Source organism: Marivirga sp., from assembly GCF_051117495.1.
Lineage (GTDB): Bacteria > Bacteroidota > Bacteroidia > Cytophagales > Cyclobacteriaceae > Marivirga.
The window spans coordinates 1-57,671 of the sequence record NZ_JBNPEF010000024.1; the positions used below are offsets into that span (position 1 = coordinate 1).

Annotated in this window: 53 protein-coding genes (1 of these 53 running past the window's edge); 20 read left to right on the forward strand and 33 right to left on the reverse strand. The window is 33.6% G+C overall.

Translation table 11 applies throughout. The features are described 5' to 3' along the window. The 7 genes from ACFE0M_RS12660 to ACFE0M_RS12690 all read right to left on the reverse strand — a co-directional run. On the reverse strand, nt 1-2,818 hold a 2,818-nt coding region (locus tag ACFE0M_RS12660; protein ID WP_434546139.1), incomplete at its 3' end, for an immunoglobulin domain-containing protein. Between the two features lie 136 nt (nt 2,819-2,954). Further along, nucleotides 2,955-4,241, reverse strand: a complete 1,287-nt coding sequence (locus tag ACFE0M_RS12665) for a hypothetical protein (protein WP_434546140.1) — start codon at nt 4,239-4,241, stop codon at nt 2,955-2,957. Further along, on the reverse strand, nt 4,238-5,278 hold the full coding sequence (locus tag ACFE0M_RS12670) for a hypothetical protein (protein WP_434546141.1): 1,041 nt from the start codon (nt 5,276-5,278) through the stop codon (nt 4,238-4,240). The genes ACFE0M_RS12665 and ACFE0M_RS12670 overlap by 4 nt, the downstream gene beginning before the upstream one ends. Then, nucleotides 5,275-8,379, reverse strand: coding sequence for an nSTAND1 domain-containing NTPase (locus tag ACFE0M_RS12675; protein ID WP_434546142.1), 3,105 nt, complete (start codon nt 8,377-8,379; stop codon nt 5,275-5,277). The genes ACFE0M_RS12670 and ACFE0M_RS12675 overlap by 4 nt, the downstream gene beginning before the upstream one ends. Further along, nucleotides 8,380-9,750 (reverse strand): hypothetical protein, encoded by a 1,371-nt coding sequence (locus tag ACFE0M_RS12680; RefSeq protein ID WP_434546143.1) that lies wholly within the window; start codon nt 9,748-9,750, stop codon nt 8,380-8,382. Next, nucleotides 9,747-12,938 carry a SpoIIE family protein phosphatase gene (locus tag ACFE0M_RS12685; protein WP_434546144.1) on the reverse strand — a complete coding sequence of 1,064 codons (3,192 nt, stop codon included), beginning with the start codon at nt 12,936-12,938 and terminating at the stop codon, nt 9,747-9,749. Before ACFE0M_RS12685 ends, ACFE0M_RS12680 begins: the two co-directional genes overlap by 4 nt. Then, nucleotides 12,935-15,109, reverse strand: a complete 2,175-nt coding sequence (locus tag ACFE0M_RS12690) for a hypothetical protein (RefSeq protein WP_434546145.1) — start codon at nt 15,107-15,109, stop codon at nt 12,935-12,937. Before ACFE0M_RS12690 ends, ACFE0M_RS12685 begins: the two co-directional genes overlap by 4 nt. Before the next feature lie 516 nt (nt 15,110-15,625). Between ACFE0M_RS12690 and ACFE0M_RS12695 the strand changes: the two genes are divergently transcribed. Continuing rightward, nucleotides 15,626-16,015 carry a DUF1987 domain-containing protein gene (locus ACFE0M_RS12695; protein WP_434546146.1) on the forward strand — a complete coding sequence of 130 codons (390 nt, stop codon included), beginning with the start codon at nt 15,626-15,628 and terminating at the stop codon, nt 16,013-16,015. A 45-nt stretch (nt 16,016-16,060) separates the two neighbouring features. Here the strand turns inward: ACFE0M_RS12695 and gldC are convergent, their stop codons facing one another. The 18 genes from gldC to ACFE0M_RS12785 all read right to left on the reverse strand — a co-directional run bounded on the left by gldC (nt 16,061) and on the right by ACFE0M_RS12785 (nt 34,303). Further along, on the reverse strand, nt 16,061-16,399 hold the full coding sequence (gldC, locus tag ACFE0M_RS12700) for a gliding motility protein GldC (protein ID WP_434546147.1): 339 nt from the start codon (nt 16,397-16,399) through the stop codon (nt 16,061-16,063). 35 nt (nt 16,400-16,434) lie between these two features. Further along, the gene (locus tag ACFE0M_RS12705; protein WP_434546148.1) at nt 16,435-17,250 is read right to left on the reverse strand and encodes a M48 family metalloprotease; all 816 of its coding nucleotides are present in this window, start codon (nt 17,248-17,250) and stop codon (nt 16,435-16,437) included. Further along, nucleotides 17,250-17,912: a 3-oxoacid CoA-transferase subunit B gene (locus ACFE0M_RS12710; protein ID WP_434546149.1), complete on the reverse strand. Its 663-nt coding sequence runs from the start codon at nt 17,910-17,912 to the stop codon at nt 17,250-17,252. Before ACFE0M_RS12710 ends, ACFE0M_RS12705 begins: the two co-directional genes overlap by 1 nt. Before the next feature lie 3 nt (nt 17,913-17,915). Continuing rightward, nucleotides 17,916-18,611 (reverse strand): CoA transferase subunit A, encoded by a 696-nt coding sequence (locus ACFE0M_RS12715; RefSeq protein ID WP_434546150.1) that lies wholly within the window; start codon nt 18,609-18,611, stop codon nt 17,916-17,918. A gap of 110 nt (nt 18,612-18,721) precedes the next feature. Next, the gene (locus ACFE0M_RS12720; protein WP_434546151.1) at nt 18,722-19,651 is read right to left on the reverse strand and encodes a bifunctional riboflavin kinase/FAD synthetase; all 930 of its coding nucleotides are present in this window, start codon (nt 19,649-19,651) and stop codon (nt 18,722-18,724) included. Further along, complete coding sequence (truB, locus tag ACFE0M_RS12725) at nt 19,638-20,333, reverse strand: tRNA pseudouridine(55) synthase TruB (RefSeq protein ID WP_434546152.1); 696 nt, start codon at nt 20,331-20,333, stop codon at nt 19,638-19,640. The genes ACFE0M_RS12720 and truB overlap by 14 nt, the downstream gene beginning before the upstream one ends. Then, a complete protein-coding gene (locus ACFE0M_RS12730) occupies nt 20,330-21,127 on the reverse strand; it encodes an undecaprenyl-diphosphate phosphatase (protein ID WP_434546153.1) in 798 nt (265 codons plus the stop codon). The genes truB and ACFE0M_RS12730 overlap by 4 nt, the downstream gene beginning before the upstream one ends. A 2-nt stretch (nt 21,128-21,129) precedes the next feature. Further along, nucleotides 21,130-21,339 carry a DUF3098 domain-containing protein gene (locus ACFE0M_RS12735; protein ID WP_434546154.1) on the reverse strand — a complete coding sequence of 70 codons (210 nt, stop codon included), beginning with the start codon at nt 21,337-21,339 and terminating at the stop codon, nt 21,130-21,132. A gap of 108 nt (nt 21,340-21,447) precedes the next feature. Continuing rightward, nucleotides 21,448-22,344 carry a cell division protein FtsX gene (locus ACFE0M_RS12740; protein ID WP_434546155.1) on the reverse strand — a complete coding sequence of 299 codons (897 nt, stop codon included), beginning with the start codon at nt 22,342-22,344 and terminating at the stop codon, nt 21,448-21,450. Nucleotides 22,345-22,460: 116 nt separating this feature from the next. Beyond that, on the reverse strand, nt 22,461-23,351 hold the full coding sequence (locus ACFE0M_RS12745; protein WP_434546156.1) for a hypothetical protein: 891 nt from the start codon (nt 23,349-23,351) through the stop codon (nt 22,461-22,463). Nucleotides 23,352-23,356: 5 nt separating this feature from the next. Beyond that, nucleotides 23,357-23,902, reverse strand: coding sequence for an RNA polymerase sigma factor (locus tag ACFE0M_RS12750; RefSeq protein ID WP_434546157.1), 546 nt, complete (start codon nt 23,900-23,902; stop codon nt 23,357-23,359). 135 nt (nt 23,903-24,037) lie between these two features. Continuing rightward, nucleotides 24,038-24,691 carry a ligase-associated DNA damage response endonuclease PdeM gene (gene pdeM / locus ACFE0M_RS12755; RefSeq protein ID WP_434546158.1) on the reverse strand — a complete coding sequence of 218 codons (654 nt, stop codon included), beginning with the start codon at nt 24,689-24,691 and terminating at the stop codon, nt 24,038-24,040. 3 nt (nt 24,692-24,694) lie between these two features. Beyond that, the gene (locus ACFE0M_RS12760; protein WP_434546159.1) at nt 24,695-25,126 is read right to left on the reverse strand and encodes a DUF2147 domain-containing protein; all 432 of its coding nucleotides are present in this window, start codon (nt 25,124-25,126) and stop codon (nt 24,695-24,697) included. A gap of 38 nt (nt 25,127-25,164) precedes the next feature. Next, a complete protein-coding gene (locus ACFE0M_RS12765) occupies nt 25,165-27,594 on the reverse strand; it encodes a ligase-associated DNA damage response DEXH box helicase (protein WP_434546160.1) in 2,430 nt (809 codons plus the stop codon). Then, nucleotides 27,587-29,188 carry an ATP-dependent DNA ligase gene (locus tag ACFE0M_RS12770; protein ID WP_434546161.1) on the reverse strand — a complete coding sequence of 534 codons (1,602 nt, stop codon included), beginning with the start codon at nt 29,186-29,188 and terminating at the stop codon, nt 27,587-27,589. Before ACFE0M_RS12770 ends, ACFE0M_RS12765 begins: the two co-directional genes overlap by 8 nt. A gap of 47 nt (nt 29,189-29,235) precedes the next feature. Next, complete coding sequence (locus ACFE0M_RS12775; protein ID WP_434546162.1) at nt 29,236-31,164, reverse strand: GAF domain-containing protein; 1,929 nt, start codon at nt 31,162-31,164, stop codon at nt 29,236-29,238. A gap of 171 nt (nt 31,165-31,335) precedes the next feature. Beyond that, nucleotides 31,336-33,543 (reverse strand): sodium-translocating pyrophosphatase, encoded by a 2,208-nt coding sequence (locus ACFE0M_RS12780; RefSeq protein ID WP_434546163.1) that lies wholly within the window; start codon nt 33,541-33,543, stop codon nt 31,336-31,338. A 352-nt stretch (nt 33,544-33,895) separates the two neighbouring features. After that, nucleotides 33,896-34,303 (reverse strand): hypothetical protein, encoded by a 408-nt coding sequence (locus tag ACFE0M_RS12785; RefSeq protein ID WP_434546164.1) that lies wholly within the window; start codon nt 34,301-34,303, stop codon nt 33,896-33,898. Between the two features lie 160 nt (nt 34,304-34,463). Between ACFE0M_RS12785 and hppD the strand changes: the two genes are divergently transcribed. The 3 genes from hppD to ACFE0M_RS12800 all read left to right on the forward strand — a co-directional run bounded on the left by hppD (nt 34,464) and on the right by ACFE0M_RS12800 (nt 38,753). Beyond that, nucleotides 34,464-35,558 (forward strand): 4-hydroxyphenylpyruvate dioxygenase, encoded by a 1,095-nt coding sequence (gene hppD, locus ACFE0M_RS12790; RefSeq protein ID WP_434546165.1) that lies wholly within the window; start codon nt 34,464-34,466, stop codon nt 35,556-35,558. Between the two features lie 736 nt (nt 35,559-36,294). Next, entirely contained in the window at nt 36,295-38,016 is a 1,722-nt protein-coding gene (locus ACFE0M_RS12795) for a phospho-sugar mutase (protein WP_434546166.1), read from the forward strand. Nucleotides 38,017-38,252: 236 nt separating this feature from the next. Continuing rightward, nucleotides 38,253-38,753 carry a metallophosphoesterase family protein gene (locus tag ACFE0M_RS12800; protein ID WP_434546167.1) on the forward strand — a complete coding sequence of 167 codons (501 nt, stop codon included), beginning with the start codon at nt 38,253-38,255 and terminating at the stop codon, nt 38,751-38,753. A gap of 153 nt (nt 38,754-38,906) precedes the next feature. On the opposite strand, the gene ACFE0M_RS12805 is transcribed toward ACFE0M_RS12800, so the two are convergent. The 8 genes from ACFE0M_RS12805 to ACFE0M_RS12840 all read right to left on the reverse strand — a co-directional run bounded on the left by ACFE0M_RS12805 (nt 38,907) and on the right by ACFE0M_RS12840 (nt 46,887). Continuing rightward, on the reverse strand, nt 38,907-39,500 hold the full coding sequence (locus tag ACFE0M_RS12805; RefSeq protein ID WP_434546168.1) for a hypothetical protein: 594 nt from the start codon (nt 39,498-39,500) through the stop codon (nt 38,907-38,909). Nucleotides 39,501-39,731: 231 nt separating this feature from the next. After that, nucleotides 39,732-40,166 carry a preprotein translocase subunit SecG gene (secG, locus tag ACFE0M_RS12810; RefSeq protein ID WP_434546169.1) on the reverse strand — a complete coding sequence of 145 codons (435 nt, stop codon included), beginning with the start codon at nt 40,164-40,166 and terminating at the stop codon, nt 39,732-39,734. Nucleotides 40,167-40,170: 4 nt separating this feature from the next. Next, the gene (locus ACFE0M_RS12815) at nt 40,171-41,280 is read right to left on the reverse strand and encodes a hypothetical protein (RefSeq protein WP_434546170.1); all 1,110 of its coding nucleotides are present in this window, start codon (nt 41,278-41,280) and stop codon (nt 40,171-40,173) included. 34 nt (nt 41,281-41,314) lie between these two features. Next, the gene (gene lptE, locus ACFE0M_RS12820; protein WP_434546171.1) at nt 41,315-41,842 is read right to left on the reverse strand and encodes an LPS assembly lipoprotein LptE; all 528 of its coding nucleotides are present in this window, start codon (nt 41,840-41,842) and stop codon (nt 41,315-41,317) included. Continuing rightward, on the reverse strand, nt 41,832-43,100 hold the full coding sequence (locus tag ACFE0M_RS12825) for a sigma-54 interaction domain-containing protein (RefSeq protein ID WP_434546172.1): 1,269 nt from the start codon (nt 43,098-43,100) through the stop codon (nt 41,832-41,834). The genes lptE and ACFE0M_RS12825 overlap by 11 nt, the downstream gene beginning before the upstream one ends. An 11-nt stretch (nt 43,101-43,111) precedes the next feature. Further along, nucleotides 43,112-44,578, reverse strand: coding sequence for a tRNA (N6-isopentenyl adenosine(37)-C2)-methylthiotransferase MiaB (gene miaB, locus ACFE0M_RS12830; RefSeq protein ID WP_434546173.1), 1,467 nt, complete (start codon nt 44,576-44,578; stop codon nt 43,112-43,114). Nucleotides 44,579-44,751: 173 nt separating this feature from the next. Continuing rightward, nucleotides 44,752-46,038 carry an aminodeoxychorismate synthase component I gene (pabB, locus tag ACFE0M_RS12835; RefSeq protein WP_434546174.1) on the reverse strand — a complete coding sequence of 429 codons (1,287 nt, stop codon included), beginning with the start codon at nt 46,036-46,038 and terminating at the stop codon, nt 44,752-44,754. Nucleotides 46,039-46,125: 87 nt separating this feature from the next. Then, on the reverse strand, nt 46,126-46,887 hold the full coding sequence (locus tag ACFE0M_RS12840; RefSeq protein ID WP_434546175.1) for a YceI family protein: 762 nt from the start codon (nt 46,885-46,887) through the stop codon (nt 46,126-46,128). A gap of 120 nt (nt 46,888-47,007) precedes the next feature. Here ACFE0M_RS12840 and ACFE0M_RS12845 point away from each other — a divergent pair, with 120 nt between their 5' ends. From ACFE0M_RS12845 to katG, 16 genes are all read left to right on the forward strand, one after another. Then, nucleotides 47,008-47,520: a gamma carbonic anhydrase family protein gene (locus tag ACFE0M_RS12845; protein WP_434546176.1), complete on the forward strand. Its 513-nt coding sequence runs from the start codon at nt 47,008-47,010 to the stop codon at nt 47,518-47,520. 141 nt (nt 47,521-47,661) lie between these two features. After that, the gene (locus ACFE0M_RS12850; protein WP_434546177.1) at nt 47,662-48,663 is read left to right on the forward strand and encodes a 3-oxoacyl-ACP synthase III family protein; all 1,002 of its coding nucleotides are present in this window, start codon (nt 47,662-47,664) and stop codon (nt 48,661-48,663) included. 62 nt (nt 48,664-48,725) lie between these two features. Continuing rightward, nucleotides 48,726-48,950, forward strand: a complete 225-nt coding sequence (locus ACFE0M_RS12855) for a hypothetical protein (RefSeq protein WP_434546178.1) — start codon at nt 48,726-48,728, stop codon at nt 48,948-48,950. 53 nt (nt 48,951-49,003) lie between these two features. Continuing rightward, the gene (locus tag ACFE0M_RS12860) at nt 49,004-49,600 is read left to right on the forward strand and encodes a hypothetical protein (protein WP_434546179.1); all 597 of its coding nucleotides are present in this window, start codon (nt 49,004-49,006) and stop codon (nt 49,598-49,600) included. A gap of 41 nt (nt 49,601-49,641) precedes the next feature. Beyond that, the gene (locus ACFE0M_RS12865) at nt 49,642-49,809 is read left to right on the forward strand and encodes a Lacal_2735 family protein (RefSeq protein WP_434546180.1); all 168 of its coding nucleotides are present in this window, start codon (nt 49,642-49,644) and stop codon (nt 49,807-49,809) included. Between the two features lie 16 nt (nt 49,810-49,825). After that, nucleotides 49,826-50,320, forward strand: coding sequence for a DinB family protein (locus ACFE0M_RS12870; protein WP_434546181.1), 495 nt, complete (start codon nt 49,826-49,828; stop codon nt 50,318-50,320). 110 nt (nt 50,321-50,430) lie between these two features. Further along, the gene (locus ACFE0M_RS12875; RefSeq protein WP_434546182.1) at nt 50,431-50,775 is read left to right on the forward strand and encodes a phage holin family protein; all 345 of its coding nucleotides are present in this window, start codon (nt 50,431-50,433) and stop codon (nt 50,773-50,775) included. A 66-nt stretch (nt 50,776-50,841) separates the two neighbouring features. Beyond that, a complete protein-coding gene (locus ACFE0M_RS12880; RefSeq protein WP_434546183.1) occupies nt 50,842-51,408 on the forward strand; it encodes a hypothetical protein in 567 nt (188 codons plus the stop codon). Nucleotides 51,409-51,472: 64 nt separating this feature from the next. Next, nucleotides 51,473-52,375 (forward strand): histone deacetylase family protein, encoded by a 903-nt coding sequence (locus ACFE0M_RS12885; RefSeq protein ID WP_434546184.1) that lies wholly within the window; start codon nt 51,473-51,475, stop codon nt 52,373-52,375. Between the two features lie 40 nt (nt 52,376-52,415). Next, nucleotides 52,416-53,135, forward strand: a complete 720-nt coding sequence (locus tag ACFE0M_RS12890) for a rhomboid family intramembrane serine protease (protein WP_434546185.1) — start codon at nt 52,416-52,418, stop codon at nt 53,133-53,135. An 83-nt stretch (nt 53,136-53,218) separates the two neighbouring features. Then, a complete protein-coding gene (locus ACFE0M_RS12895) occupies nt 53,219-53,833 on the forward strand; it encodes an OmpH family outer membrane protein (RefSeq protein ID WP_434546186.1) in 615 nt (204 codons plus the stop codon). Nucleotides 53,834-54,015: 182 nt separating this feature from the next. Beyond that, a complete protein-coding gene (locus ACFE0M_RS12900) occupies nt 54,016-55,704 on the forward strand; it encodes a pyruvate dehydrogenase complex dihydrolipoamide acetyltransferase (RefSeq protein ID WP_434546187.1) in 1,689 nt (562 codons plus the stop codon). 6 nt (nt 55,705-55,710) lie between these two features. Beyond that, nucleotides 55,711-55,944 carry a hypothetical protein gene (locus ACFE0M_RS12905; protein ID WP_434546188.1) on the forward strand — a complete coding sequence of 78 codons (234 nt, stop codon included), beginning with the start codon at nt 55,711-55,713 and terminating at the stop codon, nt 55,942-55,944. A 201-nt stretch (nt 55,945-56,145) separates the two neighbouring features. Beyond that, nucleotides 56,146-56,688 (forward strand): ATP-dependent protease subunit HslV, encoded by a 543-nt coding sequence (gene hslV, locus ACFE0M_RS12910; RefSeq protein ID WP_434546189.1) that lies wholly within the window; start codon nt 56,146-56,148, stop codon nt 56,686-56,688. Nucleotides 56,689-56,743: 55 nt separating this feature from the next. Next, nucleotides 56,744-57,082 carry an arsenate reductase (glutaredoxin) gene (gene arsC, locus ACFE0M_RS12915; protein ID WP_434546190.1) on the forward strand — a complete coding sequence of 113 codons (339 nt, stop codon included), beginning with the start codon at nt 56,744-56,746 and terminating at the stop codon, nt 57,080-57,082. A gap of 303 nt (nt 57,083-57,385) precedes the next feature. Further along, nucleotides 57,386-57,671, forward strand: the beginning of a protein-coding gene (katG, locus tag ACFE0M_RS12920; protein ID WP_434546191.1) for a catalase/peroxidase HPI. It continues 1,928 nt past the right edge of the window; the window shows 286 of its 2,214 coding nt (coding positions 1-286); it begins with the start codon at nt 57,386-57,388; its stop codon lies beyond the right edge, outside the window.

Consider the following 57,671-nt stretch of genomic DNA (forward strand, 5'->3'; position numbering starts at 1 on the left):
CGGTAACCGTAGTAGTAGGACTGTTAATATTGGTGATAGTCACCCCAGTAGCAGTTACTTCAGTCCATGTTCCTGTACCCGATCCAGCGCTATTGGCCGCCATGGTAAAGGTAGAGTTGTTACACTGCTCGATATCGGCCCCTGCATTAGCAGTAGGCGGAGTAGGTGTGATGGTCAAGACCATATCATCGCTAGCATCGGCACAGATTCCAAAAGCAGTGGTCACGGTTTTAGTTAAAGTAACCGACCCGGTTGAGTTATCAGTAGTACCAGGGGTATAGGTAGGATTCTCTGCAGTAGTAGAAGAGAAGGTACCATCTCCAGAAGTAGTCCATGCGATAGTTCCATTAGAAGAAGTCGTACCAGAGAAGGTATAGCTACCATTGGTAACACAGATTTCCGCATCACTGCCAGCAGAGGCAGTAGGCACTAGATCATTTGTGATGATGACATCATCAGAAGTAGGCGTACAACTTCCATTGGAGATGGTCCAGCGCAGCGTGGCAGAAGAACCAGCTGTAAGTCCGGTAACCGTAGTAGTAGGACTGTTAATATTGGTGATAGTCACCCCAGTAGCAGTTACTTCAGTCCATGTTCCTGTACCCGATCCAGCGCTATTGGCCGCCATGGTAAAGGTAGAGTTGTTACACTGCTCGATATCGGCCCCTGCATTAGCAGTAGGCGGAGTAGGTGTGATGGTCAAGACCATATCATCGCTAGCATCGGCACAGATTCCAAAAGCAGTGGTAACGGTTTTAGTTAAAGTTACGCTACCCGCTGTATTATCATCTGTAGAAGGCGTATAAGTAGGATTATCAATAGTGGCATCATTGAATCCACCTGTTCCAGAAGTAGTCCATGCGATAGTTCCATTAGAAGAAGTCGTACCCGAGAAGGTATAGCTACCATTGGTAACACAGATTTCCGCATCACTGCCAGCAGAGGCAGTAGGCACTAGATCATTTGTGATGATGACATCATCAGAAGTAGGCGTACAACTTCCATTAGAGATGGTCCAGCGCAGAGTGGCAGAAGAACCAGCTGTAAGTCCGGTAACCGTAGTAGTAGGACTGTTAATATTGGTGATAGTCACCCCAGTAGCAGTTACTTCAGTCCATGTTCCTGTACCCGATCCAGCGCTATTGGCCGCCATGGTAAAGGTAGAGTTGTTACACTGATCGATATCGGCCCCTGCATTAGCAGTAGGAGGAGTTTCATAATTTGTAAGTGTAACTTCATCAAATGAATCTGCACAAGCTCCATTGGAGATAGTCCATCGTAATACAGCAGATGAACCAGCAGGGACACCCGAAACCGTTGAATTATTTAAGTTTGGTGAATCAATCGTAGCGGTACCAGATTCTACTGTCCAATTCCCGGTACCAACTGAAGGCATATTAGCTGCTAATGTAAAGTTACCTGATCCGCAGTTTTCCTGATCAGTCCCTGCATCAGCAGTTGTGGGTGGTTCGTAAATTGTAATTGTTTCTGTATCCGTTAAATCATTTACACAACCACTTGAACCATTAGTAGCCTTAACGGTAATGGTCTCACTTCCATCGGTATAAGTTGCAAGATTAAAAGCATCAGAAGTAATCGATATAATTCCACCATTTCCAACCACTGCGTTGCTAAAAGCGGTATTGGTTTCGTCAAATAGTTGATAATTGACTCCAGGCTGCGAAGAACTAATCGTAAAATCAAGTGTCTCTCCATCACATACTTCTGTAACGTCCGGTGTAACGGTTAAAGAGTTGTCGGGAAGCGGATTAACAGTTAATATCGCAGTATTACTCGATACAGGGCAGTTGGGAGTATTAGAGCTTTCTGTTACGATTACTTGATAATCATTACCACTAAGACCTGTCACATCACTTATATTTAAGGTTGAAGTAGTAAAGTTTGTATAAACTGAGCCGTCCAACGTACCATCAATCGCTACACCATTTCGATACCACTGATAACTTAGTGTAGTGCCTGTGGCAGCTACTGAGAAACTAGCAGACTGTCCACTGCATCTTTCGACTGACGTTGGTTGAGTAGTGATTACTGGAAGAGGATTTACTGTAATTGTTACTTCATTTGAAGTAGCTGTTGGCAAACAAGCGCCTGTTACAACGGCTCTATAAGTATAGCCATCTAGGTTCACTCCAGCACTCGATAATTGTAAGGTAGGAGAATTAAAATTGGAATAGGTTACATCGTCACCTAAGGTTCCATCTATAGATTCAAATCCAGCACCAAGACCAGCATCTCTTTCCCATTGATAGCTAAACGAACCTCCTTCAGCAGTAATCGAAAATGATGTGTTATCATTTTCGCATATGACTGTAGAAGTAGGCTGCGAAGTTATATTTGGTGCAGTTTCTTTTGTTAATGAACCATGTTTTGTTCCGAAGACGGAGCCATTAATGATTATATCTGTCCCCGCTGGCGAGTCTTCTCTGGTTATATCGCCTGTTGTAAAAGTTGTTGCGCTTGTGGTAACTTGGTAACCTGTGAAGGTAATTGTATTTAACTCTGATGTGCCTTGAGTTACTAAATTTAAGCGAATGAAATTTAGACCATTCGTCACTGAGGACGAATTTGAGATATCACCACCGAAAGCATTCACGTTTACGGTTCCTGTAGTACTGAACTCAAAATTTGTCGGTAATTGAATCCTGTAATATTCTGTTGTTCCAGAAGTATTTTCTATATCATCTGGATTACTTTCGGTTATGACTATGTCTGGTAAAGTATAGCTACCTCCCGAGGTACAGAAATTCTTTAATTCCGCTTCAGTGATTGTAACTTGCCCATAACTCTTCAACCCCATCACCAACAACGAGCTCAAAATGAATAAAAACCTTATATAACTGTAAATGTGTTTCGTAACTGTTTCTTTAAGTGTAACTTACAATATAATAAAATGGGGAGTAGTGGACAAATTTATATCTAATAATAGAATTTTACTAAAATTTAATCTTCATTAATCCTATGGCTGTCGAATTATTCTCAAAAGTTTTTTGCGAAAGGACAACCAAAATATTTTCAGGTTCACTTTCAATTTTTTGAATATCATAAAACCCTGTACTTAAGAATTCAAAATCCTGATCATTTATTGGCGTACCGGCCTGTGAAAATTTCAATATATGGGAACTGCTATTGATGTCCGTTTCATCTATTGTGGACATAATTATATTTCCATTGTCATCTTCCGTTAAACTCGTTACTTTATTACCATAATTAATAAGCGGAAATATTTTTTGATCTTTATTATTATTGGATCCATTATACTCCTTGGCAATTAAAAAAATGGTGTCAGTTTCTAAATAATTACCAGCTATATAATTTTTACCATTTGAATGATATAAAATAGCACCAAATACTTCATCTTTATCCTCTCCAATAAAAATCTTTTCACTGGCATTAGATTCCAAATCAGTGAATATTTCCCAACTAATGTTTAATGATTCATTATTTGTTTCAGTATTTGGATTTTCACTAGCGCTGTGACCTATGATTTCATAAACTGAAGAAGGATTACTACCTTCTAAGATCTTTATATTCAAGTTTTTATTATTAACAGTTGAACCAGATTTTTCTCTGACTAATTCAAAAATAGTATCATTTTTATTGTTAAAATTCACGGAGTTAAAATTATAAATTTGAGTTATTTTTCTCCTGTTGTTTGTTCCTTCTTGAAGAATATTGCCAATTGTAATTAAATTCTGGTTTTTAATAAGGAAATCTGTCAGTTCAATGGAAGGGATTTCACCTGTAGTAAGAATTTTAAAGTCCGCTGAAATTGAATCATCTGGATTATTGCTTTCAGCTTTAATAGGAATTCCTTCTAAATTTGATTTTAAAATTACGTTTTGTCGAATGACTTGTTCTGAGGTGTCAATTCTTCTTTGCCCCATTATGAAAACAGAATTATCTTCTTGATATAGCTTCATACTGACAGCCTCATCGTAAAAAGGAGTGTTGATTCTATGCAGGTTCTGTTGCATTCCATCACTCCCTACATTTATGATAATTATATCAGAATTAGAGTTGTCAGAAGTTTTTGAGTTACCAACTATAATATAACCGCTCGCATCTGGTTTACATATAAAATCAACCGCTTCTACATTTTCAGACAATGCATATAGTTTATCAAAACTTGAGGCTCTATACTCAGTTAAGGGGTCTAAATTGCAGGCAGCAACTGGTATTAGCAGTATTAAAATAATATTTATATAATAATTTCGATTCATTGGAAATTAAAAAATGGTATATTAAAACTAACATTTAATTGATAAACTAAATTTGTTATGTAATCATCTTTCAAGATCATTGTATCAAGAAGAGTATTTTTATCGGCATCATTTATCGCTTTTTTATTTAAATGATTTCTAAAATAATTACTTACCCCAAATTTTATTTCAATATAATTCTCACGTACTTTTATCATAGATCCTAGGTTTGCATTTAATGAAAAATTAATATTCGATCTATCTGAAATAATATTGATCTCTTCATTTATATTTTCTTCATCAACAGTTTTTTCAAAATCATTTGTATAAAAGGTTACAAAATAGTTTAAATTATATCTTCCTGAAGTACCCAATTCAAAAAAGGGCTTCCATTGATAATAATCTTTCATATAGCGCAACGTAATATTTAAATTCATACCATTATTAATTGTTCCATACTCAATTGTGGATATGTCATTGTTACCATTATCGAATATTTCCTTGTAATCAAACCTGTGACTTTGGTATTGAATTTCTGCACCGGCAATTATATTCTTGGTAATAGGATATAGAAATTGAGCTCCTACTTGTCTAAAGGATGATCTTGATACGTAATTAGGGTCATGAGTACCTAATGGATTGGTACTGTATGGTTGATGGACAATGATTGAATTATTGTTAAAGCCAGCAGTTATTCCTACAAAGTATTTGATATCCGTATCAATTTTACTGTACAATGAGTACAATTCGGAGGGGTCAACATTTTTGATTACTTGATAATCCGTTTTTAGGTTTAATAATCTTATTAATGTTGTTCTAGCTTTCTCTTGCTGATTAATGTTAATATAAGTCAGGGTTAAAAGCTCTAATGCCTCAATTTTTTCAGATTTGCTAAATCCTTCTTCCAAACAATCACCCAATTTACCTGGTACCGCATAAAGATTACCATTAGAATAGTCAGCTCTTGCTTCATTCAAGTTTCTTTGACAACTTGATTGAGCTACTAGAAAAGAGCTTGAAGTGAATAATATAAATAAAGTGATAATAAATAATCTCATCGTGATTGATCAATAAATTTACTCTGTTCGAAAATTGGGCTGTAATCAAGATCATCACCAATGTATCTATCCCATTCTTCAGGTGTAATATCTCTGTTGATCTTATTTTTTAAGGTTTCGGCTAAAAGTTCACTTTTGATAGGGTATAATCTAAATACTTGATCTTTACAACCTGCAAATATATGTGCTTCATCCAAAAGTGCGATGGCATTAACCCAAGAACCTGGCTCATTGATAATCATAGGAAATTCATCTGGATCAATCAAATTCCAGATTCTTATGGTTCCCTTAGTGCTAGCCGCAATTATTTGGTTTTCTTTCATATTAAATTGAATATCTGTCATGATTTCCCCATCACTTCCCCTTAAGGTAATTGAATTTTTAACGTTATAATTTTCATCTAAATAGAACAAGTTTACTTGACCGGAATTATCGCCAGTTGCTAAAATATTTTTGGAGAATGAAAGGGAATGAATATACTTATTATTGGCTTCTCTTATTACCGCTTTACTTTCTTTAGATTTCAAATCCCAAAGTTCAATTTTACCATCAGTATTTCCAGTAGCCAATGTACTTTCATTTATGAGTTCAATATCATATATCCTGCTTTTAGTATTGAGGTAGGGGTTTAATTTTTTGTTTTCAAATTTATAAATGTAATTATCAGAAGCTGACAAATAGAAATCCGTTGTGCCTTTTATGAAACTCACATCAAAAGCATAACTGTTGGGCAGGGTATATTTTTTCACATCTCTAATTCTGTCAGCAACATCAATGACATAAAAATCATGTCCGTCAGTGAGTGCGACAAGGATTTGATTTTCTTCATCTACATATATTTTTTTCACAAAGACACCTTCTTCATCAAAAATAACAATACTTCTATTAGCAGTCTTGTTTTCAACTTCCCAAGCATTAATTCTTCCTGAAGTACCTGTGGTGTATAGGTATTTATTTTTTACAAACTGTAGTGACCTAACATCGGTTGATTTACTTTTAAAAGCATTATAATAATCTGGATCAAAATTCTTTATCGCATAAAATAGACCATTGTAGATATCATTATTATTTTCATAACCTTCATTATTAATGTTAAACCTATGACCTAAAAGTGCTAATAGTCCTTTCAACTGATCATCTTCTTGTTGCAATGATTTAACACTCAAGGAAGAAGCTATCGCCCTTAAGCTTAACTGCTTTGAGTTATTCTTTTCAGCTTCTAATTGAATATTGGTCTCTTCTAATTTTTTTTGTTGTTGCTGGGCTAAATTTTTAGCTTTTTCTTCCTCTGCGGCTTTAATCGCCAGTTCCTCCCTTGCCCGTCTCTCAACATCTCTAGCTTCTTGTACTAATAAAATACTATATTCTGCATTTTCCCTTTCAATATTTGCCCTAATACTGGATTTATTAGCTTCAATTTTTTGCCGTTGGGCAATTAATTCACTCTCCTTTGCTCTATCAGACTCTCTTTGAGCTTCTAATGTTTTTGCTTCTGCAATTTCCTTTTGTCTTTCAGCTATTCTACTTTGGTTGAATGCATATACCAAAAAGATAATGGACAAAACTGCTGCCGAACCTAAAACTGTTGCAATAATTTTGGATCGTCTAAGTCTTCTTTTTTGAAGAAGCTCTTTAGTTTCTAATTCTTTTTTGTAGGAATCTTCACTTTTTTCAAGAAAAAGAATAACCGCCTCAAAATTATTTTCATATTGAAGCGCCCATTTTAAAGTTGGCTTTGTATTATTTCTCCATTCTATAGCCAGTTGCAAATCAGGAGGTCTCCATAGTCCGCCACTCCCTTGTTGGTATTTATTAGCTGCCTCAGAAAGCCTTAAATATATTTGAGCAGAACGAGACTCTTCTTGAACCCAATTTCTAAGTCGATACCATACACGCATTAAAGCCTCGTGGCTAATGTCTATTACGGAATCACTGTGTAATTCAACTTCTTCCCTTGGGGTTAAAAGTGCTCTTCCTTCAATCCGGAATTTGTCAATTATTTTTATGAGAATATGTTCTTCTTCATCGACTATTTTTGAGATTTCCTTAAGAGGTGTTGGTCTTCTAATACCATCATTATCACTTCTTTTTTCCGTGATAGTTTTGAACAGCTTTTCACATATTTCTTTTTCTTCTTCATTTAATTCATAAAATGCTTCATCTGCATGACGAGATAATGCTTCATTTACACCACCTATGGCTTCGTAATGGATGAAGTCTATTTGATTATCTTTATTGTCACTTTCTCTCCAGTAATTCCATGTACGCATTAATGCGTGCTGCAAAACAGGCAATTGATCAAATCGGTCGCCCATATCATTGAGCAATCTTTGCACTAATCTATTTGATATTTTAGCATTACCAACAGCAATCGGACCTGTTATCACCAGTTTCTTTTGCTCTCTGGTCATTTGAGGAATCAGGTAGTGACTGTCATTTATTTTATTCGTTAACTCCGGAAATTGTTCACAATCTCCCAAGAAATCAGATCTCATGGAAAGCGCTATATAAATAGGTACTTCACTTTGTTTTATAGCCTCTAAAATCAGATTCACATATGCTAGTGACTCGTTGATGTGTTTTGTATCCCCTAATTTTCTAAACCTGAAAATTTCTTCGAATTGATCTAGGTATAAGAGTAAATTTTTACCTTTTAGATATTTATTTAATTTGAATAAATCACTTAAACCTTTGGTACTTTTGTGCAATACTGCCTCAAATAAATACTCATTAATTAATTGATGAGAAAAATCAGTTTGATCGTCTTTGCTTTTACTTTCTATGTGTTTCTTAAAACCTAAAGCAAGGTTTTTAATGGGATTCAATCCTGGTTTAGCTGTAATAATCTCCCATTCATTTCCCGCCTTTGATATAAATCCTCCATGGAGGGTAGGAATAACACCTGAAAACATCAGGGATGATTTACCAGTACCAGAAGACCCCAGGATATTAACAAAGCGGTTTTTCTCCAAAATAGATAAAACCTCATCACTTTGACCTTCACGACCAAAATAAAGATAGCTTTCCTCTATACCAAATGGCCTAAGCCCTGGAAATGGATTGAATTTATTTTCCCTATTATTAATGTTGTTTTCTTGCACTTAAACCGCTAATTTTTTAACTACTTCAATTATTTGACCCGGTTTGTCTTTTTTAATTAATTCAAAATCTTCTAGTCTTTCATCATTCAATATAGTTTCTTCATTAAATATTATGTATTTACCAAAAATTTCTTTTTCATTTCTAAAGCCTGGGGCCTTTTTAATTTCAGAGGACATGGAGTTTAACCAAGGTATATTATTTTTAAAAAACAAAATAATGAAATAATCTGCCCTTCTTAATAATTCATAATGAAGATGCCGGTAATCTGTAACATTTTCTACATTATCAATCAATTTCAACTCAAAATTATCAGAAATCGATTTGTCATTATGGAGTAAATCTAAACTATTTTTATCTATTTTACTGTCTGATATTATATAAATAATTTGCTTAACCGACTGTATAACAGTTTCTTCTTTTTGAATTATTTTATTGATGTTTTCTTTGATAATTTCTTTAAACTCTTCTATTGTGGATTCGACCGCTTCAATATTGGGATAAGGTTTTAATTGAACCTTCAATTCATTATATTTTGCTTTTTTCTCCGGTTGTTGACTTTCGGTTGGACTAAACCAAATCAATCGTTTTTTTTCCGGCAGTTTATCAAATGCTTTTTTTCTCTTTTCAATTGTAAGCCCCACAAATTCATCAGGAAAATGTATAGACATATCACATTTCTTCATGAAGAATTCTTCTGGGTCTTCCATATAATTCGCCTCAATTGAAAAATCTTCATCTGGAAATATTTCAGCATTAAAAGCTTTTAATTCTCTTTTAATTATATTCCTCGAATGGTAATAGCTTTTATTTTTATCGGAAATAAATATTCTGCTCTTAATTTCTGAATTATTGTTTTCTAACGAGGCTAATGTATCTAATAAAACATCAGCAAAAACCTGCCAATAACTTTCATTTTCTTGGAATTCATTCCATCCTTCATAAGTTTCGTAATTCTGTTCGTTAATTAAGCTATTGTCATAAAACCTATAGTAAGTAGGCGTGGATAAAGAAAGCGGGAGGTCTTCAATTTTTACTGGAGCTTTAAATACTTTTTTTATTTTAGAATTTATGAGGGGGATATCAAAATTGAAAGCTTGTTCAAGTTCTGTGGAATCTTGATTGATATTAGAGGAAAATACCATAGCAGGGGAGAGAACATAAAAAATTAGATTAGAATTTTCAAAGTCTTCCTTGGTAATTAATTCCAATTCATTTTTGTAAATTATATTGATTTTATTTTCTAATCTGTAGGATAATCCTGATGTTAAAAATTTTGCAAAATAATCCACCCATCCAAAGTCCTGATTTTCACTTTTAATGTTGTCGTTTTCAGTAAACTTAATAATGATATTGTGCTCTTTTTTAGTCATATTTTAAATCCTATTACAAGAATATCATCAGTTTGAGCATATCCATCTTTCCAATCTTCAATTTCTTCATGTAAAATGGTTTTTTGTTCCAATACATCTTTTTGGTGAATGGATAACAATAATTTCTTGAAGTTCCCTACTAGATATTTAAACCCTTTCTCGCCCCCAAACTGATCCTGATAACCATCTGAGAAAAGATAGAATGTCCTTTTCTTTCCATCGCTTAAATCGAGAACATGAGTATTGAAGATTCGCTCATCACCTCTTTGTTGCCCTCCAATAGCGTGTTTATCACCTTTAATCCTAATCAATTCATTGTCTTCAACATACATTAATGGGTTTTTTGCACCAGCAAAATAAAGTTTCTTGCTTACAGTATTATATGTAATGATGGTCATGTCCATTCCATCATTCACTTGAGTTTCGTCTTGCCGTAAATCCGAAATGATGTCATGGTTCATTTCTGTTAATATTTGACCAGGATCGTATATTCCCTTCAATTTTGTGATGTTATTGAGTAGGTTCATACCTACCACACTCACAATAGCACCAGGAACACCATGACCTGTACAGTCAACTGCCGCCAAAATTAACAGTTCGTCACCATTCTCATTTTTTGCCTTATTAAACCAAAAGAAGTCACCACTTACTACATCTCTGGGAAGGAAATAAACAAAACTTTCATTGAAAGCTTTCTTTATTTCCACCTCAGTACTCATCAATGCGTTTTGAATTCTTTTCGCATAATTAATACTTGAAGTTAGTTTGCTACTGGTTTCTTCTAGTAAATCTTTTTGTTTCTTAATTTGTTGGTTGGTTAATGATAATTCATATTTCTGTGATTCGATTTGTTTGTTCTTTTTCTCCAACTCACTTTTCTGGGAAGTAATCAAATCATTAAGTTGTTTAAGTCTTTCAGCCTTTAAAACTTGGAGGTGTGATTTTTTTTCTAAATCTTCCAAGCCTTTATGTAATTCATCTTCCAACTCTCTTGCCCTGCTGTTTTTAATACTTATTACGGTTCTGTAGCCAATAAAGCCTAAAAACAAAAGTGAAATAGCAGATGAAATATAGAACCAATTTCTTTTCCAGATAGGAGGGATAACATAAATGTTTATTTTCTCTTCATTTATACTTTCAACTCCACTGCTGTTATAGCCCTTGATAGCAATGGTATTCAGACCATCCGACAAATCAGTTAAAATTATTTTTTCCCCAGATTCAATTATTCTTTCAGATTGATTTATGCTTATATTCCTATAACCAATCGAGGATTTTGAATTGTCAAAATGGTTGATCACTTTTGGATCAATAACAACAATTGAATTATTACTTATATTTTTACTTTTTTCCTTAAGAAAGATCGTATCAATAGGATTATTGAAATCATCTAAATTGTATGCGAAAGCATTTTTGATTTCCACACTTGGTGCGATTAAGTTTGGAATTTCTCTCAGTGGATTGTAAAGGGAAATCCCATCATCATTGAGGAACCAAATTCTGCCAATTTCATCTTTTACAGCATCTTTAAAGTAGGACGAAAATATGAAATCATTTTTATCATATTCTATAGGTTTTTGAAGAGTTGATATGTTGTTTTTAACAGAAATAGGAAATCTAAATAGAATGTTTTTGGATGACACCCATAAATTATTTTCCATATCATCAAAAATATTCAGGATGTGGATATCTTTAAGCTCTTCACTTTTATCGAAATCAACTAATTTAGCTTCACCATCATTATTAATTTGATAAAGTTTATTTAAGTTATAATACCAAAACCCCTTTTTTGCCGGTACAATATTTTCAAAATTAATGCTGTCATTTAAGGCTGTTTTGCTTAGAATGTTTCCTGCGCTATCTAATACAGTAATTCGATTTTGATTTGAGAAAAGATATATTTTTTGATTGGCAAAAGTTATTTTGTTGGATGAACGGGCTTCTTCAAGCTTTTTAACAGGCATAAAATTCCCATCAATCAAGAACAATGATCCTGATTCATTTTTTGCAATATATTTTTCTTCTATTTTTTTTAGTGGTATAAACTGGCTTTCTTTTAAAACGGGAGTTAATTCACGCTCATTTTTATTTAGGGAATAAATCGTTTTATTAATGGTGATTATCCAGCTATCCTCATTATCTAATGCATAATATTCATTTAAAGGTGTAGCTGTTTTTGGTATTTTTATCCTTATGTTTTCAGTAATGAAATTATACATGATAATTTCACCTTCTTTAAAGATTAAATTACTGTTATTCCCAACAAATACTTTATTCGCATTTTGTTCTGAAATTTTCGAGAAAGGATTTTTTTGAGTTAATTTAACAAGGCTGTTGTTACCTAATATCCATAAGTTACCTTCTTTATCGTTGAAAATACTTTTTCCTGTTATAGGTTTGTTTTTTTCTAGATATTGTGGTTTTGATTTAATTAAATCATTCACTTTTAATATTCCTTGCTCATCAATAAACCATGTCTTTCCAAAATCATCAATGTAAAAATCAAGTATTTCGGTCTTATTTTGTAAGGTCGAAACCCCCTTATCGTTGATAAGTTCAAAAATAGCTTTCCCACTTAAAATATGGACAGTAGAATCAGCAGTTATAAATTTTGTGGGTTTTAGGTAGCTCGCAAATGTCTTAGCCTTTTTTCCTTTTGTTAACAAAGTGAGTCCTTCGGTATGGCCAATAATAGTGTTATTATTTTTTACCACTAAGCATTTAAATTGCTCTAAATTTTCAGCTTCATATACTTTCTTTAATTGAATGTTTTCCCAAACATATAATTCGGTATCAGTAATCATCCAAAGTTGGTTGTTAAATTCTTCAAACTGATTGACTGAGAGGTCAGCAATAACAGAAATAGAATCATTTTGAGGGAAATATTGGCTTAATGAATTCTTTGAAGCTACAAATAAGGAATTTTTGAAATAATGAATTTGTTTGATGTCATCATTATTTTTAAAATGTTTTATGTTTTTAAATTCGTGTCCATCATAACTTAAAATTCCCTTAGAGGTATTGAAATAAATATAAAGGTTCTCGCTTTGGGTTGCCGTTTTAAAATTTTTCTCATCTAAAAATTCGTCTATTTCAAATCTTTCTACTCTTTCTAATTGAGCATAAGTTTGTAAATGGATACAAAAAAAGGTAATAAGAAGGGCTATATGATATACTCTAGATTTCAAGCAGCGTTTTGATTTAATTCCTTAATATGTTTTTTTGGACTTTTATCTGGCAAGATATCAATATATTTTTGCATAATATAATCATAATCCTTAATAATATTTATCAGAATAATTTCTTCTACTACCAAGAATCGAGTATCCTCCTCCAAATAGAAATAGACATTTTCAGATGGACTTTCATGATCAGAGACTTTGATAATATCTCTCTTTCCATAATCATAAAAATCAAAACCGTTTTTTGAAAACGAAACTTTACCGGTTTCAATTAACCAATATCCTAAATTGAATTCCTCATTCAAAGAAATTTGATGTTCTCCAGCCTTAAGGACTCGCACTCTAAAATATCGATGGAAATTTATGATTTCTGATATTGATAATTTGTTTAAATACGGAATACTGATCATAAAATTGATTTTATCATACAATAATAAATTATCTGAATTTACATGCTTAGTATTACCAGTATCTGCATTGGACCGAATTAAATAATCTATTTGGTTAGCCTCGTTATCGGATAACCTTGATAAAAATATAGTATAAAATTCCGGTAGGTTTTTATAGATATTTAGAGCAGCAGTTTCTTTAAGCAATTGATTTTTATTTAAAAACTCTGATGCCAATTCGAATGGGATATCATCCTTAAATGAGTATTGTATTATATTTAATGCACATACCCTGGTCCAACTGTTTATTTGATCATATTCCTTTTTTAGCATTAGCCATATTAAATCTTCTTCATTTTGAAATTCAGGTTTTAAATTTACAGAAGGGAATTCCTCTTGAAGTGACTCCAGTAATAGTTTTTCATTTGGTGAAAAGAGCACCTTCATTTTATTCTTAAAAGAAATATTATCGTTTACAATCAAATCGATTAAAATATTAGAAGCAGCATGTAAAGATTTTGATTTTTTTCCGTAGTGTTCAAATGTTTTTTCTATTGCTACCTCATTGTAATATAGTTTAATAATGTTTATGATAAGGTAAAGTGATTCCTTATTCTCATTTTGTATTGCATTTTTAAGGGATTTGAAATTCTCGTTTTTTGATTCTAATTGTCTTAGCATATAACCATTACCTAAGAGTGTTAGAATTAAATCATCAAATAATTTGGTAAAGTATTTTCTACGGACATCGGTGACTTTTATGTCGCATAGGATAATTTTCTTGGCGGCAATTTTCCTTACGTTACTATTTGGTTCATTTAGACCTTTAAAAAGTAAATTATACCCATCTTCATTTCCAATTTTTGAAACTAAATTGAAACATGATTCAACAAATAACAAATCTTCGTTTCTTTTTGAGAACTCTATTTCTAAATATTTTAAGGCTTTATTACCTATTTTTTGTAAGGCTAGTTGTGCCCAATAAGTGAGCTCTGGTCTTTCTAAATTCTCGATAAGAATTGAAATGATATTGATATCATCATAATAACCAGCAACTATACAAGCAGGTTTATTGACAGATATCCTATTGTCATTCAAAAGTTTAATGATCAAATTCCTGTCATTGTTTTTTATTTGTTGTCTAATTAAGCCTTTTATTAAAATCAAATCATTCGATTGTTCAATAAACTCATAAGGATTATCGATTTCGGATATTTTCAACTCAACATTTGAAAGATAATCGTGAATTTCCACTATTGAATTATAAATTGGATTCTTTTGGTCACAATTTTTAATAAGCATTTTTAATTGCTCAATGGCATCAATTGCTGAAATTCTTTTTAAAGTAAAAAGGAGGTATTTCTGTTCAGGAAAGGTTTTTTCCAAAAAATTATCTTCTAATTTAGAAATTAAATGGTATGGTTGTTTTTCATAAACACCTAATACGGAATTGTTTTCAGTTTCCTCTTTTTTAGATTTTTCAATAGAGAGAAAATAGCGATATATATCACCATGAATGATTTTATTTAGCAAAGAATTTAATAAAGAAAAAACTATTAGCAATCCGATTGGTGCGAACAATAAAACATCTGTTGATTGGGGTAAATAATCATAAACCAATCCGAAAATAGTTATAAAGATAAGAAAGAAGTAAATCTCAAAATCTTTAAAAGACTTTAAATCATTGCTTTTAATGATTTCAATTATTGCCCTTTCATTCGTTTGAGTGAATATCAACCAGAAGTAATAAGAAAATGGCAATCCTAAAGCAAATATAAGGGAGCCCATTAAGCCAAATTCAATTTCAATCAGTCCGTCTTGTTGATTAAAAAATATTAATGTGATACATAAAAAAGCAAATATTAAATTTGTAATATTTAATAAATTTGAAAATAGGGTTTGATTTATTTTTGGGCGTAAGAACCAATAAGGTTTTTGGAGAATCTTACTATTAAATATTGAAATTAAAACCAAAATAACGATGCCAAAAAGATAGGCAAGGTCAGGATTAAATACACTATATGTACCGTATAGAAATATAGATGTAAGGCATCCAAAGCTTAGCAAATTTATTACATATAATACAATGCTACTTTTTCGAATTCTACTTTTGTATAAGTTGTTGTATATGTGTTTGTTCACATTCATAATTTAAATCTAAACTTAAATATTTGTTTGCGCAACAAATTATCAATAATCGACAAAAAAGATTAATTTGTCGAATTTATATTACATGAAATTTATTTTTATAAGAAATGCGAAGGATATTGACTATTATTGTTACATAAACAAAAAATACTTTTAATGAGTGTATTAGAAATTCCAGCAAAAGAAGCTGCCCCATATATTCGATTTGATGAAGAAAATGGAACTCTGCAGATTAAAGGTAAATCATATGATGATGATGTGGTCATGCTTTTTAATATGTTGAGGTCAAAACTAAAGGCTTTTGGAGGTAATAAACCTCAGAAATTAGATGTAAATATATATTTGAAATATTTTAATACATCTTCATCAAAGTGTTTGTTTGATTTACTTTCTGATTTGAAAGATCTTGAAAGTAATGGTACCACCCTTAATATAACATGGAATTTTGTAGAAGGTGATGAGGAAATGGGTGAAGAAATTGAAGATTTTAGGGATTCTTTGGATATGGAGTTCGATATTGAACCATTACCCGATGATTTAGCATAATTAATTGTGATAAAAAAAGAGGTCAACTAATATTGACCTCTCTTTTTATTTTTGTTCTTTCATTTCTTTTTCAAGATGTTTTACAAGCTTTTCGCAAAGCATATTCATCTCTTCTGCCATAAATTCATCCCCAGTTGAGTTTAATACACTTTGTGCCATTCCGCCAAGACAATCAATATAAAACCTTTTCATTTCATCTACAGGCATTTCTTTAGTCCATAAGTCAATTCTCATGGAATTTTTTTGAACATGATCCCAAAGTGATATACTAATACTTTTGGTTTCAGTCAATTCTTCTCCTGCATCAGTGGCAGACCAATGGATTTTTTCTGGTACGTTTTCTTTATCTAAGTCTATTTCGAAATTGATGTTCGATTTTTTCATTCTTTCTAATTCAATCTTTTATTTAAATATTTTATTTATTGAGGTAACAAGTTTTTAAATTCCTCATAGGTGGCAGGGGCTAGGGGAGTAGTATTACATCCTAATTCATCTGCTTTGGTATTAATGTCATCTATTCTATTTTCTGGGTCAGGATGGGTGCTTAAAAATTCAGGCGTCCCACCTGCTTGCCCTTCATCTAATAACTTTTGGAAAAATGAATAGGCGCCATTACATGCATAAGGTGTATTAGCTAAATATTCAACTGATTTTTCATCTGCTTCTTCTTCAAATTCCCTAGAGAAACTCAGACCTGCAGCAGTGCCAGCTATTTGCCCAGCAATTTGTTCAAGTTGACTTGGATCTTCCCCAGTTAATAATTGAAGAAGAATGTTAATTCCATATTGTCTTTGAAGGTTTCTGCTGGTATGTCTTAAATCAGAATGAGCTACTTCATGACCTAAAACGCCCATTAAATCATCTTCTTGATCTAAATATTTGATTAAGCCTGTATAGACATATAAATATCCTCCTGGAGTTGCAAAAGCATTCAATACAGAATCATCCGCTATAATGTGTATATCCCATTCAAATTCTTCAGTATATTTTACTTCACCTGAAGTCAGGATATAATCAAGTAAATTATTTAAATAATTGTAAGCTTCAGTATATTCTGTTTCATCCAAAATTGGAAATTTGTCAGGGTCATTTTCAATCTCTTCAGCAACTTGTGCCCCTAATTCCACATCATCTTCAACAGAGAAAAACACGAAATTCTCATTTTTATCTTTGCATGAATTAAAAACCAATAATCCACCTAAGAGAAATAAAGCTATATTATTTTTAAAATTCATCAATCAATTTTCATTTCTTGTATATCACCTTCTACAATAAGTTTTCCTGCTGTAGCTTCTTTAATCTCTTCTACTGTTACACCTGGAGCTCTTTCCATTAATTTAAAGCCACCACCGTCTTGTACTTCCAATACGGCCAAATTAGTAACTATTTTTCTTACGCATTGCAAGCCTGTAATTGGTAAACTACATTCTTTTAGTAATTTGGATTCGCCACTTCTGCTAGTATGTTGCATGGCTACAATAATGTTTTTTGCTGAGGCTACTAAATCCATAGCTCCACCCATTCCTTTCACCATTTTGCCTGGTATTTTCCAATTGGAAATATCACCATTCTCTGAAACTTCCATAGCACCTAAAATGGTTAAATCCACATGCCCACCTCTAATCATGGCAAAACTCTCAGCTGAATCAAATAAAACAGAACCATCCCGCATGGTAATGGTCTGCTTTCCTGCGTTGATTAAGTCAGCATCCACTTCTTCTTCGGTAGGGAATTGTCCAATTCCTAATAGCCCATTTTCTGATTGCAGAACAACATCTAAAGCATCAGGTATATAATTGGCTACTAGGGTAGGAATACCAATGCCTAAATTAATATACATTCCGTCTTTTACTTCTTGTGCTATTCTTTTTGCTATTCCAATTTTGTCAAGTGCCATATCTTAAGATCTTACGGTTCTTTGTTCAATTCTCTTTTCATAATTCTTGCCTTGGAAAATACGTTGAACATATATTCCCGGTGTATGGATTTCATTTGGATCCAATTTACCTGCAGGTACTAATTCTTCCACTTCCGCTATGGTAATTTTGCCAGCTGCAGCCATCATAGGGTTGAAATTTCTGGCAGTCCCTTTAAAAATTAAATTTCCTGCAGTATCACCCTTCCAAGCTTTAACCAAAGCAAAATCAGCTGTTAAACCCTTTTCTAATAAATACATTTTCCCATCAAATTCCCTTGTCTCTTTTCCTTCGGCAACTTCAGTTCCGAAGCCTGCAGGAGTATAAAATGCGGGTATTCCTGCTCCTCCAGCTCTAACTCTTTCAGCCAAGGTACCTTGCGGAATTAGTTCTACATCCAATTCACCAGACAGTAATTGTCTTTCAAATTCTGCATTTTCACCTACGTAAGAAGAAACCATTTTTTTGACCTGATGAGTTTTAAGTAATAAACCAATGCCAAAATCATCAACTCCAGCATTATTGGAGATGCAGGTCAATCCTTTAACTTTAGTATCCAATAAAGCTTGAATACTATTTTCAGGAATGCCACACAATCCAAAGCCTCCCAACATTAAAACCGCATTATCAGGTATGTCTTTTACTGCTTCAATTGCATTTTTAACTACTTTATTAATCATATTTTTATGTTTAATTAGGGTCTTTTGGACTTCTATCTATGCTTGCTTAATACTTACGTACTAATACATTGAAATTCAACACTAAGTTAAGTATTTTAATTTTCTTGAAGTTATTGATTCAATATTTGTAGCGCTTTTTCTTTATCCTTTTTCAATTGATTACTTAGCTCTTCTTTAGAATCAAATTTTAATTCGTCCCTTAATCTTCTTATGAAGCTTATTTTGATTTTTTCTCCATAGATATCTTCATTAAAATCGAAAATATTGGCTTCTATTTTTTTTGATTTACCATCTACAGTAGGCCTAAATCCAATATTGAGCATAGCTTTATGTTCTTTTCCTTTAATTTTGGCAATAACTGCATAAGCACCATTTGCAGGCACTAATTTGTAGGCTTCTTCAATTTGAATATTGGCTGTGGCAAAACCCAGCGTTTTTCCGATTTTGTCACCACTTACTACCTCTCCGTTGATTTCATAAAACCTACCCAAAAAATCATGGGCTAATTCTACTTTGCCTTCTTCAATGGCATTTCTAATCTTAGTAGAACTAATCCCTACATCATCTATTGTTTGTTTTGAGATTTCTTCTACTTGAAATCCATATCGATCAGAATGTTGCTTTAAATGTTCAAATCCTCCCTCTCTATCTTTTCCGAAACGGTGGTCATAGCCAATCACTAATCTTTTGGTGTGCAAAGCAGAAATAATGATTCTTTGAATAAATTGTTCAGAAGTCCATTGAGAAAATGCTTTGGTGAAATTTACTCTTACAATATGATCAAGTCCTAGCTGTTCAAGTATTTCGGCTTTTTCATCAAATGTGGTCAATAGTTTTAAATCCTCCTTGTTTTTTCCCAAAACATACCTGGGGTGAGGCCAAAAAGTAACTAATGCAGTTTCTCCATTAACAGACTTAGCCAATTCTATTATTCTACTGATGATTTCCTGATGCCCAAGATGAATCCCATCGAATGTTCCTATGGTGACCACAGCATTTTTGATGCCTTCTAAATTTTCATATCCGTTATGGACGATCATTTGTGCTTACTTTATTATTTTTCACAAAATCATTTAAGTTATCAGCATCTTCAACGGAAAAGTCACCGATTTTTGTTCTTCTTAATGCTGATAAATAGGCGCCTACTCCTAATCTCTCCCCAAAATCATGCGCCAAGCTGCGAATATAAGTTCCTTTAGAGCAGCGAACTTTGAATTTTGCTTTATTTTCTTCAAAACTTATTATTTCAAATTCACTTATAGTTACTACTCTAGAATTTAATTTCACTTCTTTTCCTTCTCTTGCCAAAGAATAGGCTCTTTTTCCATCTTTCTTTACTGCAGAAAAAATTGGAGGTGTTTGATTTATTTCTCCAACAAAATTTGAAGTAGCTTCTTTTAAATCTTCAATTGTAAGATGTTCAGTTTTAGCTTGAAATTCAGGTTCAGTTTCCAAATCGTAAGAAGGAGTAGTATAGCCTAATGTAAATTCACCGGTGTATTCTTTTTCTTGTGCTTGATATTTCTCTATTGACTTAGTCATTTTACCTGTGCAAAGAATCAATAATCCAGTTGCCAATGGATCTAGAGTACCCGCATGTCCAATCTTTTTCACCTTTAAAGCGAATTTTAATTTTTTTACCACATCAAAAGAAGTCCAATTGAGCGGTTTATCAATTAATAGTACTTTTCCTTCGTTATAATCAATCACTGTTTCAGTCATATCAATTGGCTTATTATAGCGATGCTTCCCACTATTGCACAATAGATAGCAAAATATATTAATTTACCTTCTTTAACGATTTTTATCATGGCTTTACAAGCAAATAATCCAGCTAAAAACGCCATCAGAAACCCTATGAAAAGAACTAACCCTCCTGTTTGGTTTGTTGTTGCAGGTTGTTCCATATAGTCTAATACCTTCAATAGTGATGCTCCTAAAATAGGAACTAATACCATTAAGAAAGAAAACCTTGCTGCTTTTTCTTTATTGACACCAATTAACAAAGCTGTTGCAATGGTAGCGCCAGATCGTGATATACCAGGTAGTATGGCTATTGACTGAGCAATGCCAATTATTATAGCTTGCCAATATTTCACGGGGCCACCTGTCTTATTTTTTACAGTTTGAGTAAAAGCTAATAAAACAGCAGTTACTAACAACATACTTCCTACTAAAAGCAAATTGCCTGTAAATAGGCTTTCGACTTGTTCCTCAAAAAATATCCCGATAAGACCTATAGGTATCATTGAAATGATGATTTTTAATGCAAAATCATAGGAATCGTTCCATTTAAATTTGAATATATCTTGGAAAATATTAGCTATATCCTTTCTGAAAACAATAATAGTAGAGAGCGCAGTGGCGGCATGAACCAATACCGAAAACAATAAACTTTCTGATGTATGTGCATTTAATAATACGGCACCAATTTCAAGATGTCCACTACTACTAACAGGTAAAAACTCTGATAATCCTTGGATAATTCCAAGAATAATAGCTTCAAGTATTCCCATTTTTAATGCTTAGGCTTCTTTAAGATTGCAAAAAATTCAATAATGAAGCCTATGAAAACAATCACTGGTCCAAGAGTAAGTCCTAAGAAACCAAAACCGTATTGTTTAGAATCTAAGGTCATGATAATGAAACCTATGATAAGGGTTATAATTCCAGCAATCATGAGAATGTAATTGCTTTTACCGAATGCTAATTTCTTTTTTTCTGACATATAAGATAGTTGTTACTTAATTAATGTTTAATTAAACAATATGTTTTCTTAAATATTGACCACTATTCAATTTAATATCTAATCAAGTATTGGCCTATTAGGTTTATTCTAATATAATTCATCCAAAGACATTGCCATATATTTTTGCATAGCTCTATATGTACTAAAACTTGCAATAAAAATGCTTGTGATAAAAAGTCCAGCAAAAATAATTAATAACATCTGTTGATTCTGTAATTCAGCAAGGCCTTCCAGCTTTTGACTTCCATAATTCAATAATCCAAAAAGTAGTCCTGCTGCGATTAAAGCAGAAATAATTCCATGCAATATAGAACGGTAAATAAATGGTTTTCTGATAAAACCCTTTGTAGCTCCTACCAATTGCATGCTTCTAATTAAAAATCTTTGAGAGAAAAGCGCTAATTTAATGGTGTTATTGATTAGGATTCCGATCACTATAAACAGCAAAATTGAAATGCTTAATAATACTATACTAATTTTGGTAATATTTTCATTTATGCTTTGCACCATGTTATTAGTATAGATCACCTCAAAAACCCCGTTTATGTTCTCTATATCTTTTTGTACTTCTTCCATTTTTTCAGATGAATGATATTCAGAGGCTATTTTGACTATAAAAGCATCTTTCAATGGATTATCACCCAAAAACTGCATAAAATCTTCTCCTGTTTCCTCTATGAATTTTTCTGCTGCTTCTTTTTTTGAAATAAAACGAATGGCTTCAATTTTATCCTCTTTTAAAATATATTCTTTTGAAGCTAATGATTTACTTACTCTTAATTGCTGTGGTTCAGAGAGATTGGATTTAAGATAAACTTGCATCTCGACATTTTGCTGTATGACTTTTGTCAAAGATGAAGTAGTGGTAATTAAAAGAGCAAAAAGTCCTAAGATGAAAAGCGCTAATGTCATACTGAATATGACACTGACAAAGGGATAATGCCCTAATTTTTTCTTTTTTCTATATTTTTTCTCTTTGCTCATATTTCAAAGTTCAAAAATAAGAATTTATTTATGCTTAGCTTATTAATTTACTATAAAAACAAAAAAGGCTTCTCAAATATTATGAAAAGCCTTCTCAATACGTTGTTATATTAATATTATTCTTCTACTATAAGCTGAATTTCCATTTTCAACATTTCATCTTGAATTTTTCTTAATTCAGTAATTTCAGTAGTCTTATCTTTGATAATATAAACTTCATCATTATGGCTAAGGAATAATTGTTTTTTTCCTCTATCGTTCAATTCAATGATTTGGTAAGGCATTTCTTTAAAATCTCCATATAAATAAAGCTTTGAATTGAAATAACGATAATGATAATTGTTTTCATTTTCTATAGCCTCCAAAAACTCAATTTCAGTCTTGTCAGCTCTGTTATGAGCAATTTCTTTGCTTTCTATTCTTTCTAAATCATCCTCATTTTGATTTTTGAATAGTCTGTCATCTTCATAGGAGATTAAAGCTTGTGGCTGAACTTTAGCAGTAATATCTTTTTCCTCTACAATTACTTCTTTGGTTTCTGATGCATTTATATCAGAATTGGAAGCTTTTATTTCAGGAATTTCAGCACCCTCTAGTTCATTATTGTTTTCGGTTATTTCAGGGAAATCAGATAATTGCTCTGTTTGAAATACGATCTCATGATTTGCTTTAATATCTACTGGCTTGATATTTTCTTCAAAAGAAATAAGAGACCAGTATAAGACACTACCAAAAATGGTTACACCGACCACCGTTCCAGCAAGCCATTTAGCACCGCTACCTGTCAATAATCCAGTATGGGTTGGTAAATCTATTGCAGATAATCTAGACTTTAATTCTAATTTTCTGGCATTGGAAATCCCTTTTACAATATTTTGTTGTAAATCAAATTCAGCTTTTACTAAAGGGTCTGATTTCACTTTAGCTTCAAGCATAGCTTTCTCAGCAGGGGAGATGTTCCCCTCAAAATAAGCTTCTATTAAGCGAAAATAATTGGTTTCACTCATAATTTTTAGTCTAAAAAGTCGCTGGCTTTATATCTTGACCGAATTAAATCGTCCAGCCTTTTTTTACATTTATATCTTTTTGTTTTAGCCGTATCGCTATTCGCAAGCCCCATTTTTTTGGCTATTTGATCCATTGAAAGACCGTCAAAATAATGATAACCTAAAATTTGCTTGCACGAATCCCCCAATTCATTAATACAATCATGAATGATTTTCACCATCTCTTGATTTTCTAATTGGTTATATTCGCTTTCTTCCTTATCGCTGTCCTCAAACTTCTTTTTTCTTTCCAGTTCTTTCCGCCAAAGATTTTGACAAACGCTAAAAAGATAAGTACTGATTTTTGATGTCAATTCAAAATTAACATCCATTGCTTTTTGCCAAAAGACAATTAAAGCATCTTGAAAAATATCCAAAGCCTCTTGCTCTGTACCATTATTTCTCAAAACCATTCTTAGCATCATTTTATAATGTTGTTGGTAGAGATAATCTAAAGCAGATTCATCACCCAATTTGATGCGTTGAATTATTTGACTGTCTGTTAATTTCATTTGTTAATACTGCTCAAGTGGATTTGGTAACCCCATGAACTAAATTTATTATAATAATACGTAATTTTTTATGAATATTCGAATGTAAAAAGCACTAATATCTTACAGCTCTATTATTTTGCTAAGGTTTATGGTTTAATTTTTAACCCACTCTTTTACAGTATCTTTTAAAACAATAAATATTTGACTGTCTTTTTCAACTGATATTTTGGCCAACCCTGTAAACCTACCAAAAGCTGGTAAGATGATTTGGTTTTTCTTTAAATAAAAACATGGAAGACTTAAGATGGATTTCCCTTTGCCCTTTAAACTAACTCCTGGATGAATATGACCACATAAATTTATTTTGTCTTTATTAATATCACCTTTGCTTATAGGATGGTGGCTTAAAAGAAAAGAACCTAACTGAAATGGTTCTTTTTCAATTTTCAATTGACTTAAATTGTAATTTGTATTACTTAGAATATCATGATTTCCTCTGATCAATGTAAAATCAATATCAGGATGGAGTTCCAGATAATCATTTAAGATGTTCCATTCGTGATTCAAATCACTATGAAACAAATCGCCCAAAAAGAATATTCTCTTTGGGCGAAATTTTGAAATAATGTTATCCAAGCGATCAATTTCTGATTTTATGATAGCAGTTGGAATAGCAATTCCTGATTTTCTGAAATGTGTCGTTTTTCCCAGATGTAAATCAGCAATAAAAACTGTTTCTTCGCTGGGCCAATAAATAACTTTGTTTTCTGAAAGCAGTAATTTTTCTCCTGCTAATTCTATTTCCAATTTTTAATTAACTTTTTTCCAAGTTTGAGTTCTATAGAAAAAGGCCACATAACCTCTTACTTTTAATTCATCTCCTTCTTTCCACAATACACAATCATAGGTTTTGCCATCTTTTGGATCCATAATTTCCCCATCATCATATTCATCATCATCCTCATCCCATTCCATTCCGCGTATGATTTCCATTCCTATGATTTTTTTGTTTTTCCTATCCCCTGGACAAACATCACAAATTGGATCTTGCTCTTCATCCGGCCCTCTGAAAAGCTTGGTTATTTTCCCATAAATCTTTCCATCCTTTTCATATATTTCTACTATACTTTTTTCTTTACCGGTTTCATCATCAATAGTTTTCCATTTACCAGTAACATCTGATTGCGCAAAAGAACAAAAACTAAAACTTGCTAAAAGTACTATTAAACTTAATTTTTTCATTTTTTATAAAATATTTAAATACCAAATGTAAAATAAATTTATATATTTTCTAATTGTAACTGCATTTTTGCCACTCTTTCTTCCAGCGTTTCCGTTGAGAATTTTTCCCTTAGTCTATCTACCATGATCGGAAACGCAAATGGAGTGGGTTTATTCGTTTTGTTATAAATAATTTTTTGTTGATTGATTTTTCGCATTGATTTAATTAATCTTTCTTCTTCTAGTTGTTGCTCAATCACTTCTCTATGTGCCTGCTTTAACAATAAATTTTCAGGCTCATATTCTGTGAAAACATCAAATAAAATAGATGATGAAGCTTGTATATGTTTTTCTTTAATGTTCTTTCCTGGAAAACCCTTAAAAATCAAGCCAGAAATTGAGGCAATATCCCTAAATTTTCTCTTGGCCATTTCCGTTTCGTTGATTCCCAATAATATATCCTCTTTTAAATTATCCAAAGAGAACAAATCCAAAGATAACATTTCTTCAAAATCAAAAACTTCATCTGTTAACAATTCGAAACCGTAATCATTCATGGCGATAGAAAAGGTTATTGGTTGTGAAACGCTGATTCTATATGCGATTAGTCCCGCTAAAACCTCATGGATAAATCGACCTTCAAATGGGAAAATGAAAATATGAAAACCTTCCTTTGAAATGACAGATTCTATCAAAAGTTCATCTGCCTTAGGTACGATAGATAGTGCTTTTTGCCTTTCAATTAAAGGCTGAATACATTGTAATTCAATTTCATCAAGTTGATTTAACCTAAGGTTCTCTAGTTTTTGCTTGATGTGAAAAGACAATTGAGAAGATAAGGGCATTCTTCCGCCCATCCACTGAGGGATTAAGCCTGTTTTTCTTTTACTTTTCTTGACCTGAACAGTCATATCTTTCAATCGCACATATTCCAAAGCCTTACCTGAAAACCAAAATACATCACCTGGTTTCAATTTACTGATAAAGTATTCTTCTATGGTGCCTAAATGCCCGCCTTTTACATATTTCACATTAAGCACTTGATCGCCCACTATAGTACCAATGGAAAGTCGATGTCGCATGGACATTCTTTTATTAGTTACTTTAATCTTACCGTCTTCAATTATAGTTTTATGGTATTCATCATAAGCCATTAAACTTTCTCCACCTGTTTTTAAGAATGTTAAAAGCCATGACCATTCCTTTTTAGTTAATTTTTGATAGCAATGTGTATTTTTAATTTGCTTAAATAATTTATCCGGCTCAAATCCATCACCTACTGCCAAGGTTACCATAAATTGTAATAACACATCCAATGCCATTTGAATGGGAATTCTGGCTTCAAAATCTTTTTTCTGGATGGCAGTTCTTAAAGCTGCACCTTCTATTAATTCCAATGAATGAGTCGGAAGAAAGTATATTTTACTGGTTTCTCCAGGCCTATGTCCGCTTCTTCCTGCTCTTTGGGCAAATCTAGCCACTCCTTTAGGGCCACCCACTTGAATGATAGTGTCAACAGGACGGAAATCTACTCCTAAATCCAAACTAGATGTACAAACTACTACTTTTATTCGTCCGTTATGCAAGGCCTCTTCTACCCAAGTTCGTATGTGGTTATTTAATGAACCATGATGCATGGCAATGGCTCCGGCTAATTCAGGTTCTTTATTTAGCAATTGCTGATACCAAATTTCTGTTTGCGAACGGGTATTGGTGAATATCAAGGTAGTTTTATTTTGATTGATGATAGGTAACACTTTATCAATCAATTTAATGCCTAAATGTCCAGCCCAAGGATATTTCTCTACCTCATCAGGTAAAATAGATTCAATTTTAATCTCTTTATCAAAATTGGCACTTATAAATTTACCTTGCTTATTATTTCCGCCCAGTAATACTTTTTGAGCTTCGGATAAATTTCCGATAGTAGCTGAAATCCCCCATATTTTTATTGTATTTAAACTAAATTCCTTAAACGAAGACAAAGCTAATTCTACTTGAATGCCTCTTTTACTGCCTAGCAACTCATGCCATTCATCTACTACAACCGCTTCTAAATTTTTAAAATATTCAGTTGCTTTCTTTTGGCTAAGCAATAAGTGTAAACTTTCTGGAGTCGTGATTAAGCAATCGGGAGGGGTCTTTTTTTGTCTTTGACGGTCTTTTGTAGATGTGTCTCCTGTCCTGATTTCAATTTTCCAATCATAGCCAAAATTATGGGTAGCTTCTTGCATGGCAGATTGAATATCTTTTGATAAAGCCCTCAAAGGCAGGATCCATAAAAATTTCAATCCTTTTTTAGGCTTTTTATCAAGTTTGGAAATGAGAAAAGCAATCCACAGGGCATAAGTTTTACCACTTCCTGTTGGGGCATTCAGTAAGCCGGAGTGCCCTAGTAAATAGTTTTCCCATGTTTCAATTTGAAAAGGGAACGGCTTCCAGTTTTTCCTTTCAAACCAATCGATACCTGACTTTATACGCTTATCCATATTTTTCCAAAAGTTCCTTAAGGTCAGATAATTGATTAGCTTCCAAAATGGATTTATCTTGTCTCCACCTTTTTATTCTAGGAAATCGAAGCGCTATTCCCGATTTATGACGTTTAGAGGCTTGAATTCCTTCAAAAGCGATTTCAAAAACCAGTTCAGGCTTTACAGTTCTAACCGGCCCAAATTTTTCTTTCGTATTTTTCTTTACAAAGGCATCTACTTTTTTCATTTCCGCATCTGTCAATCCTGAATAAGCTTTTGCAAAAGGAATGAGTTCATCTTTATTCCAAACTGCTAAGGTATAATCAGAATATAAATCAGCCCTTCTACCATGTCCTTTCTGGGCATAAATCATTACGCCATCTATGGTGAGAGGAGCAATTTTCCATTTCCACCAACTTCCTCTTTTTCTTCCTGATTCATAAATGGAATCTTTCTTTTTGAGCATCAAGCCCTCTGTTTTCAGGCTTCTAGATTTTTTACGGATTTCTATTAATTCTCCCCAATCTGAAAACATTATACTATCTGAGGATAAAAGTCTTTGGTCGTTAGCATTTTTAATAATGCTAGAAAGTTTTTCAATTCGATAGTTAAGTGGCTTTTCTCTAATATCTTTTCCATTGATTTCAATCAAGTCGTAACAAATGAAAACGACCGGAGCTTTTTTTAGTAAGTTTTTGGTGATATTTTTTCTCCCTATCCTTGTTTGTAAAACGGCAAATGAAAGAGGTTCTCCATTTCCATAGGCTGTAATTTCCCCATCTAGAACAGTGCCATTCGGTAGGTTTTGAGCCATTTCTTCTAATTCTGGAAATTTTTCAGTAACTAGTTCTTCTCCTCTGCTCCAGATGAAAACCTCATCATTTCTTTTTATGATTTGTCCTCTGATGCCATCCCATTTCCATTCTGCTTGCCATTCCTCCGGATTTAAATCAGTTTGAATTTCTTCTGTTTCAATGGGATGGGCCAAATAAAAAGGGTAGGGTCGAGAGGCTAAATCGTTTTTGCTTTCTTCCAAAATAAGTTCTTGAAAGGTGAAATTATCAGCTGACCAATCTCCCATTAAGCGGTGTGCAATAATGGGTTTATCTATTTCAAAAGCTTCACTTAGTGCCTTTGTAATCAAATTTTGAGAAACACCCACTCTCCACCCACCTGTCATGATTTTGGTAAATACAAAGCGTTCCTGTTGATCTAATTCATTATAAACCTGATAAAGTTGAGCCTTTTTTTCTTCAATACTTTTGTCTTTTAATTTGATTAAAGTTTCAATATAATGGGAGAGGGGTTTATCGATTTCTTTATTTACACTTTCATTTGAAGCTAATAATAGGGCAATGGTTTCCGCCAAATCACCTACCACATGATAGGATTCTTGAAAAAGCCATTCCGGAATTCCCGTCCATTCGGTTATCCATTCTTTAAGTAAAGAGGTATTGACAGTCCTTTTGGGTTTCCTATGGGTGAAAAGAGCTAATGTCCATATTTTGTCTTGGTCATTAGCTGAAAGAAAATAGCTTTTCAAAGCCTTAACCTTATCATTGGTTTTATTGCTTTGGTCAATGGAAGTTATGAATTGTGCAAATTCTTTCAAGTCAGATGCTTTAAGAATTGTATAACAGCACTAAATTTATAATGTTATTACAATTTTTCTTTCTTGATGAAAATACAAGCAATTTTCACTGCATTTCCTTGTTCATCTGAAACGGGCATGCAATGAGCCACCACAGGTATTTTTTGTCCTTGTTTATTGATTAAATGAGAAGACTTACTCATGGACATATTATCTGTAATATTTATCCAAGTCTGGTTCCAATCTTGGTCTTCTTCGTCTAAGAAAAGTCTTTTTCTATCTAATCCTGTTAGGTCGTCACTATCCCAACCTGTTTGTAATTCCAATTGGCTATTGATTTCCAAAATCTCGCCATTTTTTCCAAACTCAGCCACCATAGTTGAAATACTAACAGCCTGATTAAACGCACCCATTTCACGGCTCTGCCTTTCCATTTCTTCTTGAGTAGCTTCTAATTCTTCTGCATTTTGGCGCATTTCTTCTTCTTGAGCCTGTAATTGCTCAGCTTTCAATTGAGATTCTTCTAGTAGTTTTTTGGTTTCCATCGACACCTGCAAGCCTTGTATGGTGGAAGCAATACTTTCCCCAACTTTCTCTATAAAGTCTCTATGATGTTCTTGATAAGGTTGGAAAGAAGCTAATTCAATTATCCCAAATACTTCTTCATTTAGTTTCATTGGGCTAATTAAAATGTGTGTTGGGTTAGCTTCACCTAAGCCTGAACGAATAGATACATAGTTTTCCAGTATTTCAGAGAGGTAAATAAATTCTTTTTCCAAATAACATTGTCCCACTAAACCTTGTCCAGGAGCTATTTCTTTATCAATATATTTTTGTCTGTTATAAGCATAAGCACCTTTGAGCACAATTTTTATGTTTTGCTCATCTTCTTTGTTTACTATAAAAAGTGAACCTTGAATGGAATCTGTGTATTCCACTAATTCAGAAATCAGGCGTGCAGAAAGGTCTTCAATATTATCATCATTTTTACGAAGAATATCTCCAAATTTGGCCACACCTTCATTAAACCAAACTCTTCTTTTATCTTCTTCTGCCACATTTTGAAGTTCATTACGCATTTCAGCTAAGGATTGCCCTAAATCGCCTTGATTATCAAAAACGGTAATATCTGTATTAAAATCCCCTTTTCCCACTTCCTCTGCAAATCTTGTAATGCCTTTAAGATTTGTTGTTAATTCATTGATGGCTTTAATAATGGAGTTTAATTCGTCTTCTGATTCTTTCATTTCCTCCGGAAGATTTCCATGAGATAATTCTCTAATATTTACCTTTAAATATTTAATTCTAAGTAAAACAGAACGAATGATATAAAGCGCTATAGCAGTACTGATAATAAATGCTAAAATAAATTCAATTGTAAGAATTAACGGGATATTTTCTTCTGCCTCTTCAATACTTCGAATGGATTGATTTTCAGCCTTTGCTAATTCTTCCTTAATATTAGTAGTGAGGAATGTTAAATGCATAATGTCATCTATGATTGCCTCACTATTTAATTTCTCATAACTTAAATCAGCGATTGCTTCTTTCTGTTTGCTTTTGATAATGGGTAAATGGGCATTCAATTCTTCTGTATAAGTTATAATATCCTGATTTCCGAATTCCCTTACCAAACTGTCCAGTTCATCTACTTTAGGATAAATATCATAAAACCAGCGATTTTCAATATCATTTTTAAAAAAATCATCTTCCGTACTGATGTAGCGGAATGATAAAATAGTAGTCAAATCAACCAATTGTTGAATTTCAGCAGTAAGCCGGCTACTATTTTTGTTGAGTGCTATTAATTCCTTTCCTTTATTTATTTGCTTATTCCATGAGTAATTACTACTAATGAGCATAATAATGGCAAATGCGCCCATCAATAAAAATCCAATGGTAATTCTACCTTGAAGCGTTTTAAAATCTATGCGAATATATTTTTTGATAGAGAATTTTCTCTTATGTCTATTTCCTTGAGAATTTTTTTCTGCCATTAGGTTCGAATTTGTATTGATGCTAAAAGTAACAGCAAAATATAAATGATTTGCTGTAAATACAATAAAAGCTTTATGAATTGGTGGGAGAAAAAAGTTTTAAATTATTTCTAATAAAAAAAGGTTAGCTGGAATACCAACTAACCCTTCTATTATCAATAAAAATAAATCTTATTTTTCAGCTTTGATTTGCTCGCTTTTTTCAACCACTATTTCTTTTGATTCTTTTTTCACCTCTGCAGTGCTGTGATCTTTAACAGAAATATGAGGAGCAATTACTAATGCCACAATAGACATTAATTTAATCAAAATATTCATAGATGGACCTGAAGTATCTTTGAAAGGATCACCTACTGTATCACCAGTTACAGAGGCTTTGTGGGCTTCAGAACCTTTGTACTCCATTTTTCCATTGATTTCAACCCCTTTTTCAAATGATTTTTTAGCGTTATCCCAAGCACCACCGGCATTGTTCTGAAATATACCCATCAAAACACCTGATACAGTAACACCGGCTAATAAACCACCTAAGATTTCAGCGGAAGAAGTATCTTCAAATACACCTTTCAATCCAAATCCTACCAATATTGGAGTTATTAAAGCAATAGCGCCTGGCAAAATCATCTCTCTGATCGAAGCTTTAGTTGAAATATCCACACATTTTTCGTATTCAGGTTTGGTTGTACCTTCCATTATGCCTGGCATTTCTTTAAATTGTCTTCTAACTTCCTGAACCATATCCATAGCGGCTCTACCCACAGCTGCTATAGCCAGAGAAGAGAAAATAAATGGGATCATACCGCCAACAAATAAAGCGGCTAAAACAGGTGCTTTATAAATATCAATTGAGTCAATACCGGATATTCCTACGAAAGCTGCAAAAAGTGCTAATGCTGTTAAAGCAGCTGAGGCAATGGCAAATCCTTTACCCGTTGCAGCAGTAGTGTTTCCTACTGCATCTAAATTATCTGTTCTATCTCTAACTTCTTCTGGTAAGCCACTCATTTCAGCTATACCACCTGCATTATCAGCAATTGGTCCGAATGCATCAATTGCTAATTGCATAGCAGTTGTCGCCATCATACCTGCCGCTGCAATTGCTACACCATAAAGACCAGCAAAAGAATAAGAAACTACGATACCTGTAGCCAAAACCAAAATTGGTAATACAGTAGATTGCATACCTACTGCTAAACCACCAATAATGTTGGTAGCCGCACCAGTGCTAGATTGTTTAACTATTGATAAAACAGGTTTTCTGCCCATAGCAGTATAATATTCTGTGATTATACTCATTAAGGCTCCAACAATCAATCCCGTGAAGATTGCCCAGAAAACATCCATATTAGTAAATGCAAAATCTCTGATGATCATGGTTTCAGGAAGCATCCATCTTACTAAAAATAAAGAAGCAATAACTGTTAAAATGATGGATGACCAGTTCCCCCAATTGAGTGCTTTTTGAACGCTATCAGTTTCTTTGGAAATTCTTACGAATAGAGTACCTATAATTGAGAATAGTAAGCCTAAGCCAGCAATGATCATAGGTAATAGGATAGGAGCAACACCTCCAAATTGGTCTTCAGAGATAATTTCTCTACCCAATACCATGGAAGCTAAAATAGTTGCTACATAAGAACCGAATAAATCGGCACCCATACCCGCAACATCACCTACGTTATCTCCAACATTATCTGCAATGGTAGCAGGGTTTCTTGGATCATCTTCAGGAATTCCAGCTTCTACTTTTCCAACTAAATCAGCTCCAACATCAGCCGCTTTTGTATATATACCACCTCCAACACGAGCAAATAAAGCAATAGACTCAGCTCCTAAAGAAAAACCAGCTAATACTTCCAATGCTTTTTCCATTTCCAAGCCGTTTACATCACCGCCTGTTTGTATTACATACAAATTATATAAGAAAATAAATAATATACCCATTCCGAAAACGGCCAATCCTGCAACACCTAATCCCATTACAGTACCGCCTGAAAAAGATACTTTTAAGGCTTTCGCTAAACTAGTTTTGGCCGCTTGAGTAGTTCTTACATTGGCTTTAGTGGCAATGTTCATCCCTACATATCCTGCAAATGCGGAGAATACTGCACCTATTAAAAAGGAAATTGCAATAACAGGAGAAGATGTCTCTACCAATGTTCCTGAATAAGCCAGTAATATACCAGCAATTATTACAAAGTAGAACATCACTTTCCATTCAGCTCTTAAAAATGCCATAGCGCCTTTGGCTATGTAGCCGGCTAATTCAGTCATCCTTTCATCTCCGGCATCTTGTTTTGATACCCAAGCGGATTTAATAGCCATAACAATCAGTCCCACAATCCCGAGAATCGGGATAATCCAGATAATATTGCTCATAAGATTTATTTATTTTTTTAAACCCTGCAAATATAGAGGGATGATTGGGAAATGGAAATAAAATATTAAAAGAAAATGATGATTGGGTAATTTGCCCAATTGCAATAGTTCATTTGGTTAAATGAATAATGAGGCAACTAGGAATTCACTATTGATAAAAACTTTTAAAGTAATTAAATTCATAACGACACACGCGATATGCATTCGCTATTTTTTGAAGAAAGCCTGTAATCTTTAAAAAGAAAAATCCTTCTCTGTAATGAAAAGGATTTCTCAAGATATCATTATTATAAAATTACTAGGCTGGTTATGCGTTTCACGTTTGCCTTGACTATAAAATGAAAAAATATATTTATTTAGCTCTCCATACGACCTCTTTATGGTCGTTTCCTGCCTGTAATACTATTCTTGTAGGCTGAGGAGCTAATGCTAAAGTTACTTTAGCGCTTGCAAAATCATCAGCTTCCACTAACACACCATGTCCTGGAGCCACATCTATAGAATCTCCATCCACAATATATTCATCTGCTAGATAGGCTATTGGTAGTAATACATCATTGTCAGGACAGAATTCATCGTGAACATCTGCTAATGCTTCTTCCAAGTATTCTCCATAATTTTCTTGAAAATCGTCCTCCATGTCATGAAGTTCTTCTTCGATTTTGTCGTAGTCTTTATCAGCATAGTTGAGTTTACTCAAAGCTATTTTAGCTTTTACTAATGCTGTTAAATCCTCGTCTAATTTTTTAATATCTATCATGCTTTAATGCTGTTATTTTCTGAGCGTAAAATTCTTTAGATTGCCAATAACTTCCAAGTAAATGGAAGACTATTTAGGAATAGTTTCATATTTATTTCAATTACTGTCTAAAAAACATAATTTTGAACTATAAATAATTATGCAATCGATTTAAACTACTATGGAACAGGATTTTTTGCCAATTAATGGCACCGATTACATCGAATTTTATGTAGGTAATGCAAAGCAATCTGCTATGTATTATCAAACAGCTTTTGGTTTTGAGTTAAAAGCCTATGCAGGACCGGAGACAGGAATAAAAGATAGGGCTTCTTATATGTTGCAACAAGGGAAAATCAGATTGGTTTTGACCTCTTCTTTGGCTCCTGATACCGAGGTGGCTCAACATGTAAATCTTCATGGAGATGGAGTGAAAGTATTGGCACTCTGGGTTGATGATGCAGAATTATCCTTTAATGAAACCACCAAAAGAGGTGCCAAACCCCATACACCGCCTAAAGTTATCAAAGATGAACATGGGGAAGTCACAGTGGCTTCTATTCATACTTATGGGGATACCATTCATACCTTTGTGAATAGACATGATTATAATGGTGTTTTCTTACCGGGCTTTGTTGAAAAAACAAGTGAATTGCCAGTTAAGCCTATTGGTCTAAAATATGTTGATCATTGTGTAGGAAATGTTGGATGGGGAGAAATGAATAAATGGGTAGATTTCTATAGAGATGTAATGGGTTTTAACCTGCTAATTACTTTTGATGATAAGGATATCTCTACTGACTATACTGCATTAATGTCTAAAGTGGTTTCAAATGGTAATGGCTTTATAAAATTCCCAATTAACGAACCTGCCGAAGGCAAAAAGAAATCACAGATTGAAGAATATATTGATTTTTATAAAGGAGCTGGTGTGCAACATATTGCCATCGCAACGGACGATATTGTAGATACAGTTTCTGAAATGAGAAGGAGAGGGGTGGAATTCTTGAGAGTGCCGGATACTTATTATGATGATTTGTTTGAAAGAGTTGGAGAGATTGATGAAGATATAGAACCGATTAGGGAAAATAATATATTGGTAGATAGAGATGATGAAGGCTATTTGCTTCAGATTTTCACCAAGCCGGTTCAAGATAGACCTACTGTTTTCTACGAAATCATCCAGAGAAAAGGAGCAAAATCCTTCGGAAAAGGAAATTTCAAAGCTTTGTTTGAGGCAATTGAACGAGAGCAGGAGCTGAGAGGGAATTTGTAAAATTAATTATTTAATTTCAATGACCTACAGTTTGAAATTCACAAAGCACATGCTACATGCGTGCGCCCAAAGTCGTTAAGTTAAGCTTTTTTATAAAATCAATTTCTATAAAAATTCCACAAGAAGATGAATTTTTCTTTACTGGATTCTTAAATTTAACGCCCATGGTTGTGTCTCCACAACCATAAAAAGTAGCAGGTACTTATGTATTTATAAGCATGCTTCGATGCATTTGTGGAGACACAAATACGGGCAAAAAAGGATAGAGAAATCACAAACTTAACGACATTGCGCGTGCGCCAACTGGGAATTTATAAAACTAAGTTTAAGCTAGCAATGGCACACGCAACACGCGTACGCCAACTGGCGCCAGTTTAATGAAGGCTTTCTCGGTCTGACGGTTGGAACTGTCTGACCGAATAATTAAAGCATCATATTTGTAGATTAGCGATTAGACGGTTCCAACCGCCAAACCGCAAGTTTCAAAACCTGCCACGTTTTGAAACTTATAATACAAACTTTATATGATGGCACACAACTTCGCTAAAGAAAATTTTTAAAACCATAGAGCACCAATTTCTATGGTTTTTTCTTTTTCAGCATTTTTCGAATAGTATTTATTTTTTGCTAATTGATTATTCTGTAATTTAAGCCTTATAATACACGAGGAAATCATGTGTTTAAGCACTAAGCTTTTGAAAATTAGATCTTAAAACATTTAAAATATAGAACCAATATGACAAGTCAGGAGAAAGCCCAACAATGGTTAGATAGTAAATCAGTAGATGAAGCCACCAAAAAGCAGATTAAAGAACTTCAGGAAAATAATAAAGAAGAATTTGAAGAATCATTTTATAAAGATTTGGAATTCGGAACCGGTGGTTTGCGTGGGATCATGGGAGTGGGTAGCAATAGAATGAACAAATATACCTTGGGAATGGCGACACAAGGTTTAAGTAATTATCTCAACAAAACTTTTACAGAACAAGGTGTTTCTGTTGCCATAGCCCATGATTGTAGAAATAATGCCGAGGAATTTGCCAAGGTAGTGGCGGACGTATTCACAGCTAATAATATTAAAGTATTTTTCTTTAATAGCCTGAGGCCTACACCTGAATTATCTTTTGCTATTCGTCATTTGGGATGCAAAAGCGGAGTGGTACTGACGGCTTCTCATAATCCTAAAGAATATAATGGCTATAAAGCTTATTGGACTGATGGCGCACAAATGGTAGCTCCACATGATTTGAATGTAATGAATGAAGTAAAGTCTATTACCTCTATTGATGATGTCCAATTTGAAGGAAAAGAAACATTGATTGAAACTATAGGCGAGGATATTGATGAAGCTTATTTGGAAGAGGTGAAAAAAATATCGCTTTTTCCTGATGCATCAGAAGCTGATAAATCCATTGACATTGTTTTCTCCTCAATACATGGAACAGGCATTACTTTAGTGCCTAAAGCTCTGGAAATGTATGGTTTCAAGAATGTACATATTGTTGAGGAACAGGCTGAACCAAATGGCAATTTCCCTACAGTAGTTTATCCTAATCCTGAAGAGAAGGAAGCGATGTCTATGGCTTTGGCTAAAGGAAAAGAAGTTGATGCAGACATCGTTATGGCTACTGATCCTGATGCTGACCGAGTAGGTATTGCGATTAAAAATGCCAAGAATGAATTTGAATTACTAAATGGTAATCAGACGGGCTCAATGCTGATTTATTATTTATTGAATAGGTGGAGCGAGTTAGGAAAGTTAGATGGAAATCAATACATAGTAAAGACCATTGTGACCACCGAACTTTTCAAAAATATTGCAGATGCATATAAAGTTGAAAGTTTTGATACTTTAACGGGTTTTAAAAACATTGCAGCGGTTATTCGAGATCTTGAAGGTAAAAAGACTTTCATTGGAGGGGGAGAGGAAAGCTATGGTTACATGATCAGCGATTATGTACGCGACAAAGATGCTATTGCTTCCGTTGCCATGATAGCTGAAATGACAGCTTATGTAAAATCACAAGGAAAAACGCTTTATGATTATCTTATTGAGATGTATATGAAGTTTGGTTTTTACCGTGAAGATTTGGTTTCTATTACTAAAAAAGGAAAGTCTGGTAGTGAAGAAATTAAAGCAATGATGACCAGATTTAGAGAAGAACCACCAAAAAGCTTGGCGGGAACTAAGGTTTTGGAGGTAAGGGATTATCAGAAATCCACCATTTTGGATATGGAAAGCGGAGTTAAAACCAAGTTGAATTTTGATTCTTCTAATGTATTGCAATTTTTCTTGGAGGACGGAAGTAAAATATCCGCAAGACCCTCGGGTACTGAGCCAAAAATTAAGTTTTATGTAAGTGTGAAAGGGAAATTGAGGAGTAAAGAAAGCTTTGAAGAGAATTTTGCAGAATTGGGTAATATTATAAAGGCTTACTTAGATGGATTGGATTTGTAGTACTGAAACTTCGTTTCAATAGACTAGATTCCTGTTTTCGCAGGAATGACGCACGGAATATAGCGATTAGGTTATAAAATATTGTAATCTAAAATTTAGAGAGATTAACTTTTTGTTAAAAGACAAAATTAGATTAGAACGTCATTCCTGCGGAGGCAGGAATCTATCCATTTTAATCTCTGATTAAAATACCTATCAGATCCTTAATTTGTTAACACAAAATCAATCTCCAAAACATGAAAATAGGTTTAATTTCTGACACCCACAGCTATTGGGACGAAACTATCCATCAATATTTCAAAGACTGTGATGAAATATGGCATGCAGGGGATATAGGTGATTCTGGGCAGATAATGGAAAAGTTAAACGAAATTGCGCCCTCTATTGGGGTTTATGGAAATATAGATACTCCTGAATTCCAAAGAGAATATCCAGAGGATTTATTTTTTGAGCGAGAAGGCATAAAAATATTTATGACCCATATAGGAGGGAAGCCACCCTCTTATAATCCAAGAGTAAGAAAATTAATTGAATCCAAAAAGCCAGATGTTTTTATCTGTGGTCATTCTCATATCCTTAGAGCTATGCCAGACAAGAAACATGGAAATTTGCTTTACCTAAATCCCGGTGCTGCTGGTAATCAGGGTTTTCATAAAATGAGAACCATGATGCGTTTTGAAATTAATATAGGGAAAGTGGAGAAGTTGGAGGTGATTGAATTGGGGAAAAGGGGTTGAGGTGATGAAATGATTAGGTTAATAGGTATTTAAGTTATTCTCCTAAAATATTAATCTGGTTTGAAATCCTGATAATTTCTAAGATTCATGGCAAAAAAGTACAAAGAAAGGTAAACCACTTGGATTCCTTTTCTTTGCTCTTAATAGAATAGGTTAAAATGAATAAGATATGTTTAATCCTAGACTATGGTATCTTACAGCACTTTCGAAGGGCCCACTTTCAAATGAGTTTATTATTAGTGTTTTACGGAGATATGATATTACCCTGTCGTAATTAGCTCCTATAGAAATCTGCTCATTTAAAACATAGTTTATTCCTATATGTCCTAATAAAATGTAATCTACTCCTTCTTCTTTAAAGGTGTTTCCAAAGTAAGATCTTTCGGCAAAGAAAGGCTGAAAGAAATATCGTATTTCTGTCCCAGCTTGAACCTGCCATTTTTTGGTAATATTAAATCCTAACTGTGGTTTTATGCCAATATAAAACCGGTTTTTAGCCAAAGTCTGATCTATGAAATCAATCTCTCTGTAGTATTGAAGAAAATTGTCAATACCAGCAATATTACCGCTATTAGTGAAATTAGTTAGACGGTCCTCATAAGGGATTCCTAAAATCATTCCTCCATTGATGCCAAGAGAAATATTAAAGCGTCTATTCATATTGTAATGAAAACCATTTTCTATTTGAATTTCAGTGGTTTTAAAATCATTAACATAGAAGCTGTTTTCAAAATCAACTAATTTCACTTCAAAATTTAGATAATTTTGAAAATTAGAGTAGGTGTCTTTTTCTTGATTCTCACTTAAATTTTAAGAAAATAAGTTTTGAGGATTTACTGCCAGGCATAAAAGCAATATGAAGCTTAATAAGAATCTCATCTACCAGTCTTTGTAATAAATATAGACATTAATTGATTGGAACAAAAAAAAGGGAAACCTTTCGGATTCCCTTTTTAATAGCATTAGTGCTAAATTAAATTATTCTTCTGAATTTCCTTCTTCAGTATCTTCTTGAAGTCCTTCAATCAATTCTTGATTTCCATCTTCTTGACCTTCAGTATTTCCTTCACCTTCTGCTGGAGGCAATAGTCCTTCTTCTTGTCCGCCACCTTCCATTCCTGGAAGTAAAGTTTCATCTTGGGCTTTTTCAATGTTAGGACTTGTAAAGCCTGTGTCAACTGTCGTGGTTTTAATTACAAAAGAAGAAGCTAAGCTTAATACCACCAAGCTGATAGCCAAAACCCAAGTGATTTTTTCTAAAATATCACCGGTTCTTTTTACACCCACAACCTGACTAGCTCCAGAACCTCCAAATTGGCTGGATAAACCACCGCCTTTAGAATTTTGAGCCAATACAACCAATACCAATAAAATGGCTACTAAAATGATTAAAGTAATTAATAATGTTAACATGTATTTATGATTCTTTTTTTAACTCATCTATAATTTCGACAAAGTACGTCTTTTTTTGTGGAAATTTCCAAATTAATTTCTTGTAAATATCAATTGCTTTTTGCTTTCTCCCTTGTTTTATCATCAATTTTGCCAAAGTTTCCGAAACTACATCGTCCGAAAGATTGGTGCTATTGGCTGATAGATCTTCTGCTTCCTGCTTATTTGACTGATTATCAGGGTCTATTCTTTTGGTAAGAACGGGCTCTTTTTGAATAAAGTTATTGATGATGTCCAATTGCTCTTTTTTGTGGGCATCGCTTATTTTTAATTCTTTTCTTGAGGTTATTTCCTCAATTATATCATGTTCATCTTTTTTTGGTTTCTTTGATGTAGATTTAGTTGTGTCAGTTTTTTTTGCAGCAGTAGATTTTTTAGAACTTGTTTTTGCTGGGCTTGCCTTTTTAGGACTTGCTTTTGTTCTACTTGCTGTTTTGGCAGTGCTTGTTTTTTTAGCAGTACTTTTAGCGGTAGTTTTCTTACTTGCAACCTTTTTCGTAGTAGAGGTTTTAGAGCTAGCGGGCTTCTTAGTAGTTTTTTTGTTAGTGGCCGTTTTTGGCTTTGAGGTTGGCTTTTTAGCCTCAAATTTCTCTAATGTTTTTTGATAATTTTCCTTCTCCTCCTTCAAAGCTTCCATATCTTTAAATAATTCTTCAAAGAAAGAATCGGGTAAATGGGAAGTTTCTGAAATTGGCTTAGTTTTTAAATCGGAAGTTGAATCGGTTTCGACCGTACTTTTAGTCTTATATCCTTCAAAAGGAGCCTCCACAACTTTATTTTTTTCTTGTGGAATTGTTGATTCTTTTTGAGGAGATTCTTTCGATTCAGTTACATTTGATTGGTAATCTTGAGTTAAAATTTCTTTAAGATGTTTTCTGTCCAATGCATATATAGCAGATGTTTGAAGACATTTTTTTTCGGATTCAGGAGAATATTTTTTAGAACCTAAGGTAATTAAAGGAGATAAGGCTTGAAAATAGGGGAATTCTTTCTTCAGATCATTCAAATCTCTGAAGTCATTTTCTTCTAATTTTTCTGGTTGGTTAATGAGGGTTGTAAGCCTTTGTTTGTCCACTTGGTTCTATTTTAAGAATTAAAGTTACAAAATTTTACCAATTTGCTACTGATGCATTAAATATATCTAAAATAATCTGATCTGTAATGGTTTCTATCAACTGATCTTCTACTGCAGTAAGGGTGTTTGATGTGGCATCGAAATCATCATAGAATTTAAATGATTTATTTTCGAAATTGAATACCTCATCTTTTGTGTTAACATAACTAACCTTTACCGTTATCTCCAATCTTTGCGCTCCAGCCGCATCTTGCAATTCAGGATTTCCTGAAGCAGTAACAGCAATTGGCCTCACGGTGTAATTAGTGATTGATCCTTCAAGCTGCAAGTCACCATTTGAGTCAACCAACTCTAAACTAGTATTTTGTTGATAATAATCCCTGATTTTTTCTGTAAAAGTTTGCTGTAAATTGGGTGGCCCATTTCCTGAGTCATTATAAAAATACTGGATAGACATTGTTTTAATGTCAGGTGAAATAGAGGCTCCTGTAAAACTATAAACCCCACAGCTACTGGTGAATATTGCCAAAAATAGAAATGTTAATATACTTTTAAAGGTCATATTGCTTAATTTTTCTGTATAACGTACGCTCTGATATACCCAAATCCCGTGCCGCATATTTTCTTTTATTCTGATTTTTAGAAAGGGCTCTTTCTATCATCTCTTTTTCCTTTTTTTCAAGCGACAATGATTCTTCTTCTACTTCATGTTCGGCATCTTGGTAATCTTCTAAATTAAAATGGTCGCTAGCGTCTTCATCATTATCCGTTTTCCTGCTATCTAATAAATAAGGGGTTCTTAAGCCTTCAGCATTTTCTTTAAATTCATTTTGTTTTACTTCAAATAAATCCTCATTATCCTTAAGAATCTCTTCACCGTAATTTTCATTTTTCAGTACATTGTGGACTAACTTTTTAAGCTCTTCCACATCATTTCGCATATCAAAAAGAATTTTATATAATATATCCCTTTCCGAAAAATTATCTTTTGCTCCGCTTGAGCTATCTTGGTTTTTATACAAAGCAGGCATCATATTGCCTTCCTGAGGTAAATATTTTAATAAAATATCTTTATCAACCTCTCGCTCCATTTCCAAAAGGGAAATTTGATCGGCCAAATTCTTTAGTTGACGGATATTGCCCGGATAGCGATAGGACATTAAGGCCTGTTTGGCTTCAGCTGTTAATTTTATAGGGTTAACATGATGTTTTTCGGCAAAATCTGATGTGAATTTTCTAAACAATAATTCGATATCTTCTCCTCTATCCCGTAAAGGTGGTACAAAAATCGGGACAGTGTTTAGTCTGTAATATAAGTCTTCTCTAAACTTTCCTTTCTCAACGGCTTGAATAAGGTTGACGTTAGTGGCGGCTACAACCCTTACATCAGTCTTCATTACTTTAGAAGAACCCACACGGATGTATTCTCCATTTTCCAAAACCCTCAAAAGACGCGATTGAGTTGGCAAGGGCATTTCACCTATTTCATCCAAAAAGATTGTTCCTCCATCTGTTACTTCAAAATACCCTTTTCTGGAATCATAAGCCCCAGTGAAAGATCCTTTTTCATGACCGAAAAGCTCTGAGTCAATGGTTCCTTCAGGAATTGCCCCACAGTTTACAGCAATAAATTGCCCATGTTTTCTCGCACTTAATTGATGAATAATTTTGGAAAAGGATTCCTTACCTACACCACTTTCACCTGTTATGAGCACGGTCATATCAGTTGGAGCAACCTGCATGGCTACCTTGATGGCAAAGTTTAAATGATCGGAATTACCGATTATGCCGAATCTATTTTTAATAGTTTGTATGTCCAAAGCAAAATATTTTAAACCGCCTTACCAATCAATGTTGCACCTGTGCATTCTTCTACCAATACATCAACATAATCTCCCTTTTGGTAGTTTTCTCTTGGGAAAATTACCACCTTATTGGCTGTATTTCTTCCTTGGAGTTGCTCATCTGATCTTTTGGAAGTGCCCTCAACCAAAACTTTGTGTACTTTATTTAAATCCAATTGATTTCTTTCCAGTGAATGTGCTCTTTGCTTGTTGATGATTTCCTGTAGCCTTTTTTTCTTTATATCTAATGGGATATCATCTTCATATCTTTTTTCCGCTAATGTCCCTGGTCTTTCGGAATAGAAAAACATATAAGAGAAATCATATTTTACGTAATCCATCAATGTCAAAGTATCTTGATGTTCTTCCTCAGTTTCTGAACAGAAGCCTGCAATCATATCGGAAGAAATACCGCATTCTTCACCTAAAATATCTCTTATGGCATCGACTCTATTGATGTACCAATCTCTGTCATAAGTACGGTTCATCATTTTCAAAATTCTTGAATTACCGCTTTGAGCAGGTAAATGGATGTATTTGCAGATGTTTTCGTATTTCTTCATCGTATGCAATACTTCATCCGTAATATCTTTTGGGTGGGAGGTTGAGAATCTTACTCTCAAGTCAGGAGAAACATTGGCTACCATTTCAATTAAATTGGCAAAATTGATCACCTCAACTTCTTCTTTCTTTTCAATTTTCTCTAATCTTGCTTTATTGTTGATTTCTTCCGACCACTTATAAGAATCTACGTTCTGGCCCAATAAAGTGACTTCTCTATACCCTTTATCAAATAAATCTTGTGCTTCTTTCACGATGGAATAGGGATCACGGCTTCTTTCTCTGCCTCTGGTGAATGGCACTACGCAGAATGAACACATATTATCACATCCTCTCATGATAGATATGAAGGCTGTAACACCATTTGAATTTAATCTTACGGGGCTTATGTCTGCATAAGTTTCTTCTCTGCTAAGGAAAGTATTGACCGCTTTCTCTCCATCATCCACTGTTTTTACTAAGTTGGGTAAATCTCGGTAGGAGTCGGGTCCCGCTACTATGTCCACTATTTTTTCCTCTTCTAAAAGCTTGGTTTTCAATCGCTCTGCCATGCAACCCAATACACCAATTTGCATTTCTGGCTTGCTGGCTTTCACTTTATTAAAATCCGTTAATCTTTTTCTAACAGTTAGTTCAGCTTTTTCTCTAATGGAGCAAGTGTTTAGGAAAATTACATCTGCATTATTGAAATCATTGGTGGTGTCAAAACCATTTTCTTTCATAATGGATGTTACGATTTCACTATCAGAGAAATTCATCTGACAACCGTAGCTTTCAATATATAATTTTCGGCTTTTGCCTGTGTTTTCCTCTTTTGATACTTGAACAGCACAAGATTCATCCGTTTTGGTTTCTTCTGCAATGATGTCCAAATCCTTAATCAATTCACTCATATTTTATATTTATAAAGTGCTTTGTGTTGTGTTAATTATTAAAGAGCAAAGGTAGCCAATAATTTTGGGAAATGACATTATGGCAGTAGATTTTCCATTTATTTTTTAAGGTCATTCAATTCATTTCATTGGATTAGGACAAGTTATGGGCCAAATAGCCATGATATGAAATTCTAAATAATTCCCAGTGTTTTTTCAATTGCTTTGGCTTTCAATAAACATTCTTCGTATTCAGCTTCAGCATCTGAATCATAGGTAATAGCGCTACCAACTTGATAATTTATTGTTTGGGTTTGCTCATCATAATAAATGCTACGAATGAGCACATTAAAATCAAATTGATTTTCCCCATTAAAATAGCCTATACTACCTGAAAATACATTTCTTTTGCTGTTTTCATATTGCTCTATCAATTCCATGGCACTTATTTTGGGAGCACCTGTCATACTTCCCATTGGAAAAGCATTTTTAATAATATCTACTGGATGGATTTCTTTTTTCTTTATGGCAGAAATAGTACTGATCATCTGATGAACTTGTTGGAAGCTGTAAATACCGAATATTTCTTCAACTTTTACGCTACCTGTTTTGCCAGATTTAGCCAAATCATTCCGTACCAAATCCACAATCATCATATTTTCAGCACGTTCCTTTTCACTTTCCGATAAGCGGTCTTTGTTTTCTAAATCTTCTGATTCCGTTCTACCTCTTCTAGCAGTTCCTTTTATAGGCTGACTGATGATTTTATTATCTTTTAATTTAATAAAGCGCTCAGGAGAGGCTGAAATAATATATTGCTTATCCATTTTAAGGAATGAAGCAAAAGGGGCAGGGGATTCTTTACTTAATTTCTGGAATATTTGAAGCGCATCAAAATTTTTGACAGATGCTGAGAAGTTGATGCAATAATTGATTTCGTAAATATCCCCTTCTTCAATGTGTTGCCTTAATGTTTTTACTGTTTTAATATAATCTTTTTTACTAGTCCAGCTTTGTAGATTCTTGATGGAAGGTGTAAAAATATTTTCTTCTTTTTCTTGCGATAAAACCTTTTGAATATCCTTTTGGAAATATTCTAAATCATTACTTTCTATGGTAATTTCATTGTTTTCAAACCTTATGATACATGTTGGCTCAAAGAAACTCATGGGACTCCAATCTATAGAAGAAGGATTATCACTATTAAGTTTTTCTAATTCATTTTTTAAGTCATATCCAAGGTATCCATATAAGTTTTTATCAGGATTTTTCTGTAAAAATTCCTTTAAGGATTGAAAATAGGGTGGATTAAGATTTAATTTTTTATTTCCTACGGCTATGCATTTCGGAAAAGCCCCAAATGGATATTGGGTAATTTGTTGTGGATATAGTATGGCCACATACTGAAACCGATTGCTCCAGTTTGATAAATTTTTCCAATAATTCGGAAATGAAGATATGTTGATTTTTGTAGATTTCAATCAGTAGATTTATACCCGCAAAAATGCATAAAAAAAGGTTGCTAAAAAATTTTAGCAACCTTCAAATAGCTTCTTTTCAATATTGAATTACATATTTTCTGCCTTAGCATCAATATTAAATCCAATACCTACTTTATTATAAATAAATTGATCTTTTGCTTTATCAACCGCTTTGGATTCATCTCCATACATTAATCCCCATTTAGTTCTGTCAATGCTGAAGTTTGTAAAAGCCTGCACGCCATTGTCAGCAACCTCGATTTTTGCAGGAACTGTAATGGCTAAAGTTTTACCTCTCATGGTTAAATTACCAGTAACTTCATGAGTAGCACCTTCTAGCTCAAACTGAGGTAATTCCATGATTTTTTCATCTTCGGCTGGTTGCTCCATATCGTCCTGATAAGAATCATAATTATCAGCTGTTTTCTCAGGGTTTAAGGACTTAACAGAAACCAATTCAAAAGTAACTTGCGGGTGATTTTTTGCATCAAAGAAATCATCTGATTGTAAATGCCCAACCAATTTATCATGATTTTCTTTATCATCCTTTAAATCAGTGATGGTAATTTGATTTAAGTCGAAAACAAATTTCCCACCTGTTACTTTTCCATCTTTTATTGTGATGGAACCATCAGTTAAAGCAATATTACCATAATGCCTTCCTGTAGGTTTTGTACCTACGAATTCCATATCCGCTTCATCACTTGAAACTGAAATTTCCATTCCTTCAGCTTGGCTTACTTCTTCGGCTTCGCTTACTTTTGCCTCATCTCCTTTAGGATTTGATGTACATGCGACAGCCAATATTATTGCTAATGCTAATGCACTTGATGTTTTTAAAATTTTCATAGATTAGTGGTTTTTAATTATCTACTCGGATAACGGCTAGGTTTTTATAATGTTTGCAAAATTATTATAAATTACAAAAACATCAAATGTTGATACACAGATTAATAAATTTATAGAAAAATGGGAATAATTAAAAAATGTGAAGGAAAAACTCCTCAAATTGGTGAGAATACTTACATAGCAGATAATGCGGTGATAGTAGGAGATGTTGTAATCGGTAAGTCTTGTAGTATCTGGTGGAGTGCTGTGGTAAGGGGAGATGTCAATAGTATAACAATAGGAGATGAAACTAATATCCAAGATGGGGCTGTTATTCATTGCACATACCAAAAAGCTTCTACTACTATTGGAAATAAAGTTTCCATAGGGCATAAAGCCATCGTTCATGGTTGCATTATTGAAGATGCCGCATTGGTAGGCATGGGGGCAATTGTAATGGATAATGCAGTTGTACAATCCAATTCAATCGTAGCGGCAGGAGCTGTGGTTTTAGAAAATACTATAGTTGAATCTGGCTATATCTATGCAGGTGTTCCAGCCAAAAAGGTTAAGAAAATTGAGGGCGAACTATCAGAAATATTTAGTAGGACGGCTAAAAATTACACGCTTTACAAAACATGGTTTGAAGAGTAGTTTATATTAATTCATATAGCCAAAAAGATACTCTGCATGACTACTATTTTTGATTAGAAATCATTATTGCTCTATATTGGGTCGCATTTTGAAAATATTTGCATTTTAAATGCATTAGGAAAAGGAAACGAGTAATTAATTATGAAAAATTCAAAAATAGTAGGCTTGGGTCATGCTGTGCCTCAAACTGTGGTGACCAATGATGATATTGCCAAGTGGATTGATACCACCGATGAATGGATAACGGAAAGAACTGGGATCAAAGAAAGAAGATTTTTTGACCCCGAAATTGAGGAATCTTTAGCAAAAATGGCAAAAAAAGCGGCTGATATGGCGCTTAAAAATGCGAAATTGAAAAATGAGGACATTGATTTTATCATTTTTGCCAGTATCACGCCAGATTATTTTTTTCCAGGCTCCAGTGTACTGCTACAAAGAGAAATGGGGATGGGTACCATTGGTTGTCTAGATATCAGAAATGCATGTTCTGGATTTGTTTATAGTTTGTCTGTTGCGGATCAATTCATTAAAACGGGTATGTATAAAAATATTATGGTAGTAGGAGGAGAAATTCAATCTACAGCCATTGATATGTCGGACAGAGGGCGCTCTACTGCTGTAATTTTTGGTGATGGAGTAGGGGTTGCTATTATGAGTGCTACCGATGAGCAAGGGGTTTTATCCACACATTTACATGCTGAAGGAACTTATGCCGAAGAATTATATGTGAAAGACCCCGGAAGTAGTCGTCCAAGAGAAGAAAGACAGCCTGAGCAGATATTAGATACTTCAGGTTATAAAGTCTATATGAACGGAAACATGGTTTTCAAGCATGCTGTGGTCCGTTTTCAGGAAGTGATAAATGAAGCACTAGAGGCTAATAGTTTAAAATCTTCTGATATTGATATGTTAGTGCCACATCAAGCAAATTTACGTATTTCAAAATTCATTCAATCTAAAATGGGATTGACGGATGATAAAGTATATAACAATATCCAAAAATATGGCAATACTACTGCAGCTTCCATTCCCATTGCATTAAGTGAGGCTTGGCATGAAGGTAAAATAAAAGAGGGCGATTTAGTATGCTTGGCGGCATTTGGTAGTGGCTTTACTTGGGGATCTGCTCTTATCAGATGGTAATTATCTAATCTAAGATATTATTTATCTTTTAAAATTATTAGATTTAAGAAAAACAGACAACTATGATTACAAAGCAATATAATCCAAGTCAGCTTGAAGTAGAGTTTGCAAAGGCTATAAAGGAGTTAGCTCCTGAAATTGAAGCCAAGTTGAGTCAATTTAAAATAATTGGTGTTGAAGATAATATTAAAGCAGACAACCCTATGGTTAGAATTAAAATAACCGATACTGATAATGATCCGCATGAGGTGGTATTGAAAATCATTCAGAAGCCTGATCAGGTTTAAAATTCTTAATAAAATTTGATAGGGTGGGTTTAGCGAATCCCACTCTTTTTTTTATGTCAAAATTCACAACTCAAGAATTAGATTTAGCTTCCGACCCTACTGTTCTATTAATTAAATATAGGATGATGGAAAAGGTCTGGGATTTTCTAGAAGAAATGCAAGGAGAAATCCGACAACAGCTTAGACCTTTGCATGGCAGATTGCCTAAAGAATTAAATATAACTCAAGGTAAAATCTCAAAAGGTGAAAATTATAAGCGATTGCCCTATATGATGCTTGATTTTCCTGCCTTTTTTACGAAAGAAGATATATTGGCTTTCCGAATTATGTTTTATTGGGGCCATTTTATTTCGGCTACTTTTCATTTGCAAGGAAGATTTTTGAAAGAATTTGGCAACTTATTGATTGATAACTTCAAAAATGCTAAGAACATTTATTTTTGCGTGAATTCATCCCCCTGGGAATATCATTATAAATCAAATAATTACGTTCTCTTAAATGAATTAAGTTCGCATGAAGTCAATGATCATTTACAAAATACCAACTTTATCAAATTGAGCATTAAATTTCCTGTTGGGGAGATGCCTCATATAACTGAAGAAATTAAGTCATTTTTAAAAGACGGATTGAAAGTAATTCAAACAAAATAAAATAGCTTAGGTTAGCAAAGCAACAATTAAATTAAAAATATATGTTTGGATTATTTAAGAAAAAATCAGAAAAAGAGAAATTAAACGAAGAGTACAAAAAGCTCCTAGCGGAATATCACAAGTTAAGTAGTATTGATCGTAAAAAAGCTGATATGAAAATGGCCGAAGCTGAAGAAGTAGCTAAGAAAATGGATGCCATTAAAGAATAAATGTTTAATTTTAAGCATGAATTTAGTACACGCACCATTTTATCAAGGCTACGCAGATTTAGTCAAAAATGACATTAAAACCGAGCTTGAGCATCAGATTAGTGAAATCTCTGTCTTGATTAACAATATTCCAGACGAAAAATGGAAGTTTCGTTACGAAAAAGGAAAGTGGACAGTTGCTCAGCTTATTCAGCATTGTATTGATACTGAAAGAATAATGGTGTTTAGGGCATTAGCATTAAGTAGGGGAGAAACTGCTCCCTTGCCTGGTTTTTCAGAAAATGATTATGCTGAAGCATCACAATATTGCAGTCAGAATAAATCAAAAATGGCAGAAGAGTTTTATTTTTTAAGAAAAAGTCATTTATCTTTATTTCAATCAATGCCTGATAAAATTCTAAAAAAGGAAGGTCAAGCAGACGGTAAACCAATTTCTATTTTAAGTTTGTGGTATATAATAGTGGGACATTGGAAACATCATCAAAAGGTGTTGAATGAACGTTATTTCTAAATTGGGTTTATGATATAAATTCATGAGATTTATATCCGTTTATTAGAATTGAGGATCAATTTTTTGTTGTTTCTATATTTTAATTTTCACATTAATAAATTTTTTGTCAAATGAACTTTTTAATCAAGTTATTATTATCATCACTTTCCGTAATTGTCGCCTCCTATATTTTGCCTGGTGCACATGTAGAAGGTTTTTTTGATGCCTTGGTTGTGTCGCTATTTTTGGCACTTTTTAGTGCTACTCTAAAACCTCTTTTAGTTATTTTAACAATTCCTGTAACTGTTTTCACATTAGGTTTTTTCTTATTGGTAATCAATGCTTTAATGATCATGCTGGCAGATTATGTAGTAGATGGATTCTATGTGGAAGGTTTCTGGTGGGCCCTCTTATTTGGTGTGATTTTGGCTATAGTGAATAGCATTTTTGAGGCAGTTAGTAAAAAGAGTGAATAATTTTTATTTTATTGTGTTTTGTGAAAAAAAATTGTAATTTATTTCCTCAATGCAAACCAGTAAACTATGAGTGCTCAAAATCCGGGCTTCGATGCCTCAGAAATCGAAAAATTAAAGCAAAAAATTGCTCAGCAAAAGAATAATTTTGTTTTGGTGGATACCGATGACAATAATGATGAGTATAAGCATTTTCGCTTTACAGGAATGTATGAAGGAAAGGAAGTAATTTATGATGCTGTCATTTACACTTTAAGATTACATCATGCCAGTGAAGTATATGAATTGGCTGAACATAAAGCAGCACAAAAATTCCCAAACTTTAAGCCCATCAAATTTCAAGAAGATGAAAATGGTGATTTAAGAACGTTGGATGACGTAGAAGAAGAAATTGGCCTTTATATAGCCGAAATGATTGATGATATTGAAGATGAAGAGCTAGTAAAAGTTCAAGAACATGTGGATATGGACAATGGCGGTGAATATGGGATAGGTTTGGACATTGGACTGAATGTGGAAGAAGTGACAGATGAAGTGATGAATAAGTTCGTTCACGACTTCAATGACGATAACTTGAATTTAGACGATACGCTTTATTCTTTTGTTTCTAATGAAGAAGAGTTCGATGAGAATTAAAGATATCAGATTTTTATAACAAGCTTTAAGATCTAGTGTTATTTTTACGAATAACACTTTTTTTATGCTCAAAATCGCCTGGAGAAAAGAATACGCGCACCCATTACCAGAAAACCATCGATTTCCGATGGAGAAATATGAATTATTGCCCGAACAATTAATCTATGAAGGAACCTTAACGGAAAGTAATTTCTTTGCCCCAGATTTACTTTCTGAAAATGATATATTAGCAATTCATAAAGATGAATATTGGCAAAAACTTAAAAACCTGACCTTAAGTAGAAAAGAAGAAAGAAGAACAGGTTTCCCGCTCTCCGCAGCTTTGGTAGAAAGAGAAAGAATTATTAATCAAGGCACGATAGATGCAGCAAATTTTGCCTTGGAATATGGAGTTGCCATGAATATTGCAGGCGGCACACATCACGCTTTTACAGATAGAGGAGAAGGCTTTTGCTTATTAAATGATATTGCCATTGCCGCTCATTATTTGCTCAAAAATAATAAATCAAAAAAGGTCTTAGTGGTGGATTTAGATGTTCACCAAGGAAATGGAACAGCGGAAATATTTCAAAATAATCCCGATGTTTTTACATTCAGTATGCACGGGAAAGGGAATTACCCCATGCATAAGGAGATTTCGGATTTAGATATTGAACTAGAAGATAAAACGGATGATAAGACTTATCTAAAAATTCTGAAAGAGACTTTACCTAAGTTAATAGATGAGCAAGAACCTGATTTTATTTTCTTTCAATCAGGAGTGGATGTTTTGGCTACAGATAAATTAGGGAGACTGGGAATGACCATAGCGGGTTGCAAAGAACGGGATAAGATTGTTTTTGAGCAGTGTTTTAAAAATGAAATTCCTGTCGTAGCAAGCATGGGAGGTGGGTATTCTGAAAAAATTGCTCATATTATCGAAGCGCATGCTAATACATATCGTCTGGCTCAAGACATCTACTTTTAAAAATCCCTACCTTTTTTCAAGAATTTCGTATCTTTATTGTATGTCCAAAGAAAAATCCCTTTTTCGGCAGAGTGTAGTTTTCGGTAGCTACATTATTTTGTTGCTTTGGTTAGTAAAAGCAGCGGAATGGGGCTTTGCTACTAATTTTGCACATTTTGGTATTATGCCTAGACATTTATTGGGCACTATAGGGATTTTCACCTCACCATTCATCCATGGAGATTTTTTGCATTTGCTATCCAACAGCTTTTCGCTCATGCTGTTGATTATCATACTGTTTTTCTTTTATGATAAAATTGCCCTCAAGGCACTGCTTTACATCTATATTGTGACAGGAGTTTTTGTATGGCTCATTGCGCGTGAAGCCTATCATATTGGGGCAAGTGGCGTGATTTACGGTATAGCTTCTTTTATTTTATTCAGTGGATTGCTTCGTAAAAATCAATCTTCTTTGGCACTTTCTTTTGTGGTATTATTACTTTATGGAGGTATGTTTTATGGAGTATTGCCACAGGATGGCCATATTTCGTGGGAATCACATTTAATGGGACTTTTAAGTGGATTATTGGTAGCTCTATGGATGAAAAATGAGTTTGCGGGACAGGCAGAACTGAAATTATACTTTGAAAAAGAATGGGAAGAGGAGGAATTTGAAGATGATGGTGAACACTACAATTTCACCAATCCCGATCACCAGTTTTTATATGAATTTAAGGAAAACAATAAACTAGAAGAAAATAAAGGAAAAAAATCACTCTAATCTGAATTTATTAGACTTTGCACTTTAATATGTTTGATTAACTTTGCAAGCATTATTAAAACCTAATTTAAAATCAAAAACACGTGAAGAATTTATCCTTAGTATTGAATATCATTTTAATCGTTGCAGTAGCCTATTTGTTTATTGACAAATTTAGTGGTAGTGAAAAAGCAGAAGAAGGCAATTCTACTGAACAGAAAGATGAAAAAATTTATCAAAATGTATCCATTGCTTACGTTCATTCTGATTCATTATTGGCCAAATATGATTTTATGAAAGAAATTGAGTCAGAATTGGGAGAACTTTCTCAAAAATATGAAAAAGAATACCAAAACAGGGCGCAAGGCTTGCAAAATGAAATCAATGATTTCCAAAGAACAGCTCAGAATTTGACTGTGGCTCAAGGGAAAGCCTTGGAAGAAAATTTAATGAAGAAGCAACAAAACTTGAGAGTTTATCAAGAGGATTTATCCAGAAAATTGCGTCAGAAAGAGGCTGAGTTAAATAATGAATTATACAAAACTATAAGTGATTATTTAAAAGAATACGGTGATGATAATAATTTACAATTAGTATTGACTTACTCAAGAGGAAGTGACGTTTTGTATGCTAATGAAGGATTGGAAATCACCAATGAAGTAATCGAAGGTTTGAATAAAGCTTATAATGAGAAAGAAGCTACTGAAGCTTCGGAATAAAATATTTTAATTTTATTGTTTAGCCCGTTCCTTAAGTGGTGCGGGCTTTTTAATTTTGCTTTATTATTAAACATTAAGAGAGTTTTCGGGTATTCTTAATACTTTATTTCAATTAATTTGAATTAAGCATGAATTCCCATTATTTTTGACAAGTTTATTAGAAATAGAAGAATTATACATATATGGCTGAAGTAATAAAAATGCCCAAAATGAGTGACACCATGGAGGAAGGCGTAATTTCCTCATGGTTAGTTAAAGAGGGCGATGAAGTATCATCAGGAGATGTATTGGCTGAGGTTGAAACCGATAAAGCCACCATGGAATTAGAGTCTTATGAAGACGGTGTTATTCTACATATTGGAGTTAAAGAAGGAGATGCCGTTCCCATTGAAGGCGTAATCGCCATCATTGGTGAAAAAGGAGAGGATATTGACGGATTGTTGAAAGAAATTGAAAATGGAGGCAGTTCCTCTAGTTCTGAAAAATCTGAAGAGAAATCAGATAGTAAAGAAGAATCTAAGGGTGATGGAGGAGAGGAAATTGATGCTTCTGATGTAAATGCTTCCTTGATCACTATGCCAAAAATGAGCGATACCATGGAGGAAGGTGTTATAGCTTCTTGGTTGAAGAAAGAAGGAGATAAAGTAGAAGCGGGTGATATTTTAGCTGAAGTGGAAACTGATAAAGCCACTATGGAGCTAGAAGCTTATGAAGATGGTACTTTATTGTACATCGGCATAAAAGAAGGTGACGCAGCTCCGATTGATGGCGTTATTGCTGTGATCGGTGAAGAAGGTGCTGATTATGAGAAATTAATCAAAGCCCATGAACAAAAATCCTCAGGTAGTGGAGAGAAAGAGGCGAAAGAAGAGAAAAAAGAAAGTACCGAAGATAAAAAATCATCTGAAAGCAAATCTGATGCTGGAAGTGCAAAGCCAACTCCTCCTGCTGAAGCTGCCAATAAGCAGAAAAACGGAAAAGAAAGTGGAAGAATTTTTGCTAGTCCATTAGCTAAAAAAATAGCAAAAGATAAAGGCATTGACTTAGCAGAGGTTGAAGGCTCTGGAGGAAATGGTAGAATTATCAAATCTGATGTTGAAAACTTTACACCGACAGCTAAATCTACAGAAGCTCCTCAAAAAGAGGCTACATCTGGACAAGCAATCAATATTCCGCAAGTTGTTGGAGAGGAGAGCTATGAGGAAGTGAAGGTTTCTCAAATGAGAAAGACGGTCGCAAAAAGGCTATCTGAGAGTAAGTTTACTGCTCCTCACTTTTATGTAACCATGGAAATCAATATGGATAAAGCCATGGAAGCGAGAAAGAGCATCAATGAATTATCACCGGTAAAAATATCATTTAATGATATTGTGATTAAGGCGGTTGCATCTGCATTGCGTCAACATCCTAAAGTCAACAGCTCATGGATGGGAGATAAGATCAGAAGAAATCAGCATATCCATGTGGGTATGGCTGTAGCGGTAGAAGAAGGTCTATTAGTGCCAGTGATTCGATTTGCTGATAATAAATCATTATCGCATATAGCAGCAGAAGCAAAAGATTTTGCACAAAAAGCCAAAAACAAAGAATTAGAGCCAAAAGATTGGGAAGGCAATACCTTTACTGTTTCCAACTTAGGGATGTTTGGCGTAGAAGAATTTACGGCTATCATTAATCCACCTGATGCTTGTATTTTAGCAGTAGGAGGGATCAAGCAAACGGCTGTGGTGAAAGATGGTCAATTGGTTCCAGGAAACGTAATGAAGGTAACGCTTTCTTGTGACCATAGAGTGGTAGATGGAGCAGTTGGTTCAGCATTCTTACAAACTTTAAAAGGATTGTTAGAAGACCCAGTGAGAATACTGATCTAAATTAGAATGAACGAGCAGAAGCTAAAGGAAGAAATAGCTTTTTTGAGGCAGTTATTGGATTTATCTATAACGCTTTTAATAACTATTTCTGCAGGTAGCTTTGCCCTATATTTAAATGGAAATCCTGCTTTGGAAGAAATTATTATCTCCATAGTAGGATTTTCTTTTATATGTATTTTAATTATATTAACAATATGGTTAGTAAACCGTATATTTAAAAGGATTAACCAAATCGAGTGACAATGGATATTGTATCAATTTTCGCAATTATTACCGCGTTCAGTTTTTTAGCTGCTGGAATTTATGCTTTGTTTTCAATTATTAAATTAGAGAATAAGGAAAGTAAATAAAATTTGATGCTAATAACCTTAGAAATCCTTGTTACATCTCTTTAATTTATCTCTCTTAAAATAATTTCAATTTTAGATAAAGAAATTTAATATGTCAAAAATAAGATCCACCACTGTTTGTGCTGTAGTTCACAAAGGACAAGTGGCTATAGGAGCGGACGGTCAGGCGACCATGGGTAATACAGTTGCCAAAAGTAATGTTAAGAAAATCAGAAAATTGCAAGACGGCAAAATTGTAACGGGTTTTGCTGGTTCTACAGCGGATGCTTTCAATTTACTAGAAAAGTTCGATGAAAAACTGAATGCTTTTGGAGGTAATATGAAACGTTCTGCCATAGAATTAGCTAAAGAATGGAGAACCGATCGATACTTAAGAAAGTTAGAAGCCATGATGATTGTTGCTGATAAAGATGAGGTACTGATAATTTCTGGAACTGGAGATGTTTTGGAACCAGATAATCAAATTGCTACTATCGGTTCTGGAAGTATGTATGCCCAATCTGCTGCTACAGCCTTAAAAAAACATGCTGGAGATAAATTATCTGCGGAGGATATTGTAAGAGAAAGCTTACATATTGCGGCAGATATTTGTATTTATACTAATCATAACTTGGTGGTGGAGACCATCAGTTGATTTTTGGAAATCCAATTAATTTCCTTATTTTAAATGATCATTAAACTGTTTGATAATGAGACTATATCATAATCCTAGATGCGGAAAGAGCAGAGAAGCCTTGAAAATTCTGATGGATAAAGGAATTGAGCCGGAAATAGTCGAATATTTAAAGCAAATCCCTACTCATGCTGAATTAGAGGATATTTTGCAAAAACTAGATATGAAGGCTGAAGATCTTTTGCGCAAAAATGAAAAGGTTTTCAAAGAAATGTATAAAGGTAAAGACCTTACAGATTCCAAATGGATTGAAGCTATGATAGCAGAACCTAAATTAATAGAAAGGCCAATTTTTATTAATGGGAATAAAGCTGTTGTAGGTCGTCCGCCTGAAAGAGTCTTGGAAATTCTTTAAGAATACTTTATTTAATATTGAAAAGGTGATTGATGTAAAAATCAATCACCTTTTTTTATGCCCAAAATAGATATTTAATTAGACTTTAATAATAAAAATTCCAGATTATCCATCCTATGTTGCTCTAATTTCTCTAGAAAATCAGCTAACTGTTTTTAAATATTCAGTAAATCATTAAATTAAAAGAAAGAAAAAATATTACTGATAGATAGTTAATATCTATATTATTATAAATATTATAGATAAAAAAAATTCAATTATAATTCATAAATTACAATAAATAAAACTAAAAAATTTTAGACTATGGAACATATGAAGAATAACCTTGGGGATGTAGGGAAATGCCCTGTAATGCATGGTGGTAATACCAAAGTGGGTGGTAATGGCTCAATGAACAAAGATTGGTGGCCGAACCAATTAAATGTTGGAATTTTACATCAGCATTCAAGAAACTCTAATCCATTAGGTGAGGATTTTGACTATGCAGAAGCTTTCAAGAAACTTGACTTACCTCAAGTGAAAAAAGATATCGAAGAAGTTTTAACAACCTCTCAAGATTGGTGGCCTGCTGATTATGGTCATTATGGGC

Bases quoted from the DNA above. Each gene is read 5' to 3' on its own strand.
- ACFE0M_RS12665 (WP_434546140.1), bottom strand. From the start codon at position 4,241: ATGAATCGAAATTATTATATAAATATTATTTTAATACTGCTAATACCA.
- ACFE0M_RS12670 (WP_434546141.1), bottom strand. From the start codon at position 5,278: ATGAGATTATTTATTATCACTTTATTTATATTATTCACTTCAAGCTCT.
- ACFE0M_RS12680 (WP_434546143.1), bottom strand. From the start codon at position 9,750: ATGACTAAAAAAGAGCACAATATCATTATTAAGTTTACTGAAAACGAC.
- ACFE0M_RS12690 (WP_434546145.1), bottom strand. From the start codon at position 15,109: ATGGGCTCCCTTATATTTGCTTTAGGATTGCCATTTTCTTATTACTTC.
- ACFE0M_RS12695 (WP_434546146.1), top strand. From the start codon at position 15,626: ATGAGTGTATTAGAAATTCCAGCAAAAGAAGCTGCCCCATATATTCGA.
- gldC (WP_434546147.1), bottom strand. From the start codon at position 16,399: ATGAAAAAATCGAACATCAATTTCGAAATAGACTTAGATAAAGAAAAC.
- ACFE0M_RS12705 (WP_434546148.1), bottom strand. From the start codon at position 17,250: ATGAATTTTAAAAATAATATAGCTTTATTTCTCTTAGGTGGATTATTG.
- ACFE0M_RS12710 (WP_434546149.1), bottom strand. From the start codon at position 17,912: ATGGCACTTGACAAAATTGGAATAGCAAAAAGAATAGCACAAGAAGTA.
- ACFE0M_RS12715 (WP_434546150.1), bottom strand. From the start codon at position 18,611: ATGATTAATAAAGTAGTTAAAAATGCAATTGAAGCAGTAAAAGACATA.
- ACFE0M_RS12720 (WP_434546151.1), bottom strand. From the start codon at position 19,651: ATGATCGTCCATAACGGATATGAAAATTTAGAAGGCATCAAAAATGCT.
- truB (WP_434546152.1), bottom strand. From the start codon at position 20,333: ATGACTGAAACAGTGATTGATTATAACGAAGGAAAAGTACTATTAATT.
- ACFE0M_RS12730 (WP_434546153.1), bottom strand. From the start codon at position 21,127: ATGGGAATACTTGAAGCTATTATTCTTGGAATTATCCAAGGATTATCA.
- ACFE0M_RS12735 (WP_434546154.1), bottom strand. From the start codon at position 21,339: ATGTCAGAAAAAAAGAAATTAGCATTCGGTAAAAGCAATTACATTCTC.
- ACFE0M_RS12740 (WP_434546155.1), bottom strand. From the start codon at position 22,344: ATGAGCAAAGAGAAAAAATATAGAAAAAAGAAAAAATTAGGGCATTAT.
- ACFE0M_RS12745 (WP_434546156.1), bottom strand. From the start codon at position 23,351: ATGAGTGAAACCAATTATTTTCGCTTAATAGAAGCTTATTTTGAGGGG.
- ACFE0M_RS12750 (WP_434546157.1), bottom strand. From the start codon at position 23,902: ATGAAATTAACAGACAGTCAAATAATTCAACGCATCAAATTGGGTGAT.
- ACFE0M_RS12760 (WP_434546159.1), bottom strand. From the start codon at position 25,126: ATGAAAAAATTAAGTTTAATAGTACTTTTAGCAAGTTTTAGTTTTTGT.
- ACFE0M_RS12765 (WP_434546160.1), bottom strand. From the start codon at position 27,594: ATGGATAAGCGTATAAAGTCAGGTATCGATTGGTTTGAAAGGAAAAAC.
- ACFE0M_RS12775 (WP_434546162.1), bottom strand. From the start codon at position 31,164: ATGGCAGAAAAAAATTCTCAAGGAAATAGACATAAGAGAAAATTCTCT.
- ACFE0M_RS12780 (WP_434546163.1), bottom strand. From the start codon at position 33,543: ATGAGCAATATTATCTGGATTATCCCGATTCTCGGGATTGTGGGACTG.
- ACFE0M_RS12785 (WP_434546164.1), bottom strand. From the start codon at position 34,303: ATGATAGATATTAAAAAATTAGACGAGGATTTAACAGCATTAGTAAAA.
- hppD (WP_434546165.1), top strand. From the start codon at position 34,464: ATGGAACAGGATTTTTTGCCAATTAATGGCACCGATTACATCGAATTT.
- ACFE0M_RS12795 (WP_434546166.1), top strand. From the start codon at position 36,295: ATGACAAGTCAGGAGAAAGCCCAACAATGGTTAGATAGTAAATCAGTA.
- ACFE0M_RS12800 (WP_434546167.1), top strand. From the start codon at position 38,253: ATGAAAATAGGTTTAATTTCTGACACCCACAGCTATTGGGACGAAACT.
- secG (WP_434546169.1), bottom strand. From the start codon at position 40,166: ATGTTAACATTATTAATTACTTTAATCATTTTAGTAGCCATTTTATTG.
- lptE (WP_434546171.1), bottom strand. From the start codon at position 41,842: ATGACCTTTAAAAGTATATTAACATTTCTATTTTTGGCAATATTCACC.
- miaB (WP_434546173.1), bottom strand. From the start codon at position 44,578: ATGAGTGAATTGATTAAGGATTTGGACATCATTGCAGAAGAAACCAAA.
- ACFE0M_RS12840 (WP_434546175.1), bottom strand. From the start codon at position 46,887: ATGAAAATTTTAAAAACATCAAGTGCATTAGCATTAGCAATAATATTG.
- ACFE0M_RS12845 (WP_434546176.1), top strand. From the start codon at position 47,008: ATGGGAATAATTAAAAAATGTGAAGGAAAAACTCCTCAAATTGGTGAG.
- ACFE0M_RS12850 (WP_434546177.1), top strand. From the start codon at position 47,662: ATGAAAAATTCAAAAATAGTAGGCTTGGGTCATGCTGTGCCTCAAACT.
- ACFE0M_RS12855 (WP_434546178.1), top strand. From the start codon at position 48,726: ATGATTACAAAGCAATATAATCCAAGTCAGCTTGAAGTAGAGTTTGCA.
- ACFE0M_RS12860 (WP_434546179.1), top strand. From the start codon at position 49,004: ATGTCAAAATTCACAACTCAAGAATTAGATTTAGCTTCCGACCCTACT.
- ACFE0M_RS12865 (WP_434546180.1), top strand. From the start codon at position 49,642: ATGTTTGGATTATTTAAGAAAAAATCAGAAAAAGAGAAATTAAACGAA.
- ACFE0M_RS12870 (WP_434546181.1), top strand. From the start codon at position 49,826: ATGAATTTAGTACACGCACCATTTTATCAAGGCTACGCAGATTTAGTC.
- ACFE0M_RS12875 (WP_434546182.1), top strand. From the start codon at position 50,431: ATGAACTTTTTAATCAAGTTATTATTATCATCACTTTCCGTAATTGTC.
- ACFE0M_RS12880 (WP_434546183.1), top strand. From the start codon at position 50,842: ATGAGTGCTCAAAATCCGGGCTTCGATGCCTCAGAAATCGAAAAATTA.
- ACFE0M_RS12885 (WP_434546184.1), top strand. From the start codon at position 51,473: ATGCTCAAAATCGCCTGGAGAAAAGAATACGCGCACCCATTACCAGAA.
- ACFE0M_RS12890 (WP_434546185.1), top strand. From the start codon at position 52,416: ATGTCCAAAGAAAAATCCCTTTTTCGGCAGAGTGTAGTTTTCGGTAGC.
- ACFE0M_RS12900 (WP_434546187.1), top strand. From the start codon at position 54,016: ATGGCTGAAGTAATAAAAATGCCCAAAATGAGTGACACCATGGAGGAA.
- ACFE0M_RS12905 (WP_434546188.1), top strand. From the start codon at position 55,711: ATGAACGAGCAGAAGCTAAAGGAAGAAATAGCTTTTTTGAGGCAGTTA.
- hslV (WP_434546189.1), top strand. From the start codon at position 56,146: ATGTCAAAAATAAGATCCACCACTGTTTGTGCTGTAGTTCACAAAGGA.
- arsC (WP_434546190.1), top strand. From the start codon at position 56,744: ATGAGACTATATCATAATCCTAGATGCGGAAAGAGCAGAGAAGCCTTG.